General features: G+C 39.0%; 51 protein-coding genes and 1 other annotated feature (2 of these 52 cut by a window edge). Of the genes, 46 read left to right on the forward strand and 5 right to left on the reverse strand.

Going from position 1 to position 57,671, the window contains the following annotated elements:
- From dnaE to AC4D4B_RS11180, 8 genes are all read left to right on the forward strand, one after another.
- Positions 1 to 2,012, forward strand: partial view of a DNA polymerase III subunit alpha gene (dnaE, locus tag AC4D4B_RS11145; protein ID WP_490999919.1) — the 3' portion only. Its footprint begins 1,345 nt before the window's first position; only the last 2,012 of its 3,357 coding nucleotides appear in the window; its start codon lies beyond the left edge, outside the window; its stop codon occupies positions 2,010 to 2,012.
- A 102-nt stretch (positions 2,013 to 2,114) separates the two neighbouring features.
- Entirely contained in the window at positions 2,115 to 3,353 is a 1,239-nt protein-coding gene (gene ystJ / locus AC4D4B_RS11150; RefSeq protein ID WP_490996438.1) for an NADP-dependent malic enzyme, read from the forward strand.
- Positions 3,354 to 3,359: 6 nt separating this feature from the next.
- Positions 3,360 to 3,998, forward strand: a complete 639-nt coding sequence (locus AC4D4B_RS11155; protein WP_490996439.1) for a FadR/GntR family transcriptional regulator — start codon at positions 3,360 to 3,362, stop codon at positions 3,996 to 3,998.
- Between the two features lie 390 nt (positions 3,999 to 4,388).
- Positions 4,389 to 5,252, forward strand: coding sequence for an acetyl-CoA carboxylase, carboxyltransferase subunit beta (gene accD, locus AC4D4B_RS11160; protein WP_490996440.1), 864 nt, complete (start codon positions 4,389 to 4,391; stop codon positions 5,250 to 5,252).
- Positions 5,252 to 6,229 carry an acetyl-CoA carboxylase carboxyl transferase subunit alpha gene (accA, locus tag AC4D4B_RS11165; protein ID WP_490999920.1) on the forward strand — a complete coding sequence of 326 codons (978 nt, stop codon included), beginning with the start codon at positions 5,252 to 5,254 and terminating at the stop codon, positions 6,227 to 6,229. The genes accD and accA overlap by 1 nt, the downstream gene beginning before the upstream one ends.
- A gap of 294 nt (positions 6,230 to 6,523) precedes the next feature.
- The gene (gene pfkA, locus AC4D4B_RS11170; protein ID WP_490996442.1) at positions 6,524 to 7,483 is read left to right on the forward strand and encodes a 6-phosphofructokinase; all 960 of its coding nucleotides are present in this window, start codon (positions 6,524 to 6,526) and stop codon (positions 7,481 to 7,483) included.
- Positions 7,484 to 7,512: 29 nt separating this feature from the next.
- Complete coding sequence (gene pyk / locus AC4D4B_RS11175) at positions 7,513 to 9,273, forward strand: pyruvate kinase (protein WP_490996443.1); 1,761 nt, start codon at positions 7,513 to 7,515, stop codon at positions 9,271 to 9,273.
- Between the two features lie 130 nt (positions 9,274 to 9,403).
- Complete coding sequence (locus tag AC4D4B_RS11180; protein ID WP_490999921.1) at positions 9,404 to 9,796, forward strand: FxsA family protein; 393 nt, start codon at positions 9,404 to 9,406, stop codon at positions 9,794 to 9,796.
- Positions 9,797 to 9,847: 51 nt separating this feature from the next.
- Here AC4D4B_RS11180 and ytvI read toward each other — a convergent pair whose 3' ends face one another.
- Complete coding sequence (ytvI, locus tag AC4D4B_RS11185) at positions 9,848 to 10,975, reverse strand: sporulation integral membrane protein YtvI (RefSeq protein WP_490996445.1); 1,128 nt, start codon at positions 10,973 to 10,975, stop codon at positions 9,848 to 9,850.
- A gap of 149 nt (positions 10,976 to 11,124) precedes the next feature.
- Between ytvI and AC4D4B_RS11190 the strand changes: the two genes are divergently transcribed.
- The 23 genes from AC4D4B_RS11190 (at position 11,125) to AC4D4B_RS11300 (ending at position 35,533) form a co-directional block, all read left to right on the forward strand.
- On the forward strand, positions 11,125 to 11,583 hold the full coding sequence (locus AC4D4B_RS11190) for a DUF441 domain-containing protein (protein ID WP_490996446.1): 459 nt from the start codon (positions 11,125 to 11,127) through the stop codon (positions 11,581 to 11,583).
- Between the two features lie 324 nt (positions 11,584 to 11,907).
- On the forward strand, positions 11,908 to 13,023 hold the full coding sequence (gene citZ / locus AC4D4B_RS11195; RefSeq protein ID WP_490996447.1) for a citrate synthase: 1,116 nt from the start codon (positions 11,908 to 11,910) through the stop codon (positions 13,021 to 13,023).
- A 149-nt stretch (positions 13,024 to 13,172) separates the two neighbouring features.
- Positions 13,173 to 14,444 carry an NADP-dependent isocitrate dehydrogenase gene (gene icd / locus AC4D4B_RS11200; protein ID WP_490996448.1) on the forward strand — a complete coding sequence of 424 codons (1,272 nt, stop codon included), beginning with the start codon at positions 13,173 to 13,175 and terminating at the stop codon, positions 14,442 to 14,444.
- Positions 14,445 to 14,508: 64 nt separating this feature from the next.
- On the forward strand, positions 14,509 to 15,447 hold the full coding sequence (mdh, locus tag AC4D4B_RS11205; protein ID WP_490996449.1) for a malate dehydrogenase: 939 nt from the start codon (positions 14,509 to 14,511) through the stop codon (positions 15,445 to 15,447).
- Between the two features lie 174 nt (positions 15,448 to 15,621).
- Positions 15,622 to 16,338, forward strand: a complete 717-nt coding sequence (locus AC4D4B_RS11210) for a response regulator transcription factor (protein WP_490996450.1) — start codon at positions 15,622 to 15,624, stop codon at positions 16,336 to 16,338.
- Positions 16,338 to 18,107 carry a two-component system histidine kinase PnpS gene (gene pnpS, locus AC4D4B_RS11215; RefSeq protein WP_490999922.1) on the forward strand — a complete coding sequence of 590 codons (1,770 nt, stop codon included), beginning with the start codon at positions 16,338 to 16,340 and terminating at the stop codon, positions 18,105 to 18,107. The genes AC4D4B_RS11210 and pnpS overlap by 1 nt, the downstream gene beginning before the upstream one ends.
- A gap of 301 nt (positions 18,108 to 18,408) precedes the next feature.
- Positions 18,409 to 21,036 (forward strand): DNA polymerase I, encoded by a 2,628-nt coding sequence (gene polA / locus AC4D4B_RS11220; protein ID WP_490999923.1) that lies wholly within the window; start codon positions 18,409 to 18,411, stop codon positions 21,034 to 21,036.
- 21 nt (positions 21,037 to 21,057) lie between these two features.
- Positions 21,058 to 21,888, forward strand: coding sequence for a DNA-formamidopyrimidine glycosylase (gene mutM, locus AC4D4B_RS11225; protein WP_490999924.1), 831 nt, complete (start codon positions 21,058 to 21,060; stop codon positions 21,886 to 21,888).
- Positions 21,889 to 21,958: 70 nt separating this feature from the next.
- Positions 21,959 to 22,597, forward strand: a complete 639-nt coding sequence (gene ytaF, locus AC4D4B_RS11230; protein ID WP_490996454.1) for a sporulation membrane protein YtaF — start codon at positions 21,959 to 21,961, stop codon at positions 22,595 to 22,597.
- A gap of 16 nt (positions 22,598 to 22,613) precedes the next feature.
- On the forward strand, positions 22,614 to 23,210 hold the full coding sequence (gene coaE, locus AC4D4B_RS11235) for a dephospho-CoA kinase (protein WP_490996455.1): 597 nt from the start codon (positions 22,614 to 22,616) through the stop codon (positions 23,208 to 23,210).
- 171 nt (positions 23,211 to 23,381) lie between these two features.
- Complete coding sequence (locus AC4D4B_RS11240) at positions 23,382 to 24,410, forward strand: glyceraldehyde-3-phosphate dehydrogenase (RefSeq protein WP_490996456.1); 1,029 nt, start codon at positions 23,382 to 23,384, stop codon at positions 24,408 to 24,410.
- 314 nt (positions 24,411 to 24,724) lie between these two features.
- A complete protein-coding gene (gene speD / locus AC4D4B_RS11245; RefSeq protein WP_066108871.1) occupies positions 24,725 to 25,105 on the forward strand; it encodes an adenosylmethionine decarboxylase in 381 nt (126 codons plus the stop codon).
- A gap of 248 nt (positions 25,106 to 25,353) precedes the next feature.
- The gene (gene nrdR / locus AC4D4B_RS11250) at positions 25,354 to 25,812 is read left to right on the forward strand and encodes a transcriptional regulator NrdR (protein ID WP_490996457.1); all 459 of its coding nucleotides are present in this window, start codon (positions 25,354 to 25,356) and stop codon (positions 25,810 to 25,812) included.
- Positions 25,813 to 25,884: 72 nt separating this feature from the next.
- The gene (locus AC4D4B_RS11255; protein WP_490999925.1) at positions 25,885 to 27,261 is read left to right on the forward strand and encodes a replication initiation and membrane attachment family protein; all 1,377 of its coding nucleotides are present in this window, start codon (positions 25,885 to 25,887) and stop codon (positions 27,259 to 27,261) included.
- A 17-nt stretch (positions 27,262 to 27,278) separates the two neighbouring features.
- Positions 27,279 to 28,220, forward strand: coding sequence for a primosomal protein DnaI (dnaI, locus tag AC4D4B_RS11260; protein WP_490996459.1), 942 nt, complete (start codon positions 27,279 to 27,281; stop codon positions 28,218 to 28,220).
- Between the two features lie 269 nt (positions 28,221 to 28,489).
- Positions 28,490 to 29,344: a putative sporulation protein YtxC gene (locus AC4D4B_RS11265; protein ID WP_490996535.1), complete on the forward strand. Its 855-nt coding sequence runs from the start codon at positions 28,490 to 28,492 to the stop codon at positions 29,342 to 29,344.
- Positions 29,345 to 29,713: 369 nt separating this feature from the next.
- Positions 29,714 to 31,642, forward strand: coding sequence for a threonine--tRNA ligase (gene thrS / locus AC4D4B_RS11270; RefSeq protein ID WP_490996460.1), 1,929 nt, complete (start codon positions 29,714 to 29,716; stop codon positions 31,640 to 31,642).
- A gap of 228 nt (positions 31,643 to 31,870) precedes the next feature.
- Positions 31,871 to 32,003: a sequence feature (ribosomal protein L20 leader region), on the forward strand.
- A gap of 66 nt (positions 32,004 to 32,069) precedes the next feature.
- On the forward strand, positions 32,070 to 32,573 hold the full coding sequence (gene infC, locus AC4D4B_RS11275; protein ID WP_490996461.1) for a translation initiation factor IF-3: 504 nt from the start codon (positions 32,070 to 32,072) through the stop codon (positions 32,571 to 32,573).
- A gap of 22 nt (positions 32,574 to 32,595) precedes the next feature.
- Positions 32,596 to 32,796, forward strand: a complete 201-nt coding sequence (rpmI, locus tag AC4D4B_RS11280; protein ID WP_049669916.1) for a 50S ribosomal protein L35 — start codon at positions 32,596 to 32,598, stop codon at positions 32,794 to 32,796.
- Positions 32,797 to 32,828: 32 nt separating this feature from the next.
- Entirely contained in the window at positions 32,829 to 33,188 is a 360-nt protein-coding gene (rplT, locus tag AC4D4B_RS11285; RefSeq protein WP_066108802.1) for a 50S ribosomal protein L20, read from the forward strand.
- A gap of 59 nt (positions 33,189 to 33,247) precedes the next feature.
- Positions 33,248 to 33,523: a DUF1294 domain-containing protein gene (locus AC4D4B_RS11290; protein WP_490999926.1), complete on the forward strand. Its 276-nt coding sequence runs from the start codon at positions 33,248 to 33,250 to the stop codon at positions 33,521 to 33,523.
- Between the two features lie 72 nt (positions 33,524 to 33,595).
- Positions 33,596 to 34,165, forward strand: coding sequence for a VTT domain-containing protein (locus AC4D4B_RS11295; protein ID WP_066108799.1), 570 nt, complete (start codon positions 33,596 to 33,598; stop codon positions 34,163 to 34,165).
- 279 nt (positions 34,166 to 34,444) lie between these two features.
- Positions 34,445 to 35,533, forward strand: a complete 1,089-nt coding sequence (locus tag AC4D4B_RS11300) for a M42 family metallopeptidase (RefSeq protein ID WP_066108797.1) — start codon at positions 34,445 to 34,447, stop codon at positions 35,531 to 35,533.
- Between the two features lie 48 nt (positions 35,534 to 35,581).
- Here the strand turns inward: AC4D4B_RS11300 and sspI are convergent, their stop codons facing one another.
- Positions 35,582 to 35,791, reverse strand: a complete 210-nt coding sequence (sspI, locus tag AC4D4B_RS11305) for a small acid-soluble spore protein SspI (RefSeq protein ID WP_066108794.1) — start codon at positions 35,789 to 35,791, stop codon at positions 35,582 to 35,584.
- 128 nt (positions 35,792 to 35,919) lie between these two features.
- Here sspI and AC4D4B_RS11310 point away from each other — a divergent pair, with 128 nt between their 5' ends.
- The 3 genes from AC4D4B_RS11310 to pheT all read left to right on the forward strand — a co-directional run bounded on the left by AC4D4B_RS11310 (position 35,920) and on the right by pheT (position 40,506).
- On the forward strand, positions 35,920 to 36,651 hold the full coding sequence (locus AC4D4B_RS11310) for a TrmH family RNA methyltransferase (RefSeq protein WP_490999967.1): 732 nt from the start codon (positions 35,920 to 35,922) through the stop codon (positions 36,649 to 36,651).
- Between the two features lie 381 nt (positions 36,652 to 37,032).
- The gene (gene pheS, locus AC4D4B_RS11315) at positions 37,033 to 38,070 is read left to right on the forward strand and encodes a phenylalanine--tRNA ligase subunit alpha (RefSeq protein WP_490996464.1); all 1,038 of its coding nucleotides are present in this window, start codon (positions 37,033 to 37,035) and stop codon (positions 38,068 to 38,070) included.
- A gap of 21 nt (positions 38,071 to 38,091) precedes the next feature.
- Positions 38,092 to 40,506 (forward strand): phenylalanine--tRNA ligase subunit beta, encoded by a 2,415-nt coding sequence (gene pheT, locus AC4D4B_RS11320; protein WP_490999927.1) that lies wholly within the window; start codon positions 38,092 to 38,094, stop codon positions 40,504 to 40,506.
- A gap of 495 nt (positions 40,507 to 41,001) precedes the next feature.
- On the opposite strand, the gene AC4D4B_RS11325 is transcribed toward pheT, so the two are convergent.
- Positions 41,002 to 41,622, reverse strand: coding sequence for a hypothetical protein (locus AC4D4B_RS11325; protein ID WP_490999928.1), 621 nt, complete (start codon positions 41,620 to 41,622; stop codon positions 41,002 to 41,004).
- Positions 41,623 to 41,972: 350 nt separating this feature from the next.
- Positions 41,973 to 42,932, reverse strand: a complete 960-nt coding sequence (gene rnhC / locus AC4D4B_RS11330; protein ID WP_490999929.1) for a ribonuclease HIII — start codon at positions 42,930 to 42,932, stop codon at positions 41,973 to 41,975.
- 155 nt (positions 42,933 to 43,087) lie between these two features.
- Here rnhC and zapA point away from each other — a divergent pair, with 155 nt between their 5' ends.
- The 11 genes from zapA (at position 43,088) to uvrC (ending at position 56,041) form a co-directional block, all read left to right on the forward strand.
- Complete coding sequence (gene zapA / locus AC4D4B_RS11335) at positions 43,088 to 43,357, forward strand: cell division protein ZapA (protein WP_490996468.1); 270 nt, start codon at positions 43,088 to 43,090, stop codon at positions 43,355 to 43,357.
- 7 nt (positions 43,358 to 43,364) lie between these two features.
- Positions 43,365 to 43,907 (forward strand): CvpA family protein, encoded by a 543-nt coding sequence (locus AC4D4B_RS11340; RefSeq protein WP_490996469.1) that lies wholly within the window; start codon positions 43,365 to 43,367, stop codon positions 43,905 to 43,907.
- Positions 43,908 to 44,013: 106 nt separating this feature from the next.
- Complete coding sequence (polX, locus tag AC4D4B_RS11345; RefSeq protein ID WP_490999930.1) at positions 44,014 to 45,729, forward strand: DNA polymerase/3'-5' exonuclease PolX; 1,716 nt, start codon at positions 44,014 to 44,016, stop codon at positions 45,727 to 45,729.
- A 27-nt stretch (positions 45,730 to 45,756) separates the two neighbouring features.
- Positions 45,757 to 48,114 carry an endonuclease MutS2 gene (locus AC4D4B_RS11350; RefSeq protein WP_490999931.1) on the forward strand — a complete coding sequence of 786 codons (2,358 nt, stop codon included), beginning with the start codon at positions 45,757 to 45,759 and terminating at the stop codon, positions 48,112 to 48,114.
- Positions 48,115 to 48,466: 352 nt separating this feature from the next.
- On the forward strand, positions 48,467 to 50,170 hold the full coding sequence (locus AC4D4B_RS11355) for a long-chain-fatty-acid--CoA ligase (protein ID WP_490999932.1): 1,704 nt from the start codon (positions 48,467 to 48,469) through the stop codon (positions 50,168 to 50,170).
- Between the two features lie 127 nt (positions 50,171 to 50,297).
- A complete protein-coding gene (gene fadR / locus AC4D4B_RS11360) occupies positions 50,298 to 50,879 on the forward strand; it encodes a fatty acid metabolism transcriptional regulator FadR (RefSeq protein ID WP_490996473.1) in 582 nt (193 codons plus the stop codon).
- A 36-nt stretch (positions 50,880 to 50,915) separates the two neighbouring features.
- Positions 50,916 to 51,689 carry an enoyl-CoA hydratase gene (locus AC4D4B_RS11365; RefSeq protein WP_490999933.1) on the forward strand — a complete coding sequence of 258 codons (774 nt, stop codon included), beginning with the start codon at positions 50,916 to 50,918 and terminating at the stop codon, positions 51,687 to 51,689.
- Between the two features lie 126 nt (positions 51,690 to 51,815).
- Positions 51,816 to 52,589, forward strand: coding sequence for an electron transfer flavoprotein subunit beta/FixA family protein (locus AC4D4B_RS11370; protein WP_066108751.1), 774 nt, complete (start codon positions 51,816 to 51,818; stop codon positions 52,587 to 52,589).
- Between the two features lie 61 nt (positions 52,590 to 52,650).
- A complete protein-coding gene (locus AC4D4B_RS11375; RefSeq protein ID WP_139892817.1) occupies positions 52,651 to 53,628 on the forward strand; it encodes an electron transfer flavoprotein subunit alpha/FixB family protein in 978 nt (325 codons plus the stop codon).
- A 182-nt stretch (positions 53,629 to 53,810) separates the two neighbouring features.
- Positions 53,811 to 54,125: a thioredoxin gene (gene trxA / locus AC4D4B_RS11380; RefSeq protein ID WP_490996477.1), complete on the forward strand. Its 315-nt coding sequence runs from the start codon at positions 53,811 to 53,813 to the stop codon at positions 54,123 to 54,125.
- Positions 54,126 to 54,253: 128 nt separating this feature from the next.
- Positions 54,254 to 56,041 (forward strand): excinuclease ABC subunit UvrC, encoded by a 1,788-nt coding sequence (gene uvrC / locus AC4D4B_RS11385; protein WP_490996478.1) that lies wholly within the window; start codon positions 54,254 to 54,256, stop codon positions 56,039 to 56,041.
- A 469-nt stretch (positions 56,042 to 56,510) separates the two neighbouring features.
- Here the strand turns inward: uvrC and AC4D4B_RS11390 are convergent, their stop codons facing one another.
- On the reverse strand, positions 56,511 to 56,972 hold the full coding sequence (locus AC4D4B_RS11390) for a YslB family protein (RefSeq protein ID WP_490996481.1): 462 nt from the start codon (positions 56,970 to 56,972) through the stop codon (positions 56,511 to 56,513).
- 406 nt (positions 56,973 to 57,378) lie between these two features.
- Between AC4D4B_RS11390 and AC4D4B_RS11395 the strand changes: the two genes are divergently transcribed.
- Positions 57,379 to 57,671, forward strand: the beginning of a protein-coding gene (locus AC4D4B_RS11395) for a succinate dehydrogenase cytochrome b558 subunit (RefSeq protein WP_490996482.1). It continues 325 nt past the right edge of the window; only the first 293 of its 618 coding nucleotides appear in the window; the start codon lies at positions 57,379 to 57,381; the stop codon falls past the right edge of the window.

The raw sequence follows: 57,671 nt of genomic DNA on the forward strand, positions 1-57,671 counted from the left end.
ACGGACTGACCATACAATTGGCGCATTCTGAATCCAGCCGTTTCCGTACATGGATTGCAGAATCGGCACTTCATAAGCGAATTTTTGAAATCGCCAAGAAGTGGGAAGGGCTTCCAAGACATACATCCATACATGCCGCAGGGGTAATTATTACCGATCAACCGCTGACCGATTTAATTCCGATTCAGGAAGGGCATGAGGGTGTATATTTGACCCAGTTCCCGATGGAAATTTTAGAAGAAATCGGTCTTTTGAAAATGGATTTTCTCGGACTGCGAAATTTAACTTTACTTGATCAGATTGTGAGACAGGTTAATCGTTCATCGGGCAATAAGATTCAGTTAAGTCAGATTCCATTGGATGACACGGCCACATTTGAGTTACTAAGTAAGGGATTAACATCGGGGATTTTTCAATTTGAATCAGCTGGCATGCAAAATGTCCTTAAAAAGCTAAAACCCACTGTTTTTGAGGATTTGGTAGCGGTCAATGCCCTGTACAGGCCGGGCCCTATGGATAATATCCCAACATTCATAAATCGTAAACATGGCATTGAACCTATTGCTTATCCTACTCCTGAATTGGAAACAATTCTGAAGCCTACCTATGGGATTATTGTATATCAGGAACAAATTATCCAGATTGCTTCGACAATGGCTGGTTTCAGCTTAGGAGAAGCCGATTTGCTGAGAAGAGCTGTAAGCAAAAAGAAAAAGGACGTTCTCGATGAACAAAGAGCTCATTTTGTTAAAGGGGCAATGGCTAAAGGGCATGAACAGCATACGGCAAATGAAGTATATGACTTAATCGTCCGGTTCGCAAATTATGGATTTAACAGGAGTCATGCGGTCGCTTACAGTCTAATTGCCTATCAGTTAGCCTATTTAAAGGCGAATTATTTACGCAGCTTTATGGCTGGGTTGATGACCTCTGTAATTGGCAACGATGATAAAATAGCTCAATACGTCCAGGAATTAAAAACAAAAGATTATATAGTCTATCCGCCGTCGATCAATAAAAGTCACTTCCCATTTATTCTTGAAGGAGATAAAGGGGTGCGTTACAGCCTGGCAGCTGTGAAGGGGATAGGAGCTTCCGTCTTAAAAGAACTGGTTGCAGCTCGTAAGAATGGTCCATTTGAAGATCTATTTGATGTCTGTATCCGTATTCCCTCCCGTATCATAAATAGAAAAGTATTGGAAAATTTATGTTATGCGGGTGCATTTGACGAATTTAATATGGACCGTGCAAGTATTCTGGCAAGCATAGATGTAGCACTGGAGCACGCTGAATTGGTTCGTCCTGATTCAGGAGAAGTTGGCTTTTTTGATGCTGATGATATGTTCATTAAACCAAAATATGTAGTAGTCGACCCGATGCCAACGGACACAAAATTACAAAAAGAAAAAGAAGTTCTCGGCTTATATCTATCCGACCACCCTATCAGCGGTTCAAGACCTTTATTAAAACATGCAGGAGCACTGCCTCTGTCCAATTTCCCACTGAATTCAACTGGATTTATTGGTGCTTATATTCAATCTGTTAAACTCATCCGTACAAAGAAAGGCGAAAATATGGCTTTTCTGCTTCTGAGTGATGAAACGGGTGATATGGAAGGGGTTACTTTTCCAAATGTGTACAAGCAATACTCATCCATTTTAAAAGAAGGAAATTTAGTTTTAATAGAAGGAAAGCTGGAAGAGCGCAATGGGAAGAAACAATTTATCACTCAAAATCTTTATGATTTAGAGAATGATATACCGAAAATAAAGGAACTTTTTAAGTCCGTTTATATTAAAGTTGCTCCAAATGTACAAACCAATAAAACATTAACAGCTATTCGTAATGTTTTGATTCAATATCGCGGAAACACAAAGGTGTATATATATTATGAAAAAGATACAAAAACCATACAATTATCCAAGGAGAACTGGGTGAACCCTACTCCCGCCCTACTGAAGGATTTAGAAAGAATCATAGGAGAAGGAAATGTCTTGATTAAAGAAGATTAACTATGTACAAGACTGAATATTGTGATATATTTACAGTATAATTTTGGTCATACCAGAAGTGGGACAAAATGTATTGTATGATAAAAAGTGGGGTGTGGGTAATTGACTTTAAGAGAAGAAGCGTTGCATATGCACCGTTTAAATAAGGGGAAATTGGAAACAGTGACCAAGGTGCCCCTGCGGAATGCACATGATTTAAGCCTGGCATATTCTCCAGGTGTAGCTGAGCCGTGTAAAGCTATACATGATAAACCGGAAACAGTATATGAATATACTTTCAAGGGCAATATGGTAGCCGTAGTATCAGATGGTACGGCTGTGCTGGGACTTGGGAATATAGGTCCGGAGGCTGCACTGCCTGTTATGGAAGGAAAAGCATTATTATTTAAGGGATTTGCAGGAGTCGATGCATTTCCAATCTGTCTAAATACGAACGACGTGGACAAAATTGTGGAGACAGTAAAATTACTTGAACCAACTTTTGGTGGAATTAATTTAGAAGATATTGCGGCTCCAAATTGTTTTGTCATTGAAGAAAGATTGAAGAAAGAAACGAATATCCCTGTTTTTCATGACGATCAGCACGGTACAGCAATTGTAACGGTTGCAGGTCTTGTTAATGCCTTGAAGCTTTCCAATAAGAAAATGTCTGAGATTAAAGTAGTGGCAAATGGTGCTGGTGCTGCCGGTATCGCCATAATTAAGCTGCTATATCACTTTGGTGTACGCGATTTAATTATGTGTGATAGCAAGGGTGCGATTTATGAAGAACGCCCATATGGTATGAATGCTGTAAAAGCAGAAGTAGCTAAATATACAAATCGTGATCGTTTAGAAGGCAGTCTGGAGGACGTCATTAAAGATGCAGATGTTTTTATCGGTGTTTCGGTTGCAGGTGCGCTGACTCCTGAAATGATTAAATCAATGGCCCCTGATCCAGTCATTTTTGCGATGGCCAATCCAGTTCCCGAAATTATGCCGGAATTGGCTAAAGAAGCAGGTGCTGCCGTCGTAGGAACTGGTAGATCCGATTTTCCCAACCAGGTAAACAATGTATTAGCCTTTCCAGGAATTTTTAGAGGAGCTCTGGATGTAAGAGCAACCCATATTAATGAGAAAATGAAAGTTGCAGCCGTTCAAGCGATTGCAAATCTAATTACAGATGAAGAGCTGCAAACTGATTATGTAATCCCGGCTCCTTTTGACCCACGAGTTGCTCCGGCAGTAGCTGCAGCAGTTGCAAAAGCAGCGATGGAAACAGGGGTTGCCAGATTAAAAGTTGACCCGGAAGAAATCAGAAAGAAGACAGAATTACTATCATCCATTGGAAAAAGCGAGTGATGACAGATGGAATTACAAACTGAAGGACAGCCAAAAGTATATTTAGAGATAGTTCGCAAGCTGCAAAGAATGATTGAAGAGGATCATCTTGTTCCAGGTGATAAAATCCCCTCTGAACGGGAGCTGTCTGACCGCTTAAATGTTGGTCGTTCCTCAGTCAGAGAAGCTTTAAGAGCATTGGAGCTTTTGGGATTGATTGAAACAAGAAGAGGAGAAGGCACATTCATTCATGATTTTCAAGAGCATAAGCTTGTTGAATTACTAGGCTCATTTTTCATTTTAGAAGGTAAAACAAAAGAAGATTTGATTGAAGTAAAATTATTGTTGGAAAAGGATTGTATACGGATCATGTCCGAATATAACCGTAAAAATCCTGAGACTATTAAAGATTTATATAATTGGGCTAGAAGCAACTCGTTTACGGACGAGGCTTACTTCTCTAAATTAGCCAGATTGACTGAAAATCGATTGATGGAGAGAATTTGGAAAACGGTAAACAGTTACTGTAAAGCATCTGGCTATGAATTCTCCATTAAAGACCGAAAGCAATATATTATTTTAGCTGCTTTAATGGAAAACGGTGAAAAAGATGAAGCGCTAGAAATATATGATACAAAAATCAGAGCTGCGGCGAAAAGTGAATAATAGATATCTGTAGTAAATAGGCCTTATATAGGTACGTTTTGTAAACTATATAAGGCCTATTTTATAAACTTTCCATTGCTTTTTATTAAGGTTTATAGATCTACTAAGACATAAGGATTAATGAGATGCATATTTATTTTTCCTATTGGTCGGTAAGAATGAGTAGGATTTACTGATTTTTTGGAAAGATGTTCTGTTTCTTGTATGTAGATAGGATAGGAATTCAATTATGTGCAAGTAGTTTGTCCTATTACCATAGTCTGTATATATCTGATGGGATGGCAGGTATAATGGACAAGGTGGTTTCAGTAATCACTGGCTGATGAGAAAATCAGTAAGGTTTATTTATGAACCATTGATGTACTGTATTACGAAAGGGGATCGAGAGTTTTGTTGAAAGACATGTTTTCTCGTACAAAAAGGAAAAAGTATGCAACCATTCCTTCTGATAAAGCAAATCAAGATGTGCCTGAAGGAATTATGATGAAATGTCCGTCTTGTAAAACTATTAAATACTCTAAAGAAATATTAAAAAATGATAAAGTTTGTCCTAAATGTGGGTATCACCACCCGATGAATGCAGTTGAACGTTTAAGCAGTTTAATGGATAAAGGATCTTTTGAGGAGTACGAACGGGGGATGATTTCGGAAAATCCACTGAACTTTCCAGATTATACAGAAAAGCTGGATAGAGATCGAAATAAAACAAAACAAAATGAAGCTGTAGTAACAGGAGTAGGTCGAATTAGTGGTCATACCACTGTAATTGCGGTAATGGATTCTACATTTCGTATGGGCAGTATGGGCTCTGTGGTTGGTGAAAAGATAACTAGAGCCATTGAAAAAGCTGACGAATTAAAGGTACCTTTTGTTATATTTACCGCATCAGGAGGAGCCAGAATGCAGGAGGGGGTTATAAGCCTCATGCAAATGGCGAAAACAAGTGCAGCTTTAAAACGTTTTAGTGAGCGTAGTGGTCTGATTATATCAGTTATGACTCATCCCACTACCGGTGGGGTATCAGCGAGTTTCGCTTCACTTGGAGATTATAACCTTGCAGAACCTAAAGCTTTAATTGGGTTTGCCGGCCGTCGTATTATCGAGCAAACAATCCATGAAAAATTGCCGGAAGATTTTCAAACTGCTGAATTCCTTCTGAAGCATGGTCAATTAGATGCAGTAGTGCCAAGAAATAAAATGAAAGATACATTGGCAGCAATTATCGATATTCATACATCAGGAGGGAGTAAATAATGCCGGGTGAATTGTCATTTGAAAAACCAATACAGGATTTACAAAAGAAAATAGATGAATTAAAGAAAATGACTTCACATTCTGATGGAGAGTTTACAGAGGAAATTAAAAAGCTAGAGGAACGACTGGGCCAATTGGAAAAAGAGCTGTATCTAAATATAAAGCCGTGGGATCGAGTTGAAATAGCCCGGCACTCATTACGTCCTACAACCTACGATTACATAGAACATTTATTTACATCGTTCTTTGAATGTCATGGAGATCGACTATTTGGTGATGATGAAGCAATAGTGGGCGGCATCGCTAAGTATCATGGAATGCCGGTGACTATTATTGGTCATCAGCGAGGCAAGGATACAAAGGATAATATACGCCGAAATTTTGGCATGCCTCATCCGGAAGGATATAGAAAAGCTTTACGACTCATGAAGCAGGCGGAAAAATTCAGGAGACCAATTATTTGTTTTATTGATACAAAGGGGGCCTATCCTGGTAAAGCGGCAGAAGAACGGGGTCAAAGTGAAGCTATTGCTAGAAATTTATTCGAAATGGCCGGTTTAAAGGTGCCAATTGTTTGTATAGTAATTGGAGAAGGAGGAAGTGGCGGAGCGTTGGCACTTGGTGTGGGTGACCATATTCATATGCTTGAAAATTCAACTTACTCAGTTATCTCTCCTGAAGGTGCGGCATCTATTCTCTGGAAAGATGCATCTATGGCAAAGAAAGCAGCAGAGTCGATGAAAATTACGGCACCAGATTTAAAAGAGTTAGGCATTATAGATCAAATTATACCTGAAGTACTTGGTGGTGCTCATCGCTCGGTTAAAGATCAGGCAGAAGAGATTGATAAAATATTAAAGGATTCGCTCGATACATTAAAAGAAATGAGTGAGGAAGAACTAGTCAATAAACGATATGAGAAATATAAAAATATTGGCAAGTACGGATTTTCGACACAATTTGTAAAGAATCATTAAACGTACATGAAAATGTACGTTTCTTTTTTGTTCAATAGGGAAAAATACACACGATGTACAATTTTTTTTTAATCCCTTGATAATAATGAGAAACTCTCAATGTGACAGCGTTTTCATAGAAAATTCCTTGGTACAAAGGGCTTTACGAAAGGTTTTTGTTATCATAGAATAAGGATGCGATTATGAATAAACGGAAACAACTATATTTCGTGATTGTGTTTCTGTCTGTCTATATACAGATGCTATAAACAGATGTGTACTCAATGAAGATAATACTAAACTTGGGGTGATATCATGAAAAGAATAGGTGTATTAACAAGTGGGGGAGATTCACCAGGCATGAATGCCGCAGTACGTGCCGTTGTAAGAAAAGCGATTTACCATAATCTTGAGGTTTACGGGATTTACAATGGTTACCAAGGTCTTTTAAATGGGAACATAAAAAAGCTTGAGATCGGATCTGTAGGAGATATTATACATAGAGGCGGAACAATGCTGTATACAGCTCGTTGTCCGGAATTCAAGGAAAAAGATGTTCAATTGCAAGGTATAGAACAATTGAAGAAATTTGGAATTGAAGGACTTGTTGTAATAGGTGGAGATGGGTCTTATCGTGGAGCCAAAGCTTTAACAGAGCATGGATTTCCATGTATAGGTGTACCGGGCACGATTGATAATGACATTCCAGGAACCGAATTCACAATTGGATTCGATACTGCCTTGAATACGATTATTGATTCTATTGATAAAATCAGAGATACAGCTACTTCACACGAAAGAACATACGTTATAGAGGTAATGGGAAGAAATGCCGGAGATCTTGCACTATGGGCAGGTCTTGCAGGTGGAGCGGAATCTATTCTTATCCCCGAAGAAAACTATGATATGAATGATATCATTAATAAGCTGAAGCGTGGGCATGATAGAGGAAAGAAACATAGTATTATTATTGTTGCTGAAGGTGTTGGCAGTGGAATGGAAATCGGTGAAGATATCCAGAACCGCACTGGCTTCGAAACGCGTGTGACAGTTCTTGGACATGTTCAGCGCGGTGGATCACCAACAGCGACAGATCGCGTATTAGCCAGCCGATTGGCTGCTAAGGCAGTTGAATTGCTCCTTGATGGAAAAGGCGGCCGCGCAGTAGGGATCGTTAACAATAAATTGGTTGATTATGACATTATTGAGGCATTAAAGATACCTCATGTGGTTGACAAAAAAATGTATGAATTATCTCAGGAGCTTTCAATTTAATTAAGAAATAGTAAATAGGAGGATACAACGTGCGTAAAACAAAAATCGTATGTACAATTGGACCAGCCAGTGAATCATTAGAAAAGTTAAAAGCATTAATGGAGGCAGGTATGAATGTTGCCCGTCTAAACTTTTCTCATGGTAGCCATGAAGAGCACCGTGCAAGAATCCAAACTATTCGCCAGGCTGCAGAAGAAACTGGTAAAACAGTTGGGATTTTACTTGATACAAAAGGACCGGAAATTCGTACACACAACATGGAAAATGGTGGGTTTGAATTAGTAGCAGGTCAAGATGTTACCATTTCGATGACTGAAGTACTTGGTACTCCGGAGAAATTCTCCATCACTTATGAAGGCTTAATTGATGATGTTCATGAAGGATCCAGAATCCTTGTTGATGATGGTTTAATTGGTCTTGAAGTAACTGGTTTAGATAAAGATAAAAAAGAAATCTATACGAAAGTTCTTAACACTGGAATGATTAAGAACAAAAAAGGTGTAAACGTACCAGGAGTTTCTGTGAAATTACCGGGAATTACACAAAAAGATGCAGAAGATATCGTATTTGGTATTCAAGAAGATGTTGACTTCATTGCAGCTTCCTTTGTTAGAAGAGGAGCGGACGTTCTTGAAATCAGAGAATTGCTTGAAAATCATAATGCCGGTCATATCCAAATCATCCCGAAAATCGAAAACCACGAAGGTGTGGAAAATATTGAAGAAATCTTAGCGGTTTCTGATGGTTTAATGGTTGCGCGTGGGGACCTTGGTGTTGAAATTCCTGCCGAGGATGTACCTCTTGTTCAAAAAGATTTAATTAAACGCTGCAATACTGTGGGTAAACCGGTTATTACAGCAACACAAATGTTAGATTCAATGCAACGTAATCCTCGTCCAACTCGTGCGGAAGCAAGTGACGTAGCGAATGCCATTTTTGATGGTACAGATGCCATCATGCTTTCAGGTGAAACAGCAGCTGGTCAATATCCAGTTGAAGCTGTTCAAACTATGCACAATATTGCTAGTAAAGCAGAAACAGCTTTAAATTATAAAGCAATTCTTTCTGCTCGCAGTAAGGACCATGATTACAATGTAACAGATGCAATTGGACAATCTGTAGCACATACAGCATTAAACTTAAATGTTTCAGCTATTATTACACCAACACAAAGTGGATCAACAGCACGTGTAATTTCCCGTTACCGTCCTAAAACACCTATCATCGCCATCACATCTGATGAAAGAGTGATGAGAAGATTAGCGTTAGTATCTGGTGTATATCCAATTTTAGGTACTAGTACAACTACTACAGATGATATGCTTGAAAATGCAGTTCAAGCAGCAACTGAGAAAAACTTAGTGAAACCTGGTGAGTTAGTTATTATCACAGCAGGTGTACCAGTGAATGAATCAGGTACAACTAATATTATGAAAATCCACTTGATCGGTTCTGTTTTAGCAAGTGCTCAAGGAATTGGAAGAAAGTCTGCTTCAGGCCGTGTAGTTATTGCTAACAACGCTGAAGAAGCAATTGCTAAAGTAAAAGAAGGTTGTATTTTAGTTACAAATGCAACAGACAAAGATATGATGCCAGCGATTGAAAAATGCGCAGCATTGGTAACTGTAGAAGGCGGTTTAACAAGCCATGCTGCAGTAGTTGGTTTAAGCCAGGGTATTCCGGTTATTGTTGGATTTGAAAATGCTACAACAGTGTTACAGGACAACCAGGTTATTACTGTAGATAGCCGAAGCGGCCGTATTTACGAAGGTAATACAGGAATTCTGTAATAAACATGATTTGAGCTGTTTGCTTAGCTGTTTGCTAATTTAAACAGCTCTTTTTTCTATCCACATCTCTCAATTATGCTAAACTAAAGGAAAATGCCAGACACTTCACTTTGCAATAAGGAGGTTCCTAATGAAGCTCACAACCATATTTTTCATTCTGATACCAATTATCGAAATTATTGTTTTGTTGGTGTCCGGTTCTTATTTGGGTATTGGCTGGACGGTTTTCCTCATCTTTTTTACTGGGATTATCGGAGTATTCTTGGCCAAGAAACAAGGCTTACAGGTCATCCAGCGTGCAAAGGATCAAAAGAGTAAAGGATTTATGCCCGGTGAAGAAGTATATAGCGGGATCTGTATTCTAATTGGAGGCTTCCTGTTATTGCTGCCTGGTTTTATCAGTGATATTGTAGGATTCTTGTTGCTTATGCCATTTACACGGAAAGCATTTAAACCAATCCTTTATGCACTGCTTACAAAGTATATGAGTAAGTCACGCAAAACGATTACGATTATTCGATAAATGAGGGGCTGCTTCTGGCGATGGAAAATCGTTGGATGCAGCCTCATCCTTTTATTTAGGAGGAGGGGGCTGAACTCCCATAATATAATCTTTTAAATCATGGAGTATATGCAATTTATATAATGTACTCAATATTACTAAGATAATGGGACCTAAAATAAAACCTAAAAACCCAATTAGCTTAAATCCGACAAAGATAGAAACTAAAGTAGCCAATGGATCCAGACCTATGCTTGAGGAAAGGATTTTCGGTTCCATGAATTGCCTTTGAACAATCACTACCGTATATAAAATACCAAGACCAAGTGCAAATCCGAAGTTGCCGATAATCAACTCATATATAATCCAAGGAACAAAAACTAATCCTGTACCCAGATAGGGCAGTAAATCAACAAATCCAATTATAAGGGCGATTGTAATGGCATAATCCACCCGCAAAATTAATAAACCAACCAGAACAATTAAGGCTGTTATTGATATTAACGTCAGCTGTGCTCTTATAAAACCAAATAGTGCTTTCTCCAACTCTTTCAGGACGTTCTTAAGATTGTACATGGCTTTATTTGGTAGCATTTTTTTACTGTAATTAATTAATCTATCCCATTCCTTCGCAATAAAAAATGTAGCCAATAAAGTAAAGATGGCCCCTGTTCCCACACTAGGCAGCCAGCCAATAACAACAGGTAAAAAAGCTAAAAATGATTGTAGAATCGACACAATGGTATTACCAGCTTCTTTCCCTAGCTGTTCTATATTGGACAAAATGGTATCCTGTTGCCCTGTATCAAGAGTATTAAAGAAGGATATGATTTTTTCGTAGAATGGGATGAAATGATTTGTAATGTAATTTTGTGTATATACTACCATCGTATTTAAATGTTCAGGCAATGCTTCTGACAGATAGGTTATCCCGGCAACCATTTCAGCTACAAGAAAGGTAATTAAACCAGCAATAAGCGCAACCGTAACAAGCATAGAGAGTATAACAGATAAACTTTTTGGTATTTTAAGTTTATTCGTTAAGAACGTAACAAAAGGTTTAAGCAAGTAGGCAAACGAAAAACCGATGATAAATGGATATGTATATTTAGCTATGATAAGCAGTAAATAAACGGATAGATAAATCCCGATAATAACGACTAAGAAGCGTAAAACTCTATAAAGGTGTTCAAGGTTCATATAAGCCTCCTTTATTTCGCTTTCTGAATTTAATTATATTCTTTAAGAGCATTAAAAGAAAGTTCATATATTAACCACAAGTGGTATTTTTTGAAATTATCAGTCTTTTTTTATTCGATATACTTTTTCAACAGGAAGGATGAAACATCATGTATGGTCCATACATATTTTTAGTTATTCTTTTGGCTATAGGATTATTTGCGAAAAACAGTTCTCTTACATTTGCAGTTCTTTTTTTACTTGTATTTAAAATTGTCGGTTTAGATGGAAAAATGTTCAGTTATATTCAGTCCAAGGGGATTAATTGGGGTGTTACGATTATAACCATTGCTGTATTGGTGCCGATTGCGACAGGCCATATAGGGTTTAAGCAACTGACTGAAGCCATGAAATCACCGTATGCCTGGATTGCCATGTTATCGGGAATAGCGGTTGCATTAATTGCGAAAAATGGGGTGCAGCTTTTGGTAAATGATCCTCACATTACGGTGGCACTTGTTTTTGGAACGATTCTGGCTGTTGGTCTTTTTAATGGGGTAGCAGTAGGCCCATTAATCGGAGCTGGGATCGCATATCTTGCCATGCAGTTTATTAATTTTTTCAGATAATTATTAAGATAAAATACTTTTGAGTTTTTATAAGGTGTTTTTGTTTCACAAATTTTAAATAATTGTTTATAATTGAAAACAGGGCATAGATTTCACAGATTTGTAAAAAAATTCTTGTGAAATCTATTGTTATTCTGAGCAATCGTTCAACGTGGGAGATGCTGGGTGAAATTTACGCTCTTATGATAACGCTTACTTATAAGTAAGAGATATAAAATGTGATGAGTCATATAGGCAATACATACATTACAGTGAAGCGGTAACCCAATTCGTCAACCAAAATCAGGAACATAGGGGAGATTTCTAGCAAAGGAGAGAAAAACCATGTCTGTTACAAAGGGTCTTGAAGGAGTAGTGGCTACATCATCTTCAATCAGTTCTATTATCGATGACACATTGACATATGTCGGTTATGATATCGATGATTTGGCTGAAAACGCAAGTTTCGAAGAGGTTATTTATTTGTTATGGCATCGCAGATTACCCAACAAGCTAGAATTGGAAGATTTGAAGAATCAACTTGCTGCAAATGCAGGACTTCCTAATGAAATGATTGAACATTTCAAAATGTATCCGATTGATGCGATTCATCCAATGGGAGCATTAAGAACAGCCGTATCTTTATTGGGGTTATATGATGAGGAAGCCGATATTATGGATGAAGAAGCAAATTTCAGAAAAGCAATACGTTTGCAAGCTAAAATCCTATCCATTGTGCCGGCTTTTTCACGCATTCGTAAAGGTGAAGAACCTATTGCGCCACGTAAAGATTTTGGCTATGCGCAGAATTTTCTTTATATGCTGAATGGCAAAGAGCCTGAACAGATTGAAATTGAAGCATTTAACAAAGCATTAGTTTTACATGCGGACCATGAATTAAATGCATCTACATTTACTGCACGTGTATGTGTAGCGACATTGTCGGATATTTATTCAGGTGTTACAGCAGCTATTGGTGCCCTAAAGGGACCATTGCATGGCGGTGCTAATGAAGCAGTTATGAAAATGCTGTCTGAAATAGGCTCTGTTGAAAATGTAGACAGCTATATAAATAATAAATTAGCAAATAAAGAAAAGATCATGGGCTTTGGGCATCGTGTCTACAGAAAAGGGGACCCACGTGCAAAGCATCTTCGTGAAATGTCCCAAAGGCTCACGAACTTAACAGGTGAACCGAAATGGTATGAAATATCTGCCAAAATCGAAGAGCTGGTTACTTCGAAAAAACCGCTTCCGCCAAATGTGGATTTTTATTCTGCTTCTGTATACCACAGTCTGGGTATAGATCATGATTTATTTACACCTATTTTTGCGGTTAGCCGTATGTCTGGATGGATAGCCCATATTCTGGAACAATATGATAACAATCGATTGATTCGTCCGCGTGCTGAATATGTGGGACCAGGAATGCAAAAATATATACCAGTTAAAGACCGTTAATAAGAGGTTGAATTATCTGAAAATTAATAGTAGGATGATTTGTTAATTAACTTCTGGATAGTTATACTTAAATTTATAGATTTAGAGAAAAGGTTAGCTGAAACGGATTGTTTCACTAACCTTGTATATTGATGTTGGAGGGGATTTGAATGAGTAAGGGAGAAAAAATCACAGTTGTCGATGGAGTACTGCAAGTGCCAAACCAGGCGATTATACCATTTATTGAAGGGGATGGAACAGGTCCTGATATTTGGGCAGCTGCGTCACGAGTGCTGGAAGCGGCAGTAAACAAAGCATACAATGGGGAAAAAGAAATAGTTTGGAAAGAAGTTTTGGCTGGTGAGAAAGCATTTAATCAAACAGGAGAATGGCTTCCTAAAGAAACACTTGACGTTATTAAAGAATATTTAATCGCGATTAAAGGACCGCTTACAACACCGGTTGGCGGAGGAATTCGTTCTTTAAATGTAGCCTTGCGCCAAGAACTTGATTTGTATACTTGCTTGCGCCCGGTTCGTTATTTTAATGGAGTTCCATCACCGGTTAAAAGACCACAGGATACGGATATGGTTATCTTCCGTGAAAATACAGAAGACATTTATGCAGGAATTGAATATGCAAAGGGATCTGATGAGGTTAAAAAATTATTAAACTTCCTGCGTGAAGAAATGGGTGTTTCCAAAATCCGTTTCCCTGAAACTTCCGGACTTGGAATCAAGCCGATTTCTGAAGAAGGCACAAAACGCCTTGTCAGAGCTGCACTTAATTATATAATTAAAGAAGGACGTAAATCTCTCACACTAGTTCATAAAGGAAATATCATGAAGTTTACAGAGGGAGCCTTCAAAAACTGGGGTTATGAAGTTGCTGAAGAAGAATTCGGTGATCAAGTATTCACTTGGGCACAGTATGACCGCATTAAAGAAGCAGAAGGTACAGAGGCTGCAAACAAAGCGCAGGCAGATGCAGAGGCAGCTGGCAAAATTATTGTTAAAGATTCCATTGCAGATATCTTCCTGCAGCAAATCTTAACAAGACCAAGAGAATTTGATGTAGTTGCAACCATGAATCTAAATGGAGATTATATCTCTGATGCTCTGGCAGCACAGGTTGGTGGAATTGGTATTGCACCTGGTGCCAATATCAACTATGTAACAGGTCATGCTATTTTTGAAGCAACACACGGAACAGCACCTAAATATGCCGGTCTTGATAAGGTGAATCCTTCTTCGGTTATCCTTTCAGGTGTATTAATGCTTGAGCATCTGGGCTGGAATGAAGCTGCTGACTTAATTACACAATCAATGGAAAAAACGATAGACACAAAAGTGGTTACATATGACTTCGCACGTTTAATGGATGGAGCGAGTGAAGTGAAATGTTCTGAATTTGCTGATGAGCTCATAAAAAATATGGATTAATAATTCAGGAAAGGGGTAATCTCGAAAAAGATTACCCCTTTTAAAAACTGGGGGGTAAATTCGAATGGTATTTAAGCGAAAAAAAATATCTGTCATTGGCAGTGGTTTTACAGGAGCAACGACCGCTTTTCTTTTAGCTCAAAAAGAACTTGGGGATGTAGTGTTGATTGATATTCCGCAAATGGAAAATCCTACAAAGGGCAAGGCTTTAGATATGGCAGAAGCAGGCCCTGTGCAAGGATTTGATGCTACTATTACTGGAACATCCAACTATGAAGATACAAAGGATTCTGACCTAGTCATCATTACTGCAGGTATTGCACGTAAGCCGGGAATGAGCCGGGATGATCTTGTTCAAACAAACCAAAAAATTATGCGCTCAGTAGCTAAAGAAATTGTAAAATATTCTCCGGATAGTTATATTATCGTTCTTACGAACCCAGTTGATGCAATGACCTATACAGTATTTAAGGAAACCGGATTCCCTAAAAATCGTGTAATCGGCCAATCGGGTGTATTAGATACGGCAAGATTCCGTACATTTATCGCTCAGGAATTAAACTTGTCGGTTAAAGATATAACAGGTTTTGTATTGGGTGGCCATGGCGATGATATGGTACCTCTTGTTCGATATTCATACGCTGGCGGCATTCCTTTAGATACTCTTCTGCCAAAGGAACGTCTGGAGCAAATAGTTGAACGGACGAGAAAAGGCGGCGGAGAAATTGTTAGTCTTCTTGGAAATGGCAGTGCATATTATGCCCCTGCAGCTTCACTTGCAGAAATGGCAGAAGCTATATTAAAGGATCAGCGGAGAGTGATTCCTGCTATTGCCTATTTGGAAGGTGAATATGGATATAGCGGAATATACTTGGGTGTTCCAACTATTTTGGGGGCAAATGGCATAGAGAAAGTAATTGAGCTGGATTTACTTGATGAAGAAAAAGCAGCGTTGGATCAATCTGCCGAAGCTGTTCGAAACGTTATGTCTGTACTTGCTTAATAGTTTTACTATGTAAATCGGAAAGTATTACTTTCCGATTTTTTTGTGCTTTTCAGGGGAGACTAAATGAAGTAGCACAAAATAATGCATCCTTTAGTTACGAATCCTGGACTACCCAAAAGTGTATGTTCATATATAATGGTTAGTATAGTGAAAAAATAGCAGGAGGGGCCAATGAGTAAAAAAGTCCTTGTAGTGGAAGATGAACAATCAATTATTACCTTACTAACCTATAATCTGGAGCAAGCGGGCTATCAGGTTATTAAAGCAATGGATGGTGAGTCAGGTAAAAAAATGGCTATAGCTGAGTCACCGGATATTATTATTCTAGATTTGATGCTGCCTAAACTGGATGGCATTGAGATATGCAAAATCTTGAGACAAAATAAAATTATGACCCCAATTCTTATGTTAACAGCAAAGGACGAGGAGTTCGATAAAGTGCTTGGACTAGAATTGGGAGCAGATGATTATATGACGAAGCCATTTAGTCCGAGAGAAGTTGTGGCGCGAGTGAAGGCTCTTCTCAGGAGAGCTGGGATGAGCTCTTCCGGACAGGGTACTTCTTTAGAAAAACAAGAAACAAGCAATTTGAGAATTGGAGAGTTAGAAATATATCCGGACAGATATGAAGCGTATATGAGAGAGGAGTTACTTGAGCTAACTCCGAAGGAATTTGAGCTGTTAGAGTATCTTGCCAGGAATAAATCTAGAGTACTGACAAGAGATCAGCTCCTTAATGTGATATGGAACTATGATTTTGCCGGGGATACTCGAATAGTTGATGTACATATTAGTCACTTACGTGAAAAAATCGAACAAGATACGAAAAAGCCTGATTATATTAAAACTGTACGCGGATTGGGATATAAACTTGAGGAACCAAGATAATGAAAAAGTTCAAGCTTAAATTAACAGCAGAGATAGCAGCTATCACAATCATTATACTTCTATGCTTTGGTTTGTTAATTGGGAAATTACTCCTTTATTATTATGATAAGTCTGTAATGAGTCATCTTAAGGAAGAAGGACAATTGTTGACTTTATATCTGGGTGATGCTGATAATAGCAACGAGTTAGAGGTGAAGTCTAATAAGTTGAATGCTCATTTGCGCTCATCCTTCCTAATCATGAATAAGGATGGTCATATCCTGTATAAAACAGACAAGCCTTCGGGATGGAAAACCTGGGATGATTCAGCATCCCTTGCAGAATATATGGGGGATATAGGAACAGACCGTCAAATAGGAAAGAAATCTGATATCAGAACAGGGCCATCCTATTACTATATGGATGAATATTCATTGGATACCGGGGAAACAGGCTATTTCATATTGGTTTCAAATGAAGATTCCTCTCTATATACAAAAGTATGGTCTATACTCTTGGGATGTTTAGGCTTCGCCTGTGTGATGATTGTCCTGTTTGTATTTCAGCTAATTAAGAAGTTTGCGATCCCTATAGAAAGTGCTACTAAAGCTGCCCTGGAATTAACGAGAGGTAACTATCGGGCCCGTTCTTATATCGGTAGAGATAATGAAAATGGAATTCTTAATCATTCTATTAATAATGTTGCTCGAAGTCTTCAGGAAATGAAAATTGCTCATGAAATCCAAAAAGACAGATTGAGTACACTGATTGAAAATATGGGCAGCGCTCTGTTATTAATCGATGATAAAGGGTTTATCAGTATGATCAACCATGCCTATATTGATATTTTCAAAGTGAAGGAAGAAGAATATTTATCTGAACTCTATTATAAAGTGATCAAACATGAAGAAATCAATGCGATTATTGAAGAAATCTTTATGGCAGAACAAAAATTAAAGAAACAAATCGTATTAACGATTGGAATTGAGCGGAAGCATTTCGAGGTATATGGTGCACCAATTATGGGACCTAAGGGTGATTGGAAGGGTATTCTACTTGTTTTCCATGATATCACAGAGCTAAAGAAATTAGAGTCAGTAAGGAAACAATTTGTTGCCAATGTGTCTCATGAATTGAATACACCGGTTACATCTATTAAGGGATTTTCGGAAACGCTCCTTGATGGAGCCATGCATGATCCGCAGGCATTAGAGCATTTCTTATCTATTATTTTAAAGGAAAGCGACAGACTGCAGGCTTTAATAAAGGAATTATTGGAACTTTCAAAAGTGGAGCAACATGGCTTTCAGCTCGATATACAGGAAATTGATATTGTTCCTGTTTTATCAGATACGTATGCCTTGCTTGAGAAAAAGGCATCGAAGAAACATATTCAGTTCGAGATTCAGGATTTTAAAAAGCCTATTATGTGTGAAGCAGATACTTTCAGGCTTAAACAAGTATGCCTAAATCTTGTAAGTAATGCGATTTCCTATACCCCGTCGTATGGGAAAGTGCAGATAACCGCTAAAGAAGAATCTGATAAAATTTATATTTCCATTGCGGATACTGGAATTGGCATAGAGGAAAAGGAAATTCCTCGAATATTTGAGAGATTTTATCGAGTGGATAAAGACCGTAGTCGGGAATCTGGAGGAACAGGACTGGGACTTGCGATAACTAAGCATATTATGGAGGCGCATGAGGGAGAAATTACGGTAGAAAGCCAAAAGAATGCGGGAACCACCTTTACAATCATACTTCCTAAATACCAGGCTAAGCAGATATAGTGCCTAAACCTTCTTATTTCAAAATAATCCTGTGGCAAATCGAAACTGGATTAAAAGTGAACGGAAATTGTAAATGAATAAATAGAACTGAACCGTCATTTTTCTTTCAAACTCTAGTCATGATAAAATAGAGTGGGTAAGTAAGAGTGACGGTTTTTTTCAAGACCTGAATCAGAAAAATATCTCAAAACCTGATATAAGCATTTATAAGGCACACCTGTTATGATGAATGATTCGGTGGCCGCTTTTTAAAACAAGCTATATGTTAATGAAAATATATATATGGATACTGGAGGTAACCATGAAGAAAAAATTGATTTTAATCGATGGAAACAGCATTGCCTACCGGGCGTTTTTTGCATTGCCATTATTGAATAACGAGAAGGGTGTACACACTAATGCCATCTATGGTTTTGCAATGATGCTCAACAAAATCATTTCAGAGGAAAATCCGACTCATATATTAGTTGCTTTTGATGCCGGGAAAACAACATTCAGACACAGTACATATAAAGAATACAAAGGAGGACGTCAAAAGACGCCACCTGAATTATCAGAGCAGTTTCCTTTTATTCGAGAATTGTTGGATGCATACGGAATCTCCCGCTATGAGTTAACGAATTATGAAGCCGATGATATTATCGGAACACTCGCTCTCGAAGCTGAAAAAGGGGATTATGAAGTACAAATTATCTCCGGTGATAAAGATTTAACCCAGCTTGCTACGGATAAAACAACTGTACGTATTACCCGTAAAGGGATTACGGATATGGAGGATTATACACCGGAGCATATTCGTGAAAAGTATAACTTAACGCCAAATCAAATCATTGATTTAAAAGGATTAATGGGAGATGCCTCAGATAATATTCCTGGAATCCCGGGTGTGGGCGAGAAAACAGCCTTAAAATTATTAAATCAATTTGGAACTGTTGAGCAGGTAGTGGCTTCCCCTGATGAAATCAGCGGGAAAAAATTAAAAGAAAAAGTGGAAGAATTCAAGGACCAAGCTATTTTAAGTAAGCAGCTGGCGACCATTGAAACAAATGCTCCAATTGAGGTTAACCTTGATTCGGTTGATTATACGGGTGCAGATCAGGAAAAGCTGCTGTCTATATACAGGGAACTGGGATTTGCAACCTTGATTGAAAAAATGGAGCCGGCTGCCGAAGAAGAGATGGCCGTGCTTGAAGAGATTGAATATAAGGCAGTAGAAGAAGTGACGGAAGATATGCTGACAGCAGAGTCCTCACTATATCTTGAATTACTTGATCCGAATTATCATACAGCTGAAGTAATTGGCTTAGCCATTTCAAATGAAAATGGAACATTCTTTATCGATAAGGACAAGGCTGCGGGATCCCCTCTTTTTAAAGAGTGGGCAGAAAATCCTGAATATAAAAAAACAGTGTATGATGCCAAACAAAGCATTGTGGCATTAAGTCGCGAGGGAATAGCTTTAAAAGGAATTGAATTTGATGTTTATCTGGCATCCTATGTTTTAAATCCAGCTGAACCGGATGTTGATATGGCGGATCTGGCTAAAAAACATAATGCAGGACATATCCAAACAGACGAGAGTTTTTATGGAAAAGGAGCGAAACGTTCAATTCCAGCGGTTGCTGAATTGGGTGAGCATATTGCACGGAAAGCTTTGTCGTTAACACTGATTAAGGAAAGCCTTGAAAGACAGCTGGAGGAATACAATCAAATCGGATTGCTGCAGGATTTAGAACTGCCATTAGCTCTTATCCTGGCTGAAATGGAAATTACGGGTGTGAAGGTCGATGAGAACCGTTTGAAAGAAATGGGAGCTGAACTTGCAGGCAGATTAAAGGACATCGAAGCTAAAATTTATGAAATGGCCGGTGAATCCTTTAATATTAATTCACCGAAGCAGCTTGGCGTTATCCTGTTTGAAAAATTAAATTTACCTATTATCAAAAAGACAAAGACAGGCTATTCCACGTCAGCAGATGTACTCGAAAAATTGGAGAGCAAGCATAGTATTGTCCGAGAAATTCTTCATTATAGACAGCTGGGTAAATTGCAATCAACCTATATTGAGGGACTTTTAAAAGTTATTCATGATGATCAAAAGGTCCATACAAGGTTCAATCAGGCATTAACTCAAACAGGACGACTAAGCTCAACAGATCCTAACCTGCAAAATATTCCTATCAGACTTGAAGAAGGCAAAAAAATCAGACAGGCCTTTGTGCCATCAGAAGAAGGCTGGGTCATTTTTGCGGCTGATTATTCTCAAATTGAACTGCGTGTTCTGGCTCATATAGCAGGAGATGAAAACCTGATAGATGCCTTCAATTCAGATATGGACATCCACACAAGAACGGCTATGGATGTATTTCATGTCGATGCTGATCAGGTGACTTCGAATATGAGAAGACAGGCTAAAGCGGTGAACTTTGGAATTGTGTACGGTATCAGTGATTATGGACTATCACAAAGTCTTGGAATTACCAGAAAAGAAGCTGGAATTTTCATTGAACGCTATTTAGAGAGCTTCCCTGGTGTTCAGCAATACATGAAGGATATTGTAGAAGAGGCGAAGGAAAATGGATATGTAAGTACGTTATTGCAGCGCCGCAGATATATACCTGAAATTAATAATCGAAACTTTAATGTTCGCGGTTTTGCAGAAAGAACAGCTATGAATACACCAATTCAGGGCAGTGCTGCAGATATTATCAAATTGGCGATGATTCGGATGAATGCCAGATTAAAGAAAGAAAATTTACAGACAAGAATGCTGCTTCAGGTGCACGATGAATTGATTTTTGAGGCGCCGCCTGAGGAGTTGGATATATTAAAGAAAATTGTTCCGGAGGAAATGGAAAATGCAATTGAATTAGCAGTTCCATTAAAAGTGGACTATTCATTTGGCAACACCTGGTATGACGCTAAATAGGAGTAAAAGGGGTGAAAAGGTATGCCTGAATTACCTGAGGTCGAAACAATCAGAAGGACCCTCGAAGTCCTGGTACTTGGAAAAACAATTGATGATGTGGATATACGCTGGGCTAAAATTATAAAAGAGCCGGATGATGCTGAACTGTTTCGTATGCTTTTGAAAGGGCAAACCATTCATGAGATTGGCAGGCGTGGTAAATTCCTGATTTTCCATTTAGATGATTACAGTCTTGTTTCCCATCTACGGATGGAAGGAAAATATGGCCTTTATGATGAAACGGAACCGGCAGATAAGCATACACATGTTATATTCAAATTTACGGATCAAACAGAATTGAGATATAGAGATGTCCGTAAGTTTGGCACGATGCATCTGCATACAAAGGGGACAGAATTAGACGTACTGCCACTTTCAAAGGTAGGACCTGAGCCTTTTTCAGATGAATTTACACCAGATCACTTAGGTGCAGCACTCAGTAAGACGAATCGTTTTATCAAAACGGTATTATTGGATCAAAGAGTAGTTGCAGGTCTTGGTAATATCTATGTGGATGAAGCATTGTTCCATTCGGGTATCCATCCTGAACGTCCGGCATCCACTTTGACAAAGGAAGAAATAGAAAAACTATATACATCCATTAAGGAAACTCTTGCTACCGCCATTGAAAAAGGAGGAAGCACAGTACGATCCTATGTGAATTCCCAAGGTCAAATCGGCATGTTTCAGCTTGAGCTGTTTGCCTATTCAAGAAAAGGAAAGCCTTGTAAAATTTGCGGAACAAACATGGAAAGAATTATTGTTGGAGGCAGAGGGACCGTCTACTGTCCTGAATGTCAGCCATTAGCCTAACTGAATATGAACATAAGATGGGCTCCTTTCATATAGTAGGGTATTGATTATGGAAAGGAGTCCCTATGAAATGGAGCACATAGCATCAATATTGTTATTGGCATTGGCGGTGAGTCTGGATAGTTGCGGTGTAGGAATGACCTATGGAATGCGAAAAGTAAGTATACCGATTCGCTCCATCATCATCATTGCCGGTTGTTCTGCATTGAGCCTAGCATTCGGTATGTTAATGGGATCGTTAAGCGAGCATTTGATGGCACATTCCTGGACCGGTAAGCTAGGAGGATTTATCTTGCTGGTGCTTGGAATTTGGACACTTTCAAGTTACTTCAAGCGAAATGAAGATAATTGTCCCTATGTGAATGAAAGAACCTTATTCCAATTAGAAATAAAGTCTATTGGACTGGTTATTCATATACTTAAAAAGCCATTAAGTGCTGACTTTGACCGTTCTGGAACCATTACTGGATTAGAAGCTTTTTTTCTGGGATTAGCCTTATCATTAGATGGATTTGGAGCTGGAATAGGTGCTGGTATACTTCATTATCCGTTATTTATTCAGGTGACTCTCTGTTTCGGTATGAGTGCTTTATTAATGACAGTGGGTATAAAAGCGGGAAAATATCTGCAGGATTCCATTATGGCAAAGGTCTTTTCATTTATTCCGGGTTTAGTACTTATTTTTCTTGGGTTAACCAAAATAATTTAATAGGGAATGGAATGTTATGGGGAAAATAATCGGAGTTACAGGAGGGATTGCCAGTGGAAAGAGCAGCGTTAGCAAATGGCTCATTTCCAAGGGTTACCCTGTTATTGATGCAGATATCGCAGCAAGAAAAGTCGTCGAGCCTGGTATGCCAGCATTAGAGGAAATTAAAAATGTATTTGGTCAGGATATTTGTTTACCTGATGGGACATTAGACCGGAAAAAATTAGGTTCCATCGTATTTTCAAACTCTGAAAAACGGCAATTATTAAATGGAATTGTTCATCCGGCAGTCAGGAAATGGATGATGGAAGAAACGGAGAAAGCATTACACCAAGGGAAAGAACTCGTTTTCATGGACATTCCCCTATTGTTTGAAAGTAATTTGACGCATATGGTAGAGGGTATTATTCTTGTGTATGTGAAGCCCGAAATCCAATTAAAGAGATTAATGGCGCGGGATCATTTTACTGAGGAAGAAGCACTCGCAAGAATACGAGCACAAATGCCAATTGATGATAAGAAAGAATTGGCCGATTATATTGTTGACAATAACGGAGAATTTTTTGAGACGGAAGAGCAACTCATTGCTTTGATTAAAAAATTAAATGTATAACCAATAGCAAGGCTATCTGAGGGATAACGACCCTTGGATAGTCTTTTTTGTATATAATTTTATTTAATTTGGATAATTTAGGTATTTAAACCATGCAGCATTTTGTTCAATGTGTTATACTAATTACATCATTTTTATAATAAGTATAACTTATATATAGGAGGAAGTTAAATGAGTGCAAGAGTTGCTATCAATGGGTTTGGCCGAATTGGCAGAATGGTTTTCCGAAAAGCAATATTGGATGAGCATCTTGAAATCGTAGCCATTAATGCTAGTTATCCTTCTGAAACATTAGCACATTTAATTAAATATGATACGAATCATGGTCCATTTAATGGTGATGTACATGCTATGGATGATCATTTATTGATAAATGGTAAAAAAGTTCTTTTGCTAAATAATCGCAATCCTGAATTCCTGCCCTGGAAAAATCTTGGGATTGATATCGTAATCGAAGCAACTGGGAAATTTAATCATCGTGATCAAGCAGCTCTTCATTTAAATGCGGGTGCAAAACGGGTCGTTTTAACAGCTCCTGGGAAGAATGAGGATGTCACGATTGTAATGGGTGTTAACGAGGATAAGTTAGATATTAATAAGCACCTTATAATTTCGAATGCATCCTGCACAACTAACTGCCTCGCTCCTGTTGTAAAAGTACTCGATGAACAATTTGGAATTGACAATGGTCTTATGACAACCGTTCATGCCTATACAAATGATCAGAACAATATCGATAATCCGCATAAGGATTTACGCAGAGCCCGTGCCTGTGCACAAAGTATCATACCTACTACAACTGGAGCAGCCAAAGCACTCTCGCTGGTGCTTCCTCATTTGAAAGGAAAACTCCATGGAATTGCGTTGAGAGTACCAACTCCAAACGTTTCTTTAGTTGATTTGGTAGTAGATCTTAAAAGAGAAGTGACTATTAATGAAATCAATCAAGCGTTTAAAACAGCAGCTGAAGGATCAATGGCTGGTATTATCCAATACAGCACAGAGCCACTTGTTTCTATCGATTTTAATACAAATCCGCATTCGGCTATTGTAGATGCACTTTCTACTATGGTGATTGGTGCAAATAAAGTAAAAGTGCTTGCCTGGTATGATAATGAATGGGGATACTCATGCAGAGTGGTAGAATTAGTAAACCATGTGGCCCGCCTTCTTCAAGAGGATAAAGTGAAAGTGAGTTAAGCATAATAAATAATACCTTTTACGGTCTGGCCGTCTTTCTTAAAAAAAGGCGGTTCAGGCCGTTCTTTGATTCATAAACTAGAATAAACTAAGAAAAACAAATGCTGTACATTTGGTGGTAATTATTAACTAATATTGAATTGTATGATTGCATTTGAAAAATAAACCATATATACTAAATGTCGTAAACTTCATCATCCTGGCAGTACTACTTAAAGGGTTAGGACCTCTCAGGACTAACTTTCCCCCGTGGTAGTAAAGGCCAGAAACGAAGATAATTAAAATTCGTTTAAATGCTAAAGGGGGAATTGAACATGCATACAATAGGTCGTCATGTCATTTCTGAACTATGGGGCTGTGATTTATCTAAATTGAACGATGTTAATCAGATTGAACAAATATTCGTGGACGCAGCTTTACGATCTGGAGCTGAAGTTAGAGAAGTAGCCTTCCATAAGTTTGCGCCACAGGGAGTAAGCGGAGTAGTCATTATATCTGAATCACATTTAACCATTCATAGTTTTCCGGAACATGGTTATGCGAGTATTGATGTATATACATGCGGTGACTTAGATCCTAATGTGGCTGCTGATTTTATAGCTGAAGCCTTAAACGCTCAGGTTAGGGAACATATTGAAATCCCGCGAGGCATGGGTCCTGTTGCTGTCAGCCATGTTCTTGCTAAAGCATTATAAATAAAAAAGATAAAAAGAGATGTCTCTTGTGGTGACCCTCATAAAGTTAGATTCAAACTCTAACTTTTGGGGTCAGTACATCTGCATCTCTTTTTTTATGGAAAACAACTTTTACTTCTCCCATTGTTTACTTTCCTCCAAAAGTATTGGCTATATAGTGGATAAAAAATAGCATTTTATGCAAACAGACTTGTCCTATTCGATTTGTTTTAATAAGATAGAACTATAGAAAAGGACGGTGCTAATCTATGATATGTCCAACTTGCCAACATAATGGGACAAGAGTGCTGGATTCCCGCCCTGCGGATGAAGGACGTTCAATACGTAGAAGAAGAGAATGTGAATCCTGTAGTTATCGTTTTACTACATTTGAAAAGGTAGAAGAAATTCCGCTAATTGTGGTAAAAAAAGATGGTGCACGGGAAGAATATAGCAGAGAAAAAATCCTAAGAGGTTTAATCCGAGCTTGTGAAAAGCGTCATGTTGCTCTTAAAGAACTGGAAGAGATTGCAACTGATGTTGAAAAAGAAATAAGAAATCAAGGATTTTCTGAAATAAAAAGTGATTTAATAGGTGAAATGGTTATGGATAGGCTGGCTGAGGTGGATGAAGTGGCCTATGTCCGTTTCGCTTCTGTGTACCGTCAATTTAAAGATATAAATGTTTTTATTGACGAATTGAAAGAACTAATGAAAAAAGAGGATTAAGTAGAGCTGAAGACAGTTTCTTTAGCTCTTTTTTCAACTATAAAAACCCGAAGTACGAAAGGTTTGTAGACAATGCAATTTTCATGGAAGTTTGTAAATCCTAAAGACAGATATGTTGTACTATATAAAGAAAAGCTATCAGAAATGGACCATAAATCAATTCAATATTTATATCAGCCACTTGTAGGAGGATTGGCTGTTTCTTTGTATATGACCTTATTAAACGAAGTCAATACAGGTAACATGTATTCCAGGCAAACGACACATCGTTGGTTAATGGACGTACTTGGTTTACCTTTGGACGAGATATTTCAATACCGTAAAAGGCTTGAAGGAATTGGTTTATTAAAAACATATAAAAAAGCAACTCCGGAAGGTAATGTTTTTATTTACGAGATTCTTTGTCCTTTAAGTCCGGATAAATTTTTCCATGATGATTTGCTGCCTATTTATCTGAAGCAAAAACTTGAAGAGAGACATTACGAACGACTGCTCACGATGTTTGCGGATAAACGTATTCCTGATGATTATGAGGAGATAACTCAATCTTTCAATGAGGTATTTGCATCCGAATTTCGCAATCCAAAAGAAATCATCAGCTCGGAAACTGATCAAAGCATGCAATTCTTCTCAAAAGACCCACAGGGATATAGCCATAATTTAATGGAGCAATTTGATTTCGAGTTATTATTTGCAACGGCTAAAAACAGCTTTATATCGAGAAAAGCGTTTACTCCAAATGTGATGGAATCCATCGCGATGCTGTCGTATTTATATAAAATTAATGTAATGGATATGAGCAAGTTGATTTTGCGTTGTCAAAATCAACATAATGAAATTGATATAGACGAACTCAGAAAATGTGCAAGAGAGTTTTTCCACATCAATCATGGTGAAGAAATGCCGACATTGATTGAACAGAAACAACCTGAATATGAACGTACAATCATAGAACCTAAAACACCAGAGGAGCATTTACTGTATACCTTTGAAACAACCTCTCCATTGGAGTTTTTAGTCAGCCTTTCGCAAGGTGCAATGCCCTCCGACAATGATCTGGCACTTGTAGAAAAGGTCATGGTCAATCAAAAGCTTCCTCCTGGAGTCGTTAATGTCCTTCTGCACTATGTCATGTTAAAATCAGATATGAAATTGCAATCAAACTATGTGGAGACAATTGCTTCGCACTGGGCGAGGAAAAATATCACCACAGTACGGGAAGCCTATGAGATGGCTTTGAGTGAGCATAAGAAATACCAAACCTGGGCTAATGAAAAAAAGACGAAAACAAATAAATCAACACGCCGTACAACAGGCAATGCGAGGAAGGAAATCGTTCCTGATTGGCTGGATGAAACGAAGAAGAAAGAGCCGGTTGCTCAATCCACCGAAATTGCTGAGCGTGTAAGAAAGCTCAAGGAAAAATTGCAAAATGAAAATTCTAAATAAACAGGAGGTGTATAAGGATGAAAAATATACAGGATGCACTGAATCAGCTCGGGAAGCGTGAAAACTTTCAGCAAAGATTGGATGAAATGAGAAATATCGTTTTAAAAGATCCTGATGTCCGTCTATTCATAAATGAACATAGCAGTCAGCTGACAAGCGACATGATTGAAAAGAGCATGAATAAGCTCTACGAGTTCTCCACGCAAACGAAGACATGTGACGAATGTCCTTCTTTATCTGAATGTAAAAATCTCCTTCAGGGTCATCATCCACACTTGTTTATTCAGGGGAAACGGATTGATGTACGGTATGAACCCTGTCATAAAAAACGCAGGCAGGAAGAGAAGAATCGATTACGTAAGCTGATTCGTGCCAGCCATGTACCAAAAGAAATTGTGGAGGCTTCTTTTTCTAATTTGATTTGGGATGAGTATACGACCGAAGCACGTGTGGAGGCAGTCGAAAAGGCAAAGAATTTTGTTGACTCATATATAAATGGTGCTGGTCATAAAGGGCTCTATTTATACGGTGAATTTGGGGTAGGTAAAACCTATTTACTTGGCGCAATCGCCAACGCACTTTCTGAAGAGGGTGTTTCATCACATATTGTGTATTGGCCTGAATATTTAAGAGAATTAAAAGGGTCCTTCGCGGAAAATTCCTATAACCAAAAGGTGGATGCCCTAAAGGAAGTTCCTATTTTAATGATTGATGATATTGGAGCTGAAACGATGAGTGCCTGGTCGCGTGATGATGTACTGGGGCCGATACTCCAATACCGAATGCATGAAAATCTTCCAACCTTTTTCACCTCCAATTTTAATTTGAAACAATTGGAACATCATTTCACGTATTCTCAGCGTGGAGATGAGGAACTGGTTAAAGGAAAACGAATCATGGAGAGAGTCCGTAATTTAACGGAGCCAATTGAAATGGACGGAAAAAATCGAAGAGATTAAAGAGAATAAAAGGTTTGGCGAAGAGGCAGCCCGTATGAAGGGACTGCCTCTTTTTAGATATCTCATTTTTTTAATAAGCAAACAGTCCTGCATGAAAGAAACGGAATGAGATTCATTTGATATGCAGGCAATAATATAGCGGTCCTGTACAGTCTGCCATGATACTTTTATTTTAAATCTAATTTTATCCATCCATTCTAAAGGATTGCCATGTCCCATATACATAAAACTAGGAGTTCCGATAGTCTGGAGGGATAGGGTTGCTTACGATGTATTTTGATTCACAGGAAGAACAGGCTAATTGGCATGTTCGATTTAAGAACAGCGATTTTTTTATCCGACAGGCAATTCATTCTGTTCATAAGGATGGCCAAAAGTCTGTCTCCTTTCTTTGGGACCCGGATCAGGAGGAAATTTTTTGTCACGCACTCATTGATGCTTTATATACATTTTTCTCTACCTATCATCTGGAATGCAAAATTCGGGATGTGATTCGGGAACGCTTTTTATATGAGGATGAAGATGAAATTAGCCAGATTGCAGAAATCGCATTGCTTATGTGGGATGGTGAAGCTGCCTATAGTGGTAGCCAACACCTTTCAGAACAATTAAAAAAACAAGTCAAGTATCTCCTGCAGGAAGTAGTTAAACAAAGAATTGATTTTTCGTTTCGATCATTATGGAATTTTCGTTTAAGGGATATCCATGAATCGCTTGTTACATTAGTGGGATTTGCGATTGATGAGTATAAGCTTGAGCAGGATTATCAGGAATTTATCTCCGTGCTAAGACGATTGATTGAGGAGCGGAATCCGCAGGTTGATGAAATTCATTTAGTTTATCATGAAGAATTTCAATTTTATAATCGATATTTTGAGCTGATTTCAAAACAAGATATTCTTAAAGTAATCGACCGTAAATTGATGGCTGAGAATCCTATGTTTATTGATTCAAATACCATTGCACCGCTGGTTTCCTTAGCACCGAAACGAATTCATATTTATGCGGATGATGAGGATAATCGTGTAATCACTACATTGAGGAAAATTTTCGAGGAAAGAATCCTTTTGTTCCGAATCAGTTACTTCCATGAACAGGTTAAAAAGGTAGAAGAGCGTTCATAATGATAAAAGAATAGAAAGTAACTTGCTTTTGTCCTCATAAGCTTTTATAATAACCTACATACAAGTTTATAATCGATAGGTTACGATAAGGACATGAGTGTTTAAAAAGCTGTGAACAGAGAGGGAAGCCAGTGGCTGCAAGCTTCCTCATAGACTTGAAATGCTTACCGCCTTTGAACTTCAGCCAGGAAAACATATTTGGGTGATTATTGGCTGACGGGAACTCCGTTAAAAGATACAAGTGCCGGAAAAGCTGAAATATCAGCACCGGAATTTGGGTGGAACCGCGGGTTTATTTAGTATACAATAGCTCGTCCCTTAATTTATTAGGGACGGGCTTTTTATTATGTAGAAAAAGGAGTGGCTCACATGGCTGAAATGATCAAAATTACATTTCCAGATGGCGCGGTAAAGGAATTTGAATCTGGAATTACAACTGAGCAAATTGCTTCTTCCATTAGTTCTGGATTAAAGAAAAAAGCAATTGCAGGAAAGGTAAACGGAGCATTATATGATTTGCGCCGACCAATTACAGAGGATGCTTCAGTAGAGATTGTGACTCCGGATCAACCGGAAGCCCTGGAAGTATTGCGCCACAGTACAGCGCATTTATTGGCACAGGCAGTTAAACGAATTTATAAAGATGTTAAATTTGGTGTAGGCCCAGTAATTGAGGGCGGCTTCTATTATGATATGGATTTAGAGAAATCCATTACACCGGAAGACCTTCCTTTAATCGAAAAAGAAATGAAGAAAATCATTAATGCGAATATTGATATTGTCCGTAAAGAAGTCAGCCGTGCTGAAGCGAAGCGTCTATTTGAAGAAATTGGCGATGAGTATAAGCTGGAATTGATTGATGCGATTCCTGAAGAGGAAACTGTAACGATTTATGAACAAGGTGAATTCTTTGACCTTTGCCGTGGAGTTCATGTACCTTCAACTGGCAAAATTAAAGAATTTAAGCTATTGAATATTGCGGGTGCCTACTGGCGTGGAGACAGCGATAATAAAATGCTTCAACGTGTGTATGGAACTGCATTCTTCAAGAAAGAAGATTTGGACGAACATTTACGTCTGTTAGAAGAAGCGAAAGAACGTGATCACCGTAAAATTGGGAAAGAGCTTGATTTATTCATGAACTCTCAATTAATTGGACAAGGTCTGCCGCTATGGCTTCCAAAAGGTGCAACGATTCGCCGTGTCATTGAACGCTATATTGTGGATAAAGAACAAAAGCTTGGCTATGACCATGTGTATACACCAATCATGGGCAGTGTAGACCTCTATAAAACATCCGGTCACTGGGATCACTATCAGGAAAATATGTTCCCAGTAATGGACATGGATAATGAACAGCTGGTTCTTCGTCCAATGAACTGCCCGCATCACATGATGATTTATAAAAACGATATTCACAGCTATCGTGAGCTTCCAATTCGGATTGCTGAATTGGGTATGATGCATAGATATGAAATGTCTGGTGCATTGGCAGGTCTGCAAAGGGTACGTGGAATGACATTAAATGATGCTCACGTATTTGTACGCCCTGACCAAATTAAAGATGAATTCAAGCGTGTTGTTACTTTAATCCTGGAAGTGTATAAAGACTTCGGTATGGAGAACTATTCCTTCCGTCTTTCTTACCGTGATCCAGCTGATAAGGAAAAATACTTTGATGATGATGCAATGTGGGAAAGAGCTCAATCCATGCTGAAAGAAGCAATGGATGAGATGGGTCTTGACTATTTCGAAGCAGAAGGCGAAGCGGCTTTCTACGGACCTAAATTGGATGTTCAAGTTAAAACAGCGCTTGGAAAAGATGAGACTCTTTCCACAGTACAGCTTGACTTCTTGCTTCCTGAACGTTTTGATCTTACGTACGTTGGAGAAGACGGCAAACAGCATCGCCCAGTTGTTATTCACCGTGGGGTTGTTTCAACTATGGAACGTTTCGTTGCGTTCTTAATTGAGGAATACAAAGGAGCCTTCCCTACTTGGTTAGCACCAGTTCAGGTTCAGGTTATTCCAGTATCTCCGGATGTTCATCTTGATTATGCAAAAGAAATTGAAGCGAGCCTTCAACGTGCAGGTTTACGTGTAGAAGTAGACCTACGCGATGAAAAAATGGGCTATAAGATTCGTGAAGCTCAAATGCTAAAAATCCCTTACATGCTTGTGGTGGGAGATCAAGAACAAGAAAATGGTAATGTTAACGTACGTAAGTATGGAGAACAGAAATCAGAGACTATGCCATTTGATGAGTTCTTGAATATGATTAAAGGTGAATTGAAATAACTTCTTATAGTTAGGAACCTATTCGAATGTGGATAGGTTCCTTTTTGAATCCCTTCTATATTATAGGTGAAGTAAGTTACATCTTTTTAATCTTTCTTCAAAAACCTCTTGCCACCAGGTACATTATTTGATAAAATAACTTTTGTTGTCATTACGAATGAGCTTCTATTGACATTATACAGCGAAACATGTTAAAATGATTTTTAGTGAGCAAATCAAATACGACACATTATAAAGCAGAAGCACCCGCTTCTCACCTGTATAACACTCTTTTAAGAGTAGTTAACTGGTTCAATTGATATAATCAGACGGTATGTCTTTTTATGGGCGGGTGTGCATGCACCGGCCTTTTTTATATGTTTAAAAAGCATGTGAAGTAGTATTTGCTAGAAAATCTTGGAGGTGGCTTATTATTAGCAAACAAGACTTGATCTTAAATGAAGGCATTCGTGCCCGAGAAGTACGTCTAGTTGATCAAAATGGTGAGCAGCTTGGAATTAAATCCCGCGTTGAGGCATTAGAAATTGCTACACGCGTGAATTTGGATCTTGTGCTGGTTGCACCGAACGCAAAGCCTCCTGTCGCCCGTATTATGGACTATGGTAAGTTCCGTTTCGAGCAACAGAAGAAGGATAAAGAAGCTAGAAAAAATCAAAAAACGATTAGTTTAAAAGAAGTTCGTTTAAGCCCAACTATCGACGAGCATGACTTTAATACGAAGCTTCGCAATGCCATTAAGTTCCTTGAAAAAGGCGATAAGGTTAAAGCAAGCATTCGATTTAAAGGACGGGCTATTACCCATAAAGAAATCGGGCAGCGCGTATTAGTTCGCTTTGCAGAGGAATGTAAAGAAGTGGCTACTGTGGAAACAGCGCCAAAAATGGACGGACGCAGCATGTTCTTGATTTTAGCACCGAAAAACGAAAAGTAATGTTTCGAGGAGGAAATTTCCCATGCCAAAAATGAAAACTCACAGAGGCGCTGCAAAGCGATTCAAAAAAACTGGTTCTGGTAAGCTTAAGCGCAGCCACGCTTACACAAGCCACTTATTCGCTAACAAATCTACTAAAGCAAAACGTAAATTACGTAAAAGTGGAATGGTTAGTTCCGGAGATTTCAAACGCATTCGTCATCTATTAGACAATATCAAGTAATTGAGAACGCTCAATTTTAGGAGGAATTAGATATGCCACGTGTTAAAGGCGGTACAGTGACGCGCAAACGTCGTAAAAAAGTATTAAAGCTAGCTAAAGGTTATTTCGGTTCAAAACATACATTATACAAAGTTGCTAATCAGCAAGTAATGAAATCCTTGCAATATGCATTCCGCGATCGTCGCCAAAAGAAACGCGACTTCCGTAAATTATGGATTACTCGTATCAATGCAGCAGCTCGCATCAATGGTCTTTCTTACAGCCGTTTAATGCACGGTTTGAAACTTGCTGGTATCGAAGTAAACCGCAAAATGCTTGCTGAGCTTGCAGTTAGCGATGCAGCAGCATTTGCTCAATTAGCAGAAACAGCTAAAAAAGAACTTAATAAATAATAATAGAGGCGCTTCTCAAGTGATTGGGGGCGCCTTTTGTTATGGGAGGAGAGGGGAATATGAAAGAGCTTATCATTGGTTATTTTATACTGATCAATTTAACCTTACTTCTTGTTATGAAACTGGATAAAAACAGAGCTCAACATAATCGATATCGCATAAGCGAGAAAACATTGTGGATTCTGGCTCTTGCTGGAGGAGCTATTGGCGGGACAGCAGGTATGCAGCTATTCAGGCATAAAACAAAGCATAAAGCTTTTGTGGCTGGCTTTCCATTATTAGCAATCGTGGACGTAATCATTGCAGCTATTCTTTTATCAACCATACAGTCATAATTAAGCAAATGAACATATATTAATAAATAAGCCAAGTTTTAACAACGTAGAAAGGCAAAATGGGGTGTGAGTATGGATTATGATTTTACCATGTTGCTCGCTTTTATTGAGGCAGGTGGTTTTTGGTCACCTCTTGTCTTTGTGGTTTTCCATATAGTAAGGCAATATATTTTTATTCCGGTAGCTGTTGTTTGTATGGCGGGCGGGATTATGTTTGGTGCTGTATTCGGCACATTATTATCTTTATTAGGTCTCTGGCTATCATCGATTATTTTTTACTTTATGATTATTAAAATGCCGAAATTACAGCATAAGCTTGAAAAGTTAGATGAGCGTACATTGAAGTTCGGAGGAAGAATAAATGTAAAGCAGGCGAGTATCCTAAGGCTTATTCCGTTTATACATTTCCATCTCCTGAATTTTTATTTAATCGGCAACAGCAAAACCTTTACGGATTACGCAAAAGCCGTTTTTTGGTCCAATATTCCCTTAGCATTTTTTTATACGGTATTTGGACATTCGATTGCAAAGTTTTCTCCAACGATGATGCTGATTATCATTTCAGCGTTGATTATCTTGCTCTTTTTCCTTCGAGAAAAGAAGGTCATTATTAAGTGGAGTCAGTTTTTTGGTCATACTTAACATTAGTCTGTTAAACTTATTTGTATAGATAAGTTTTGCAGGCTTTTTTAGATGGTTAATAGAATGAAGTCCTATTCAGTTTACTGAAGACCGGTTGGGAGACAGGAGGAGTGGCCATATTTAATGGAATGAACCAGTTCCATGGTCAGACTATATTAGAAGTGAATATTAACGGAAGTCTTCCGGCTGATTCATAATGGCCTTTCGATTATTTGATAGTAAAGGGAAATAATACATATACTATAAAGAATGATATACATAGTTAAGGAGGCTCTTTTTATGAAACATCTAGATGATACGCTTTCTATGCTGAAGGAGCTAACAGATGTTAATGGCATTGCAGGTAATGAAGGAGAACCAAGAAAGGTTATGAGAAGGCTAATTGAGCCATATGCTGATAGCCTTTCATTTGATGGAATCGGGAGTTTGATTGCTGAGAAAACAGGAGAAGAAAAAGGACCGCGCATTATGATTGCCGGACACCTTGATGAAGTGGGTTTTATGGTTACCCGGATTGATGACAAAGGCTTCCTCTTTTTTCAAACGATTGGTGGCTGGTGGTCACAGGTTATGCTTTCTCAGCGTGTTACAGTAACTACTTCGGGGGGCGAGCAAATTACGGGATTAATCGGATCTTCACCGCCTCATATCCTTACTCCGGAAGCGAGAAAGAAACCGGCAGATGTCAAAAATATGTTCATTGATATCGGAGCCACAAGCCGGGATGAAGTACTTGAATGGGGAATTCGTCCAGGAGATATGGTAACACCGTACTCCGAATTTACGGTACTTAAAAACGAAAAAATGTTAATGGCCAAAGCATGGGATAACCGAATTGGATGTGCGGTGGCAATAGAGGTATTAAAACGCCTGAAAGATGAAAACCATCCGAATACCGTATTCGGCGTAGGAACTGTTCAGGAAGAGGTTGGGCTGCGCGGCGCTAAAACAGCGGCTAATTATGTACAGCCTGATATTGCGATTGCTGTAGATGTTGGAGTGGCAATTGATACGCCGGGATTATCTGAAAAGGACGGTTTAACAAAAGCGGGAGACGGTCCGGGACTGGTGTTATATGATGCAAGCCTGGTGACTCATAAAGGCTTGAGGGACTTTATTGTCGGTGTGGCAGAAGAAATGAATATACCGTATCAATTTGATCATATACCTGGCGGCGGAACAGATGCCGGATCATTCCATGTCAGCGGTACGGGTGTACCTTCTATCGCGATTACGATTCCAACTCGTTATATCCATTCTAATGCGGGGATATTAAATCGTGATGATTATGAAAATACGGTTAACCTTATTGTAGAATTGGTTAAACGTCTGAACCGGGAAACGGTGGATAAGATTACGTTTGATTGAATGCAAAATAAAAACGATGATGGAGAATAACTCCGTCATCGTTCTTTGTTATTTGCTGAGTGCACTTTCTAAAAGATGGAGCATCTCGTCCTTTTCGCTTTCAGAGGCTTTTTGCCAAATAAGCTCAAATAATACACCAAGGCCCGGCAGCATTTTTTCTTCACCGCTTTGGATGGCATCTACAATAGTGGCTTCCAGTTCATCCTGAGTATTGCCTGTTACATTATGGATAATGGCATTTCTAAGATTTAAATTCATGGATATTCCCTCCAATTTTGGTCTCATACTTAGTTTTGCTTTTCTTTCCTTTTTCTATGTATTAAATTTGGGATATAATGAAAGAACGTTTGATAAGAGGGTGACTTATATTGAAATATATTGAATCAATGCAAAATGCACGTGTAAAGCAATGGAAGAAGCTTTTGACAAAGAAGGACAGGGATAAAAGCGGTCTTTTCGTAGTGGAAGGTTTTCATTTAGTAGAGGAAGCTCTTATGCATGGATTAGTGGAAGAACTGATTGTGAAGGAAGGTACTGATTTACCTTTAAAGTGGGAGCTTGAAGGCATTGATCTGTTTACCGTACATAAAGACATTTTTAAAGCAATCGCGGATACTGACACACCACAGGGAGTTGCAGCGGCTTGCAGGAAGCCGACTTTCCCTGGGTTAGGAGCGGACATTTCAACTGTATTATTAATTGATCGTGTGCAGGATCCAGGGAATATCGGAACCATGATACGTACAGCAGATGCTGCGGGCTTTGATGCCGTTATACTCGGGGACGGGTGCGCAGATGCATACAGTCCAAAGGTAGTTCGCTCCACACAGGGAAGCCTGTTTCATATCCCAATTTTTAAAGGTAGCCTAGAGACTTGGGTGGAGAAATTACAACAGTCAGGTTTGAAGGTTTATGGAACTGCCTTGCAGGGAGCAAAGCCTTATAAAGAGATAAGTAAAGCAGATCGGTTCGCTATACTTGTCGGCAATGAAGGCAACGGCGTCAGCAAAGAACTGCTAGAACAAACAGATCAAAATGTGTATATTCCTATATACGGAAAAAGTGAATCATTAAATGTGGCAGTAGCTGCCGGCATTTTGATGTATGGCCTTAAATAAAGAGCAAATGAACGTTTGAAACTCGGGGCAATATAGATTATAATGAGTAAATAAAATTGGATGATGAAAAGCATAGATGGGGACTAAGTAGCTGTTTGACCGCCTTACAGGAAAAAAACGCCTGAGACTGAGAGCGTTTTTATGGAAAAAGGCAAACAAGTGAATTCACCCCCGGAGCTGCAACCGGGACCACAGACAAAACGTTTGTGTAAAGGTTAGCCGGCAGAAATGTCGTTATTGAATGAAGCGAGCGAGCCTATAATGAATAGGACGCTAACAAGGGTGGTACCGCGATGATAACCTCGTCCCTTTTTGGGGACGGGGTTTTTTGTTGTTTTCATTTATTGGTTTTCATCAAAAATCAAATAGGAGGATTTAATTATGCAAGAGAAATTACAAGCATTGCAGCAGGAAGCCTTGGAAAAAGTACAGATTGCTGTTGACCTCAAAGGCTTGAATGATGTCCGTGTTGCGTACCTTGGCAAAAAAGGACCTATCACCGAGGTATTGAGAGGAATGGGCAGTCTTTCAGCAGAAGAACGTCCAAAGGTAGGGGCACTTGCCAATGAAGTAAGAGGAGCGATCGCATCTGCAATTGAAGAAAAGCAGCACGCATTAGAGGAAGAAGCTGTTAATCAAAAATTGGCAAAGGAAAAAATTGACGTCACTCTTCCTGGAGCTCCTGTTAATAAAGGGAATCACCATCCTTTAACAAAAATTCAAGAACAATTAGAAGACCTATTCCTTGGAATGGGCTACACAGTGGCTGAAGGTCCGGAAGTGGAACAGGATTATTATAATTTCGAAGCATTGAATCTTCCTAAGAGCCATCCTGCCCGTGATATGCAGGATTCCTTCTACATTACCGAGGAAATCTTAATGCGTACTCATACATCCCCTGTACAAGCTCGTACAATGGAAAAGCATGAAGGCAAGGGACCGGTTAAAATTATCTGTCCTGGTAAAGTATATCGCCGTGATAATGACGATGCCACACACTCTCACCAATTTATGCAAATTGAAGGTCTTGTGGTGGATGAGAACATTACAATGGCTGACTTAAATGGAACTCTTGAAGTATTTGCGAAAAAATTCTTTGGTGAAGATCGTGAAATTCGCCTTCGTCCAAGCTTTTTCCCATTCACAGAGCCTTCAGTTGAAATGGATATTTCCTGTAAAATTTGTGGTGGAAAAGGCTGTTCAGTATGTAAACAAACAGGTTGGATCGAAATTCTGGGCGGAGGTATGGTTCACCCGAATGTACTTGAGATGGCAGGATTTGATTCCAAGAAGTACACTGGATTTGCATTTGGTATGGGTGTTGAAAGGATTGCCATGCTGAAATACGGTGTTGACGATATCCGTCATTTCTATACAAATGATGTACGTTTCGGAAGCCAGTTTCATCGTCACGAGTAAGAATTAGAGGGAGGAAATAAGATGTTTGTATCATATAGATGGTTACAGGATTATGTTGATTTAGATGGAATCAATGCTAATGAGTTGGCAGAAAAAATTACAAGAAGCGGAATCGAAGTAGAAGGTGTAGAATCTCCTGCTGAGGTGATCCAAAACGTGGTAATCGGACATGTACTTGAAAAAGTACAGCATCCGAATGCTGATAAATTAAGTGTTTGTAAAGTAGATATCGGTGAAGAAGAGCCCGTTCAAATCGTGTGCGGTGCGCCGAATGTAGCAGCAGGACAAAAAGTTCCTGTCGCAAAAGTAGGAGCTGTTTTACCAGGGAATTTCAAAATCAAAAAGAGTAAGCTGCGCGGAGAAGCATCCCACGGCATGATCTGTTCCCTACAGGAATTGGGCATTGAAGCCAAAGTAGTGGCAAAAGAATTTAGTACAGGTATTTTTGTATTCCCTGAAGATGTAGTTCCTGGCACAAATGCGCTTGAACAACTGGGACTGGATGATCATATTCTTGAGCTTGGATTAACACCAAACCGTTCTGATTGCTTAAGTATGCTTGGTGTTGCTTATGAAGTAGCTGCAATTTTGGGTAAAGAAGTTAAATTACCAGAAGTAACTGTAAAAGCAGGCACGGAGAAAGCGGAAGACTATGTAAGCATAAAAGTGGAGGCACCTGAGCAAAATCCTCTTTATATCGCGAAAATCATTAAAGATGTAAAAGTCGGTCCATCTCCATTATGGCTGCAAAGCCGATTAATGAAGAGCGGAATCCGTCCGCATAATAATGTGGTCGACATTACGAATTTTATTTTACTTGAATATGGTCAGCCATTGCATGCGTTCGATTATGATCGTTTACAATCTAAAGAAATTGTCGTTCGTATGGCGCATGAAGGTGAAAAGCTCACTACATTGGATGAAGCTGAACGTACGCTTAGCGATGATCATTTAGTCATTACAAATGGCAAAGAAGCTATTGCACTTGCTGGTGTGATGGGAGGAGCCAACTCTGAGGTTATTGATGGAACAACAACTGTATTACTGGAAGCAGCCTATTTTGCAGGCGGTCCTGTCCGCAAAGCCTCCAAAGATTTTGGTCTTCGTTCAGAAGCAAGCGCCCGCTTTGAAAAAGGTGTGGATCCAAATCGTGTTCGTGCTGCTGGAGAGCGTGCGGCAGAATTAATCGCAGAGCTTGCAGGCGGTACAGTGCTTGAAGGTCAAGCAGAATTTAATGAGATGAAGATTGAAGAAGCCGTAATCAGTATTGGTCTTGGAAAAATCAATAAAGTATTGGGTACGTCATTATCTGTGAACGAAGTGAAGGATATTCTAACGCGCCTTCAATTTGAAGTGAATGTAGATGGAGAAGACTTTGTTATTACGGTACCGACACGCCGTGGAGATATTACGATTCCTGAAGATATTATTGAAGAAGTAGCAAGACTTTACGGATACGATAATATTCCAAAAACATTGCCGGTTGGTGCTTCTAAGCCTGGTGTACTAACTCCTTACCAAATGAAGCGTCGAGTTGTACGCCGTTATCTAGAAGAAGCCGGTTTAATGCAAAACATCACCTATTCTCTAACATCTGCTGAAAAAGCAGCACTGTATGCATTAGAGCAACGTGAAAGCATTCGTTTGGCAATGCCGATGAGTGAAGAAAGAAGCACTCTTCGTATGAGCCTGATTCCTGGCTTGCTGGATGTGTTAAAGCATAATGTAGCTCGTCAAAATGAAAATATGGCTGTTTATGAAACAGGCGCTATTTTCCTTAAAACTTCTGATACAGAGCTTCCAGAAGAAAAAGAGCATCTTGCTGGTGCTGTAACGGGTCTATGGAACACGAACCTATGGCAGGGAGAGAAGAAGAAAGTAGATTTCTTCGTTGTAAAAGGAATCCTTGAAGGCTTATTCCGCAAGCTTGGCGTAGAAAACCGCATCGAGTGGAAACAAGCGATCGTTGAAGGTATGCATCCAGGACGCACAGCTGAATTGTTCTTAGATGGAGAATTAATTGGTTTCGTAGGTCAAGTTCATCCGAAAGTTGAAAAGAAAGAAGACTTAAAAGAAACCTATGTATTTGAATTGTCTCTAGTCGATCTTTTACATGTAGACCAAGAACCAATTCAATATACAGCTATTCCAAGATTCCCTTCTATTACACGTGATATTGCATTGGTTGTGGATTCTGAAGCAGTAGCGGGAGAAATCAGCACGATTATCAAAGAAGCTGGCGGCAAACTATTAAAAGAAGTTCACTTATTCGACTTATACGAAGGAGAAAGAATGGAAGAAGGCAAAAAATCATTAGCATTCTCCCTAAAATACTTCGACCCTGAAAAAACATTAACAGACGAAGAAGTAACCAAAGCCCACAGCAAAGTCCTAATGGCAGTAGAAGAAAAAGCTGGAGCACAGCTGAGAGGCTAGAAAAGCTGAAACGGCTCGCCCAGAAGTGAGGAGCATAAGACAGGGGCTCGAAAGGAGGCGTTCTTCCCTCCTGCAGAGACCATACTTATGTCCTGAGCTTCTAGCCGTTGAAGCTGGATCCACCGAAAAGCTGAAACAACTGAAAAAGGAACGAAGACTAAGAGCGTCACGTCGTGTGGCAACGTCTTCATGACCTACATCCTGTAGGCACGCGAGGAGCATAAGACAGAGGCTCGGAAGGAGGTGTTCCTCCTCCTGTAGAGGCTATGCTTATGTCCCGAGCTTTTAGCCACTGAAGCTAGATCTAACAAAAAGCTGAAACGACTGAAAAAGGAACAAAGACTAAGACCGCCACGTCGTGTGGCAACGTCAATTGATTGAGGGAGTGGTGGAAGCCATCTCCCTTATCTGGCTAATTTAATGAAAAAAAGATTGCTGTAAATAGCAATCTTTTTTTTATGTATGATTTAAAGTAACTAACTTGTCAATGTATGTTTATGATAGTTTCTCTTTAATTTGTTTGAATTCTTCTCTTAATTTCGTACTATATTCGTCGATTATTTCTCGTCTTTCTTTTGAGCGCTGTTCTTTCATTCTGGCTTTTGCTTCGTGTTCTAATTCCTTTTGTACCTTACGCGCAAGATCTAGTTCTTCCTGAATAACGCTAGCGCGGTATCTAACGATTACCGTATCAAATTGATTAATGATCTCATTATAGGATGCTTGTGATTCTTCTTGTATAACAGATATAAGAGCTATATCTCCGTCTTTCATTTTTGTAGAAACCGTATAAAGCATACCGTCCTCTTCCTTGGCATCACTCATATCTAATAAAGAACCAAAGCCGGCGCCTATCCCCATTCCCAAAAGGATACCTATAGGACCGCCAAGTAACCCAAGCGCTCCTCCGATAAGTCCGCCCAATAAAGTGTCATCACTTGTTTGACTGCCTGTGTTGAAGCCATCCTTTGTGATAATTTCCCCATCAACTTTTTTTAGTATAACTGCTTGTGAGAGGACAAAATCTTTCTGGGATGTATGAGTTCTTTTTAGCTCAGATAAAGCCTGATATGCTTCGCTTTCAACCTTGAAAAAACTTAACACAACATTTTCCATTCTCGTTTTACCTCATCTCTTCGAAAAAATTCCGATTAATTTATTCCCTTCAGAAAATGCGGTAAACTGGTAAGTTTTTCATACAATAGTAAACATCATTTTAATTGGCTGAGGATAGCGGCTGGATTTAGGGGTAGTTTGGCTGGATTCAAATCAAACTTGGCTGGATTATTACCAAGATTGACTGTATTCCTTCTAAATTCGGCCGGATTTTGAATAAAGTCGGCTTGATTCTCGTAAATACAACCCTCGAGGCCCTGTTAAACGGAGAGTCTTGTTAAACAACGACTTTACTCCATAATAAAAACACTCAGACCAGATGCTTTTATGCTCCCAGACTGAGTGTTTGATTATAATCCAATTCGTTTTACGAGCTTCCGTGCCTTTTCTGTATTGGCGAAGTGAAGCTTGGCATAGGCGTTTAATTCACTTTCTCCTTTTTTAGCGATAAAGACAGCGGCAGCTTCATCCACTTTTGAACTGGCTCCTTTAGGGATCGTCATCCCTGCCTGTTCGCTGAGTAGGTCCATATGTTTTAAGAATGCGTAGCGGGCAATGACGGAAGCAGCTGCTACAGCTGTGGATATACTTTCAGCTTTTGTGCTGAAATACAAAGGAACTTCACGATTTCCGTTCGTGGCGGTATGGCGAAAATAAATATCAGGTTCACAAAATTGGTCTATGAGAATTCCATCTGGTTTGGTTCCTTCCAATTTGGCCAGTAAATGATGAATGGCTTGTTCATGCAGCAAGGCTTTCATTTTACCCTGGCTCATTCCTTTTTGCTGAAGGCTATTGTATTTTTCGTTTTTCAGGACAAGCAGACTGTACGGGATCATGGCTGTAATCTTTTTGCCAAGAGTTAATATTTGCGGATCGCGAATCGTTTTAGAATCCCGTATGCCCATATTTTCAAGTTCCCGAATATGTTCCTTGCTGACGTAGGCTGCCGCAACTGTTATGGGTCCGAAGTAATCGCCCGTTCCCGCTTCATCTGTACCAATGATACTCAACTCATTGATTGTATGGGGAGGACGATAGATATGGTCGGACACACTTCTTTTTTTAATGGTTGATTTTTTTTGAGGGGCAGCAGCATTGACTGATCCGCTACTCCATTTTTGAACTTCTGCATCTGAGACGGCTCCCTGGAACAATACTTTTCCAGAATTATAGGCCGTAATCGTCATCCCGTTCATTTTCGCTGAGAAAACAGCTCCGGGTGGTGTTTTAGGCAATACAGAATTTAGATAATGGGATTTCATTTTTAAAATCGTTTCTTTTGTTACAGTAATAACAGTATTCGCCATTTTTCTACTCTACTCCTCTTTACGCCAAATTCCCGTCCTCTTGTTGATAGGACGGAAATTGGTATATATGATATTTTGCGATTTGATAGTAGTTTTTATCTAGGAATACCAAGAAATTGGTTTTCATGTTATGATAGTAGACAGGATTTTTATGATTGGAGGCAACCGCCTTGTCTAATAAAAACAGGATAAACGTTGAGATATATGGACAACAATACACCATTGTAGGCGATGAATCAACTTCTCATTTACGACAAGTTGCCCACTCGGTGGATGATAAAATGCGCGAAATTGGTCAAAAAAACCCGAGTCTGGATACGACTAAATTAGCTGTATTAACTGCGGTTAATACGATGCACGAATACTATAAATTATTAGAAAAGATAGAAGCCTTGGAAATAGAAATAAATCAACAGAAGAAATGAGGATATTATGGTTACACTATTCATATTAGTAGCTTTACTCATAGGATTTTTAATAGGTTTAAGAAGAGGCTTAATCTTGCAGCTTGTTCACTTGTTAAGTTTTATTATTGCCTTGATTGTAGCTAAATTATTTTATAAAGACCTCGGTCCTAAGCTTGAAATGTGGGTTCCTTTTCCATCATCAGCGGATACAGACTCAAGCCTTAATATGCTGTTTAATATAACAGACTTGGATTCTGCTTTTTATAATGCAATTGCATTCTTTATTATTTTTGTTGGTGTAAAAATTGTTCTGCAAATTATTGGATCCATGCTGGATTTTCTTGCGCAGCTGCCGCTTTTGAAACAATTTAATCAATTGGCTGGCGGAGCTTTGGGATTTGTAGAAATGTATTTGGGTATGTTTATTATCCTATTTATTGGTGCTATGCTACCCATTGAGTCACTGCAGGAAATGATACATAACTCATCCTTAGCGAAAATAATCATTATGAACACCCCATTTTTATCTGATTGGGTGACAAATTTGTGGTTCCATCCATTTTCATGACTTCCTCTTCCAATAGGGAAGTCATTCTTTTTTAGTATCCGAATAAGCTTGTATATAATGAAGGATAAAGGTATCTAATAAATGAAATTACGGGTAGGTGGCAGGAATGAGCGTAAATAAAAAAGATGTCATTAAACTATTGGAAACAATAGCTATATATATGGAATTAAAGGGAGAAAATCAATTTAAGGTATCTGCCTTTCGCAAAGCTGCACAGGCACTTGAAGTAGATGAACGCAGCCTGTCGGAGATTGATGATTTCACCAAGCTGAGCGGGATCGGCAAAGGAACGGCAGCTGTCATAAATGAATATATCGAAACAGAATCATCAGAGGTCCTTAAAGAATTGCAGGAGGAAGTACCGAAGGGGTTAATTCCTCTTCTGCGCTTACAAGGACTCGGTGGGAAAAAGATTGCCAAGCTATACAAAGAATTAAATATTACGAATGCGGAAGAGCTGCAGAAAGCGTGTGAAGAAGGGAAAGTCAGTAAACTTGCCGGCTTTGGCAAAAAGTCTGAAGAAAACATACTTGATGCCATCAAAGCAATGGGGACAAAACCGGATCGTCTACCTCTTGCTGTTATGCTGCCGATTGTGGAAGACATTGAGGCAAAACTGCAGGCAATGGAAGATGTTATTCGCTTTTCAAGAGCTGGCAGTGTAAGGCGCGGACGTGAAACGATAAAAGACCTTGATTTTATCATAGCTACTGACAATCCCTTGAGTGTCAAAGAACAAATCTTAGGGTTAACCAATATTGATCATATCGTTGCAGCCGGTGATACAAAAGTGTCTCTTGCTTTAGCCTATGATTATGAAATAGCAGTAGATTTCAGGATGGTAAAGCCAGCTGAGTTTGCAACGGCCTTACACTATTTTACTGGATCTAAGGATCATAATGTCCGACTGCGTCAATTGGCTAAGGACCGCGGTGAAAAGGTTAGTGAATATGGCGTAGAAAATTTAGAAACCGGTGAAGTGAAAACATTTGAGAGCGAAGAAGATCTATATAGCCATTTTGGTCTGCCGTATATTCCACCGGAAATTAGGCAGGATGGTACTGAAATCGATAAATATCAAGCTGATTACGGTTTAATTTCCTTGGAGGATATTAAAGGTGATCTTCATATGCATACAACCTGGAGTGACGGGTCCCATACGTTAAGAGAAATGGTAGAAGCCTGCCGTGCCAAGGGGTATCGCTATATGGCCATAACCGATCATTCTCAATATTTAAAAGTGGCAAACGGACTGACACCGGAAAGAGTTTTAAAACAGAAAGAAGAAATCAGGAAGTTAAATAAGGAATATGATGACATCATGATCCTGTCCGGTATCGAAATGGACATCCTTCCCGATGGCACACTTGATTTTGATGATGAAATTCTAGAACAATTAGACATTGTTATTGCTTCTATTCATTCCTCCTTCTCACAACCGCAGGAAGTGATTATGGAGCGTTTGAAAACAGCATTGACCAATAAACATGTCGATATTATCGCACATCCAACTGGGCGGGTTATTGGGCGAAGAGACGGTTACGCAGTGGATATGGATTTATTGATTCAGCTTGCAAAAGAAACTAATACGGCATTAGAGTTGAACGCCAATCCAAATCGTCTCGATTTAGCAGCGGAAAATGTTAAAAAAGCTCAGGATGCAGGAGTTAAAATCGTTATTAATACAGATGCTCACAGCATTGATATGCTGGAGAATATGGACGTAGGTGTGTCAAACGCCAAGCGTGGCTGGATCAAGAAAGAGACTGTATTAAACGCCCAAAATGAGGACGATTTTTTAGCTTTCCTCAATAGAGACTAACAGAAAAAGTAAGGAGGATTTTTCTCCATGCAAGACAAAGTATTAAAAACACTCGAGTTTACAAAAATCATTGCACAATTGCAAAAACATGCTTCTTCCAGTCTGGGAAAAAGCTTAAGTGAACAGTTAATGCCTAATACCGATTTGGAAGAGGTTAAACGTACTCAATATGAAACAGACGAGGCTGCAACCGTATATCGCTTAAAGGGCAATGTGCCTCTTGGAGGGATATTTGATATTCGCTCCCATATAAAACGGGCTCGGATTGGTGGTGTTCTCAGTCCTGTTGAATTGATGGAAGCATCAAGTACGCTAAGAGCAGGCAGGACTATACGCAGATTTTTGGAGGATATGCAGGAAAATGAAATCGAACTTCCTATTCTCTATGACTATAAAGATCAATTAGTGAATCTGAGTGATCTGGAAAAAGACATCAATATGGCAATTGGGGACCATGGTGAGGTTCTGGACTCTGCCAGTGATACGCTCCGGACGTTGCGTCAGCAATTGCGCACGAATGAAGCAAGAGTTAGAGAAAAGCTCGAAAGTATGATTCGTTCAAGCAATGCTGCCAAAATGTTATCAGATACGATTGTGACGATACGAAATGATCGTTTTGTCATTCCTGTAAAGCAGGAGTACAGAAGTCATTATGGCGGTATTATTCACGATCAATCTGCATCAGGGCAAACTTTGTTTATTGAGCCGCAGTCTATTGTTCAATTGAATAATACATTACAGGATATTCGCGTAAAAGAAAGCAGGGAAGTGGAACGTATTCTGACTGCACTTTCCAATGCTGTAGGCGAGTATGCAGATGATATTCTACTGAATGTCTCTATTTTGGCTAAGCTCGATTTTGCCTTTGCAAAAGCAAAATATGCAAAAGCTATTCATGCATCTATGCCGATTATGAATGATCAGGGAATCATTAAGCTTAAGAAGGCAAGACATCCGCTTATTCCAAAAGAAGAGGTTGTTGCCAACGACATCCTTCTTGGAGAGACCTACGGGACGATGGTCATTACAGGACCGAATACAGGTGGTAAAACTGTTACATTAAAAACAGTCGGTCTTTGTACATTAATGGCTATGGCAGGTTTGCAGGTACCGGCAATGGATGGTTCAGAATTAGCCGTTTTTAAATCTGTCTATGCAGATATCGGGGACGAACAATCGATTGAGCAAAGCTTGAGTACATTTTCATCTCACATGGTGAACATAGTAGAAATCCTTGAAACATTGGACTTCGAGTCACTCGTCCTATTTGATGAGCTTGGAGCTGGTACGGACCCTCAGGAAGGGGCTGCGCTAGCGATTTCAATCCTGGATGAAGCACATTCACGCGGGGCTAAGGTTATTGCGACGACTCATTATCCTGAGCTGAAGGCCTATGGATACAATAAAGAAGGCGTCATGAATGCGAGTGTGGAATTTGATGTAGAAACACTCAGTCCTACGTATCGACTGCTTATCGGCGTGCCTGGTCGAAGTAATGCGTTTGAAATCTCTACGAAGCTGGGTTTAAATGAACGGATTATTCGTAACGCTCGTGGAATGATTGGAGCGGATTCCAATAAGGTTGAAAACATGATTGCATCTTTGGAAACTTCACGAAAGGAAGCTGAAAAAGACTGGCAAGAAGCGGAAGAATATTTGAAGGATGCTGAAATCCTTCATCAAGATTTGCAAAAACAATTAATGGAGTACGAGGATAAAAAAGATACGCTAATCGAAAAAGCCAAGCAGGAAGCAAGGCAACTCGTAGAAAAGGCTCAAAAAGAAGCGGAGGAAATTATCCGCGAGCTAAGACAGATGCGAATCGAAAAAAGTGCTGAAGTCAAAGAGCATGAATTGATAGAGGCGAAGAGAAGGCTTAATGAAGCAAAACCTGAGGAATCTAAAAAAATAAGAAAAGCCGCTGTATCGTCAGCCAAAAGGACGCTTAAGCCTGGCGATGAAGTTAAGGTTCTCACTTGGGGACAAATTGGTCAATTAATAGAAAAGGTATCCGACCATGAGTGGAATGTTCAAATGGGAATCATGAAAATGAAAGTGGATGAGAAAGATTTCGAATTTAAGAAAAGTCCAAAGCCAGTCGAGACGAAAACAATCACCAAGATTAAAGGTAAAAATTTTCATGTTAATCTAGAGCTTGATCTCCGTGGTGAGCGTTACGAAAATGCGTTGTCTAGAGTGGAGAAATATATTGATGATGCCTTGCTTGCCGGTTATCCGCGTGTTTCCATAATACATGGGAAAGGAACAGGGGCGCTGAGACAGGGAGTCAGAGAGTATTTAAAAAATCATCGTTCAGTGAAATCAATGAGGTTTGGGGAAGCCTCTGAAGGTGGAATTGGCGTGACGATTGTAGAATTGAAATAAGGGAGTACACAGGAGGAAACCATGGAAACATTGGGGAAGATTTTGTTGGTGGTATCTGCTTTATTTATCGTAATCGGGATCATATATATGGCTTTTTACGCGTGAGTGAAAGAGTTTAAATGGTGGGGGGTCCCGCTGTTTAGGCTCTTTTTTTTATCCTACCGGCAAGTCAAGTACACATAAAAGCAAAAGAGTGATTATTGGATAGTCAGGACTTCAAAAATAATTAATTAGGAGTTTAGTACTAGAAAATTCAAATAAAGTTAACAGAATATTAGTAAAATATTGTCACATAAAATTCATTATACTATAATTAACTAGGAGAAATAGCTTTTTAAGGGAGGTTTTTACAATGTTGGAAGAAAAACCATGGTTAAAGCATTATCCAGAAGAAACCCCGAAAAGCATCGAGTATGGACATAATTTAATACAGGATTATTTAAAACAGTCTGCTTACAAATACCCAACTAAAAACGCCATTCATTTCATGGGAACATCAATTACGTATAAGAAACTGTATGAGTATGCACTGCAATTTGCCCATTATTTGAAAAAGCTGGGCATTGAAAAGGGTGACCGAGTAGCTATTATGCTACCAAATTCGCCACAGGGAGTCATTGGTTATTATGGATCATTGATAGCAGGTGCTATAGTGGTTCAGACGAATCCTTTGTATATGGAAAGAGAAATTGAATACCAAATGCAGGATTCAGGTGCCAAAGTTATCCTAACTTTAGATATTTTGTTCCCCCGTGTCATGAGTGTCATGAAAAAAACAGATTTACAGCATATCATCGTTGCTCCCATCAAAGATTTTTTACCTTTTCCAAAGAACTTAATTTATCCATTTATCCAAAAAAAGCAATATGGCATTGTCGTCAATGTTGAGCATAAAGGCAATCATCACCTCATGTCTGAAATCCTAAAAACATCACCGAAAACCGAGATCGAGTATGAAGGAAACCCGGAAGAGGACCTTGCCTTGCTGCAATATACGGGTGGAACAACTGGTTTCCCTAAGGGAGTTATGCTGACACATAATAACCTGGTAGCCAATACAAAAATGTGTGATGCCTGGCTCTATAAATATAAAGAAGCAGAAGAAAAAGTTCTTGCAATATTGCCTTTTTTCCATGTCTATGGGATGACGACGGTTCTAATCCTTTCCGTCATGAAAGGACATGAGATGATTATATTGCCAAAGTTTGATGCGGTTACGACCTTGAAGACTATACAGAAACAAAAACCAACACTATTTCCAGGAGCTCCAACCATGTATATTGGCTTATTGAATCATCCTGATATTTCGAAGTATGATTTGTCATCCATTGATGCCTGTATAAGTGGTTCAGCAGCACTCCCAGTGGAGGTTCAGGAGAAATTTGAAAAACTCACTGGTGGTAAGTTGGTTGAGGGCTACGGTTTGACAGAAACATCACCGGTAACTCATGCTAATCTTTTATGGAGTGACAAGCGTGTGAAGGGAAGTATTGGTTTGCCATGGCCAAGTACGGAAGCAGCAATTCTATCCTCTGAAACCTTAGAGCCATTACCTCCAGGTGAGGTTGGCGAGATGGCAATAAAGGGGCCGCAAGTTATGAGGGGATATTGGAATCGTCCGGAGGAAACAGAAAGCGCTTTCTCCGGTGACTGGTTATTAACGGGAGATATGGGCTATATGGATGAAGAAGGATACTTCTACATCGTGGATCGTAAAAAAGATATCATTATTGCGGGTGGGTTCAATATTTATCCGAGGGAAATTGAAGAGGTATTGTATGAGCATGAGGCTATTCAGGAAGCCGTTGTGGCAGGTGTGCCAGACCCGTATCGCGGAGAAACCGTCAAAGCATACGTAGTATTGAAAGATCATGCAAAAGTGACTGAGCAGGAATTAAATGAGTTCTGCCGTAAGCACTTAGCTGCCTTTAAAGTACCTCGTCTATATGAATTCCGTGATGAGCTTCCGAAAACCGCGATTGGTAAGATTCTACGACGTGTATTGGTTGATGAAGAGAAACAAAAACAACAGACGATTGATAAAAGAGAGGCTTAATGGATTCCAAAGAACGCTCTTGCAAATCAATTCGATTAAAAGGGATTTAGCTTGACTTTATTATTTTTCCCCTCTAATATGAAATTATGAATGACTATTCATTCATTTTAGAGGAGGAAGAATGATAATGAAAAAAGACCGCCCAAAATACAAACAGATTATTGATGCAGCCGTGATTGTTATTGCGGAAAACGGCTACCATCAAGCACAAGTCTCCAAGATAGCAAAGCAGGCGGGTGTAGCAGATGGTACGATTTATTTGTATTTCAAAAATAAAGAAGATATTTTGATTTCCATGTTCCAGGATAAACTGGGAAGTTTCATATCCAGTATTGAAGAAGAGATGGAACGGGTATCCAGTGCAACTGAAAAAATGCTGGTGCTGGTGCGCAAACATTTTGAGATTCTTTCTGAGGATAAGCATTTGGCTATCGTTACACAGTTGGAATTACGGCAATCCAATAAAGAGATACGTTATAAAATTAATGATGTTCTTAAAGGATATTTAAAGCTTGTTGATTCCATTTTAGTTACAGGAATTGAACAAGGTGAATTCCAAGATAATCTGGATGTTCGTCTGGCTCGTCATATGGTATTTGGTACACTGGATGAAATCGTTACAACTTGGGTGATGAACGAGCAAAAATATGATCTTAATAAGCAAGCTGAACCAGTTCATCATTTGATTATCAAGGGATTGGGTGCTTGAATGAGATAACCATGATACAAAAAAGGGGTAATACAGATGAAGACATTACGAGTATATGAGGAGAATCAGGTGGCCTATGTCTCTATAAATAGGCCACCGGCTAACGCACTGGCTTCTGATCTTCTTGAAGATTTATCCGCCATGTTTGATTCGATTGAAGAAAACGAAGATGTTCGGGTTGTTGTCCTATATGGAGAGGGAAAATTTTTCTCAGCGGGTGCAGATATTAAAGAATTCACGACAGTTACATCCGAAGAAGATTTTTCTACTCTGTCTAAAAGAGGCCAGGATTTATTTGAAAGGATTGAACAGTTCAAAAAACCGGTCATAGCTGCTATTCACGGTGCTGCATTGGGAGGTGGACTTGAGCTCGCTATGTCTTGCCATCTGCGATATGTAACTGAAAGAGCTAAGCTTGGATTGCCAGAGCTGCAGCTGGGTCTTATTCCTGGTTTTGCTGGCACTCAAAGGCTCACTCGTTATGTGGGAGCAGCCAAAGCTGCAGAGATGATGTTCACATCTGAACCTATTTCTGGTTTCGAGGCTGTTGAAGCAGGACTTGCGAACAAAGCCTTCAAGGATGAAGAGTTAATGGATGCCGTAAAAGAGATTGCCGGTAAAATTGCAGGAAAAAGCCCAATTGCACTTGAGAAAGCCATCCACCTTATTAACTACTCTAAGCATGAACAATATTACAAAGGAGTAGATGAGGAAGCTATCCAATTTGGCAAAATCTTTGTCACTGAAGATGCTAAAGAGGGGATTCATGCATTTTTAGAAAAACGTTTGCCGATTTTTAAAGGAAAATAGACGGTCAATAGCGAATCATTTTGTGAGTAACCTCTTCTCTTTGAGTGGGAGCTTCAGAGAGTAGGAGTTATATATATTTAGTTTTCTCAATCTTCAAAATTAATACGAACTATAGGAGGGCAATACATGAATATCTATGTTTTGCTAAAAAGGACATTTGATACAGAGGAGAAAATTTCATTATCAAACGGCCGTATTCAAGAAGATGGCGCTGAGTTTATCATTAACCCGTACGATGAGTATGCAGTGGAGGAAGCTATCCAGGTGCGTGATGCACAGGGCGGCGAAGTGACTGTTGTGACAGTCGGCGGAGAAGATGCAGAGAAAGAGCTAAGAACTGCACTTGCAATGGGAGCTGATAAGGCAGTTCTTATAAATATTGAAGATGATGTGGAAGATGGAGACCAATATACAACTTCTAAAATATTAGCAGAGTATTTAAAAGAACAAGAGGTTGATTTGATTATTGGAGGGAATGTGGCTATTGATGGAGGTTCCGGTCAGGTAGGACCGCGTGTAGCCGGTTTACTCGATATCCCTTATGTAACTACTGTTACTAAACTTGAAATTAACGGCGAAAATGTAACCGTTACCAGAGATGTTGAAGGGGATTCTGAGATTATTGAAACTTCTCTGCCTTTATTAATTACGGCCCAACAAGGCTTGAACGAGCCGCGTTATCCATCCTTACCAGGGATTATGAAAGCGAAGAAAAAGCCGCTTGAGGAATTGGAACTGGATGACCTTGATCTTGAAGAAGATGATGTAGAAGCTAAAACGAAGAGTATTGAAATTTATCTGCCTCCTAAGAAAGATGCCGGTAAAGTTTTACAAGGGGAAATTCCTGACCAAGTAAAGGAACTGGTTAATCTGCTTCGTACGGAAGCAAAGGTAATTTAAATAAACGGTGATAGTGATAGATAGCAACGAACACAAAGGGAAAATAACGGGAGGTAAAATTATGTCTAGAAAGATTTTAGTTTTAGGTGAAACAAGAGAGTCTTCTCTTCGTAATGTATCCTTTGAAGCAATCGCTGCAGCTAAGACAGTTGCTGAGGGCGGAGAAGTTGTAGGTGTTATATTTGGAGAGTCTGTTACAGAGATTGGGATGGAATTAATTCATTATGGAGCTGACCGTGTTATCGCTGTTGAGAATGAACAGCTAAAACAGTATTCATCAGACGGTTATACTCAAGCCTTGTTAGCTGTGATTGATCAAGAATCTCCTGACGGACTTATTTTCGGCCATACTTCATTGGGAAAAGACCTGGCGCCGCGTGTTGCTGGTAAATTAAGTTCCGGTCTAATTTCAGATGCGATTGGTGTAGAAGAGGCAGGCGGAAATATCGTCTTCACACGTCCAATCTACTCTGGTAAAGCATTTGAAAAGAGAATTGTAACAGATGGACTAGTATTTGCTACAATTCGACCAAATAATATTGATCCACTTGAGCATGATCCTTCCCGTACGGGGGATGTTTCAACTATATCTGTAGATATCAAAGATTTACGTACTGTTATTAAGGAAGTATTACGTAAAGCAACTGAGGGAGTTGACCTGTCAGAAGCTAAAGTAATTGTTGCCGGTGGACGGGGAGTAAAAAGCGAAGAAGGCTTTGAACCACTAAAAGAATTGGCCAACGTTCTGGGAGGTGCTGTTGGAGCATCTCGCGGAGCATGTGACGCCGAATACTGTGATTATTCTCTGCAAATTGGCCAAACAGGTAAGGTCGTGACACCGGATCTGTATATTGCTTGTGGTATTTCCGGAGCAATCCAGCATTTAGCCGGTATGTCTAACTCCAAAGTAATTGTAGCGATCAATAAAGATCCTGAGGCTAATATTTTTAAAGTAGCTGATTACGGAATTGTTGGCGATTTATTTGATGTAGTTCCTTTATTAACAGAAGAGTTCAAAAATCTTCTTGTAAAATCCTAAGTCCATATTTTGGGTAAACAGGGTGGCAAAAGCCATCCTGTTTTTAAACATAAAAGGTAAGTTGTATAAATCCATTTTTTTGAAATTCAGGATAATTAAGCAGGACAGTAGCCATCCTATATAGAACAGTGGTATACTCCACTTATAGTTTACTTAATGTAACCTACTAGGAGGTAATAAACATGGCAATTTCAAATGTATCAGATCAAACATTCGTAACAGAAACAGGCGAAGGCTTGGTTTTAGCTGATTTTTGGGCACCTTGGTGTGGACCTTGCAAAATGATCGCACCTGTTTTAGAAGAAATTGATGCTGAATTAGATGGCAAAGTTAAAATCGTTAAACTAGATGTAGACGAAAATCAAGAAACTGCTGTTAAATTTGGTGTCATGAGTATTCCTACACTTGTTCTGTTTAAAGATGGAGAAGTGGTAGATAAAGTAATCGGATTCCAACCGAAAGAAGCACTTGTTAACTTGATTTCCAAGCATTCTTAAGGTTTAATGTAAAAAGACTTCGGACGACCGGAGTCTTTTTTCTTTTGGAAAGTATTAAAACCTCCTTTAATTGTAAAATCCGTTTATAATATATAGAAACTTAAACTTTAAGTAGAGGGGGGACCCTTTTGAATCAACATATAAAAGATAAGCTTAGCTTGTTACCCGATCAGCCGGGTTGTTACCTAATGAAGGACCGACAAAATGTTGTTATATATGTGGGGAAAGCGAAAGTTCTAAAAAATAGGGTTCGTTCCTATTTTACTGGTTCTCATGATGGAAAAACCCAGCGACTTGTATCGGAGATTGAGGATTTTGAGTATATCGTAACCTCTTCTAATATGGAAGCACTCATATTAGAAATGAATCTAATAAAAAAATATGATCCAAAATACAATATCATGCTGAAGGATGATAAAAGCTTTCCGTTTATCAAGATCACTTCGGAAAGGCATCCTCGATTAATCATTACAAGAAACGTAAAAAAAGATAAAGGTAAGTACTTTGGGCCATATCCGAATGTATATGCAGCCAATGAAACTAAAAAGCTGTTAGACCGGCTGTATCCACTCAGAAAGTGCACAACCTTACCGGCTAAAGCATGCTTGTATTATCATATTGGACAATGCCTGGCACCATGTGAAAAGACGGTCAGGGAAGATGAATATAAACAAATTACAGATGAAATTACAAAGTTTTTAAATGGTGGTTTTAAGGATATCAAGAAAGATTTGCAGGATAATATGTATAAAGCATCAGAAGAATTGGACTTTGAACGGGCTAAGGAATTAAGGGATCAAATCGCGCATATTGAAGCAACAATGGAAAAACAAAAAATTGTATTCAGCGATTTAACGGACCGGGATATATTTGGATATGCAGTTGATAAAGGTTGGATGTGTGTCCAAGTCTTTTTTGTCCGACAAGGAAAGCTGATTGAGAGAGATGTCTCGTTATTCCCTTTATATGATGATCCTGCTGATGAGCTATTGACCTTCTTGGGGCAATTTTATTCTAAGCCAAATCATTTTAAACCACGTGAAGTACTCCTCACGGATGATATTGATATAGAATTAGCTGAAGGACTTCTTGATGTGAAAGTGGCGCAGCCTAAACGTGGAGCAAAGAAAGATTTGGTTAAACTTGCTGTTAAAAATGCAAAAATCGCCTTGCAGGAGAAGTTCTCTTTAATAGAAAGAGATGAAGAACGTACGATTAAAGCGATTGAAAACTTAGGAGAAATCATGGGGATTCATACACCTCATCGAATTGAGGCTTTCGATAACTCGAATATTCAGGGTGTTGATCCTGTCTCTGCGATGGTTGTGTTTATTGATGGGAAACCTGAACGAAAGGAATACCGGAAATATAAAATTAAAACCGTAATCGGTCCGAATGACTACGATTCCATGCGAGAAGTCGTCAGAAGAAGATATGCCCGCGTACTTCGAGAGAACCTCCCCTGGCCGGATTTAATCATAGTTGATGGAGGCAAGGGACATATTGAGGCAGTTCGCGAAGTAATCGAGGATGAATACGGAATGGAGATTCCTGTAGCAGGTTTGGCTAAGGATGATAAACATAAGACTTCCGTACTGCTATACGGAAACCCTTTAGAAATAGTTCCTTTAGGCAGGACCAGTCAAGAGTTTTATCTTTTGCAGCGAATACAGGATGAGGTTCACCGATTTGCAATTACCTTCCATCGGCAAATTAGAGGAAAATCAAGCTTCCAATCTGTCCTGGATGGAGTTCCTGGTATAGGAGAGAAAAGAAAGAAAGTATTGCTTAAGCATTTTGGCTCGATTAAAAAGATGAAAGAAGCCGCATTTGAGGAATTTATAAAATTGGGTATCCCCGAAGCAAGCACCAAGGCTTTATTGGATAAACTAAATGAAGAACAAAAAAATGACTAACCAAAAAACCTGCACCTTTAATTTTATGGTGCAGGTTTTTTATTATAGATAAATAGATATAAAAAAATGTTAAATCGAATAAAATCATAGAGAAAAAAGAGGATGGGACATAACTTATAAACGATCCTGAAAAGACGAACGATATCTAATTTATCGACTTTGTTGCTTATTAAAGAGCTAAGTTGGAAAGTTCCATTGCCTACAGCCACTCGCTTTCCGCGGGGAGGAAGGCTTTAGCCTCCTCGGCTGCGCCTGCGGGGTCTCAGCCTTTCCTCTATTTCCCGCAGGAGTCGGTGGCTTCCGCTCCATTACACTAAGTTTAATAATGGTATACAGAAGTACCTAATCTATTGAAAACAAATAAAAATCCGACCTATTAGGTGAAATATTTATTAAAATATCACCTAATAGGTCGGATTTATCCATTGACTGAAATACTTATGTCCCAGCCCCTTTTAATCAATTCATATTAAATGGTATCTTTATTGTCGGTTTTCACCGTGAAGTATACTTTATTTGCCCGTTTTTTTTGTTCCTCATAGCTTTCAGAAACTACTTTTCTCTGATGTTCTGTTTGGTAGGCAAGAAAGCCTGCTTCTAATTGGAAATGGGTATTTTCGTTGATTGAAAATCTGCGGTTGATTAATTCACCTGTAAGCTCCCACTTTAATTCATCTTTTGTTTCCTTTACCAGCGTAAGGTCGCCCCAACCGGCGTCATGAAAAAACGTGATGGTTTCTTCTGTACTAGATAATGGAAATCTTCTCCCGAGTTGTTTTCCAGCCCAATAAAGAATTTGAGGGCCTTCCTTTCCCAATAAATCTTCCAAAAGGAATTCTCTTATTATTTCATACCCAAATGCAGGTATTAACGGCTCGTTTTCAGTGACAGGTGCCATTTCTTCTGACTCTAACTTATCTTCTTTTGTCATAGTTTCCCCTCTTTCCTTACATTATTATAGCTATATATATGGGAGTGGATGCAAGGGTAAAGTTGTATTTTCTATTAAGTATTTTCCAGGTAATATATAGAAATAGAAAAATATCAGTTATTTACAAATTATCGGCAGAAATAGGAAAACTCTGTATCCGTTTTCTTGACGCATTTTGGTTGAAAGGAGTACAATAAAACCGTCACATAATTGTAAGAATATGTGGAATTATTTTTGTTTTTATACTATTCATCTATTAATTTTGCAGAAAAATGTTTTTGGCATCTTAGATGGGTGGTGGGTTAGATGATTGCAGCTATATTGAAGACCTGCTTGCAATTATTTATGGCATAGTCCTTATCCAAGGCTATACTTTTATTTTTTCATTTTCAGAGGGAGGGTAACTATGGAGAGTCGTCGCGAGTTTAATTTACGTAGGTTACATTCGTTGTTAGGGGTATTACCAATCGGGCTTTTTTTGATTGAGCATTTATTGGTCAATTATTTTGCGACAAGAGGGCCTGAAGCATTCAACAAAGCAGCTGAATTTATGCATGATTTACCTTTTAGGCTTTTAATGGAAATCGTTGTCATCTATTTACCAATCCTTTTCCATGCTGTATTAGGTCTTCATATTGCATTTACGGCGAAATATTCAGTGGGAAGCTACAGCTATTTCCGTAACTGGATGTTTGCTTT

Source organism: Pradoshia sp. Z6_59, from assembly GCF_058267515.1.

Excerpts from the sequence above, each read along its gene's own strand:
- AC4D4B_RS11255 (WP_490999925.1), top strand. The coding sequence starts at position 25,885 with ATGCAATTTTCATGGAAGTTTGTAAATCCTAAAGACAGATATGTTGTA.
- rnhC (WP_490999929.1), bottom strand. The coding sequence starts at position 42,932 with ATGGCGAATACTGTTATTACTGTAACAAAAGAAACGATTTTAAAAATG.
- coaE (WP_490996455.1), top strand. The coding sequence starts at position 22,614 with ATGGGGAAAATAATCGGAGTTACAGGAGGGATTGCCAGTGGAAAGAGC.
- icd (WP_490996448.1), top strand. The coding sequence starts at position 13,173 with ATGAGTAAGGGAGAAAAAATCACAGTTGTCGATGGAGTACTGCAAGTG.
- AC4D4B_RS11190 (WP_490996446.1), top strand. The coding sequence starts at position 11,125 with ATGTATGGTCCATACATATTTTTAGTTATTCTTTTGGCTATAGGATTA.
- AC4D4B_RS11240 (WP_490996456.1), top strand. The coding sequence starts at position 23,382 with ATGAGTGCAAGAGTTGCTATCAATGGGTTTGGCCGAATTGGCAGAATG.
- fadR (WP_490996473.1), top strand. The coding sequence starts at position 50,298 with ATGAAAAAAGACCGCCCAAAATACAAACAGATTATTGATGCAGCCGTG.
- pheS (WP_490996464.1), top strand. The coding sequence starts at position 37,033 with ATGCAAGAGAAATTACAAGCATTGCAGCAGGAAGCCTTGGAAAAAGTA.
- AC4D4B_RS11295 (WP_066108799.1), top strand. The coding sequence starts at position 33,596 with ATGGATTATGATTTTACCATGTTGCTCGCTTTTATTGAGGCAGGTGGT.
- AC4D4B_RS11370 (WP_066108751.1), top strand. The coding sequence starts at position 51,816 with ATGAATATCTATGTTTTGCTAAAAAGGACATTTGATACAGAGGAGAAA.
- speD (WP_066108871.1), top strand. The coding sequence starts at position 24,725 with ATGCATACAATAGGTCGTCATGTCATTTCTGAACTATGGGGCTGTGAT.
- citZ (WP_490996447.1), top strand. The coding sequence starts at position 11,908 with ATGTCTGTTACAAAGGGTCTTGAAGGAGTAGTGGCTACATCATCTTCA.
- AC4D4B_RS11355 (WP_490999932.1), top strand. The coding sequence starts at position 48,467 with ATGTTGGAAGAAAAACCATGGTTAAAGCATTATCCAGAAGAAACCCCG.
- mutM (WP_490999924.1), top strand. The coding sequence starts at position 21,058 with ATGCCTGAATTACCTGAGGTCGAAACAATCAGAAGGACCCTCGAAGTC.
- dnaI (WP_490996459.1), top strand. The coding sequence starts at position 27,279 with ATGAAAAATATACAGGATGCACTGAATCAGCTCGGGAAGCGTGAAAAC.
- pheT (WP_490999927.1), top strand. The coding sequence starts at position 38,092 with ATGTTTGTATCATATAGATGGTTACAGGATTATGTTGATTTAGATGGA.
- AC4D4B_RS11325 (WP_490999928.1), bottom strand. The coding sequence starts at position 41,622 with ATGGAAAATGTTGTGTTAAGTTTTTTCAAGGTTGAAAGCGAAGCATAT.
- AC4D4B_RS11155 (WP_490996439.1), top strand. The coding sequence starts at position 3,360 with ATGGAATTACAAACTGAAGGACAGCCAAAAGTATATTTAGAGATAGTT.
- AC4D4B_RS11265 (WP_490996535.1), top strand. The coding sequence starts at position 28,490 with ATGTATTTTGATTCACAGGAAGAACAGGCTAATTGGCATGTTCGATTT.
- mdh (WP_490996449.1), top strand. The coding sequence starts at position 14,509 with ATGGTATTTAAGCGAAAAAAAATATCTGTCATTGGCAGTGGTTTTACA.
- AC4D4B_RS11180 (WP_490999921.1), top strand. The coding sequence starts at position 9,404 with ATGAAGCTCACAACCATATTTTTCATTCTGATACCAATTATCGAAATT.
- sspI (WP_066108794.1), bottom strand. The coding sequence starts at position 35,791 with ATGAATTTAAATCTTAGAAATGCCATTATCCATAATGTAACAGGCAAT.
- trxA (WP_490996477.1), top strand. The coding sequence starts at position 53,811 with ATGGCAATTTCAAATGTATCAGATCAAACATTCGTAACAGAAACAGGC.
- rpmI (WP_049669916.1), top strand. The coding sequence starts at position 32,596 with ATGCCAAAAATGAAAACTCACAGAGGCGCTGCAAAGCGATTCAAAAAA.
- ytaF (WP_490996454.1), top strand. The coding sequence starts at position 21,959 with ATGGAGCACATAGCATCAATATTGTTATTGGCATTGGCGGTGAGTCTG.
- AC4D4B_RS11350 (WP_490999931.1), top strand. The coding sequence starts at position 45,757 with ATGCAAGACAAAGTATTAAAAACACTCGAGTTTACAAAAATCATTGCA.
- rplT (WP_066108802.1), top strand. The coding sequence starts at position 32,829 with ATGCCACGTGTTAAAGGCGGTACAGTGACGCGCAAACGTCGTAAAAAA.
- nrdR (WP_490996457.1), top strand. The coding sequence starts at position 25,354 with ATGATATGTCCAACTTGCCAACATAATGGGACAAGAGTGCTGGATTCC.
- ytvI (WP_490996445.1), bottom strand. The coding sequence starts at position 10,975 with ATGAACCTTGAACACCTTTATAGAGTTTTACGCTTCTTAGTCGTTATT.
- AC4D4B_RS11375 (WP_139892817.1), top strand. The coding sequence starts at position 52,651 with ATGTCTAGAAAGATTTTAGTTTTAGGTGAAACAAGAGAGTCTTCTCTT.
- accA (WP_490999920.1), top strand. The coding sequence starts at position 5,252 with ATGCCGGGTGAATTGTCATTTGAAAAACCAATACAGGATTTACAAAAG.
- AC4D4B_RS11310 (WP_490999967.1), top strand. The coding sequence starts at position 35,920 with ATGCAAAATGCACGTGTAAAGCAATGGAAGAAGCTTTTGACAAAGAAG.
- polX (WP_490999930.1), top strand. The coding sequence starts at position 44,014 with ATGAGCGTAAATAAAAAAGATGTCATTAAACTATTGGAAACAATAGCT.
- AC4D4B_RS11290 (WP_490999926.1), top strand. The coding sequence starts at position 33,248 with ATGAAAGAGCTTATCATTGGTTATTTTATACTGATCAATTTAACCTTA.
- AC4D4B_RS11390 (WP_490996481.1), bottom strand. The coding sequence starts at position 56,972 with ATGACAAAAGAAGATAAGTTAGAGTCAGAAGAAATGGCACCTGTCACT.
- AC4D4B_RS11340 (WP_490996469.1), top strand. The coding sequence starts at position 43,365 with ATGGTTACACTATTCATATTAGTAGCTTTACTCATAGGATTTTTAATA.
- thrS (WP_490996460.1), top strand. The coding sequence starts at position 29,714 with ATGGCTGAAATGATCAAAATTACATTTCCAGATGGCGCGGTAAAGGAA.
- AC4D4B_RS11210 (WP_490996450.1), top strand. The coding sequence starts at position 15,622 with ATGAGTAAAAAAGTCCTTGTAGTGGAAGATGAACAATCAATTATTACC.
- pnpS (WP_490999922.1), top strand. The coding sequence starts at position 16,338 with ATGAAAAAGTTCAAGCTTAAATTAACAGCAGAGATAGCAGCTATCACA.
- pfkA (WP_490996442.1), top strand. The coding sequence starts at position 6,524 with ATGAAAAGAATAGGTGTATTAACAAGTGGGGGAGATTCACCAGGCATG.
- AC4D4B_RS11300 (WP_066108797.1), top strand. The coding sequence starts at position 34,445 with ATGAAACATCTAGATGATACGCTTTCTATGCTGAAGGAGCTAACAGAT.
- AC4D4B_RS11365 (WP_490999933.1), top strand. The coding sequence starts at position 50,916 with ATGAAGACATTACGAGTATATGAGGAGAATCAGGTGGCCTATGTCTCT.
- polA (WP_490999923.1), top strand. The coding sequence starts at position 18,409 with ATGAAGAAAAAATTGATTTTAATCGATGGAAACAGCATTGCCTACCGG.